Source organism: Pirellulales bacterium (assembly GCA_035939775.1).
In the GTDB taxonomy this organism is placed as follows: domain Bacteria; phylum Planctomycetota; class Planctomycetia; order Pirellulales; family DATAWG01; genus DASZFO01.
Genome location: DASZFO010000235.1, coordinates 1 through 52,107, shown reverse-complemented (window position 1 = coordinate 52,107; position 52,107 = coordinate 1). Strand labels below are relative to the sequence as shown.

At 61.2% G+C, this 52,107-nt stretch carries 41 protein-coding genes; 33 read left to right on the top strand and 8 right to left on the bottom strand.

Translation table 11 applies throughout. The features are described from left to right. Positions 1-527 precede the first annotated feature (527 nt). Positions 528-2,687, top strand: coding sequence for a polyphosphate kinase 1 (ppk1, locus tag VGY55_14875; GenBank protein HEV2971256.1), 2,160 nt, complete (start codon positions 528-530; stop codon positions 2,685-2,687). 14 nt (positions 2,688-2,701) lie between these two features. Beyond that, positions 2,702-2,905: a type II toxin-antitoxin system HicB family antitoxin gene (locus tag VGY55_14870; GenBank protein ID HEV2971255.1), complete on the top strand. Its 204-nt coding sequence runs from the start codon at positions 2,702-2,704 to the stop codon at positions 2,903-2,905. A 199-nt stretch (positions 2,906-3,104) separates the two neighbouring features. On the opposite strand, the gene VGY55_14865 is transcribed toward VGY55_14870, so the two are convergent. Continuing rightward, entirely contained in the window at positions 3,105-3,377 is a 273-nt protein-coding gene (locus VGY55_14865; protein HEV2971254.1) for a hypothetical protein, read from the bottom strand. Between the two features lie 106 nt (positions 3,378-3,483). Here VGY55_14865 and VGY55_14860 point away from each other — a divergent pair, with 106 nt between their 5' ends. Next, complete coding sequence (locus VGY55_14860) at positions 3,484-3,618, top strand: hypothetical protein (GenBank protein ID HEV2971253.1); 135 nt, start codon at positions 3,484-3,486, stop codon at positions 3,616-3,618. A 12-nt stretch (positions 3,619-3,630) separates the two neighbouring features. Here the strand turns inward: VGY55_14860 and VGY55_14855 are convergent, their stop codons facing one another. Continuing rightward, the gene (locus VGY55_14855) at positions 3,631-3,828 is read right to left on the bottom strand and encodes a hypothetical protein (GenBank protein HEV2971252.1); all 198 of its coding nucleotides are present in this window, start codon (positions 3,826-3,828) and stop codon (positions 3,631-3,633) included. Between the two features lie 214 nt (positions 3,829-4,042). Here VGY55_14855 and VGY55_14850 point away from each other — a divergent pair, with 214 nt between their 5' ends. From VGY55_14850 to VGY55_14825, 6 genes are all read left to right on the top strand, one after another. Beyond that, complete coding sequence (locus tag VGY55_14850; protein HEV2971251.1) at positions 4,043-5,512, top strand: DUF1501 domain-containing protein; 1,470 nt, start codon at positions 4,043-4,045, stop codon at positions 5,510-5,512. 57 nt (positions 5,513-5,569) lie between these two features. Then, a complete protein-coding gene (locus VGY55_14845) occupies positions 5,570-9,952 on the top strand; it encodes an autotransporter-associated beta strand repeat-containing protein (protein HEV2971250.1) in 4,383 nt (1,460 codons plus the stop codon). Between the two features lie 98 nt (positions 9,953-10,050). Continuing rightward, a complete protein-coding gene (locus tag VGY55_14840) occupies positions 10,051-10,578 on the top strand; it encodes an RNA polymerase sigma factor (protein ID HEV2971249.1) in 528 nt (175 codons plus the stop codon). Next, positions 10,575-11,228, top strand: a complete 654-nt coding sequence (locus VGY55_14835; GenBank protein HEV2971248.1) for a hypothetical protein — start codon at positions 10,575-10,577, stop codon at positions 11,226-11,228. The genes VGY55_14840 and VGY55_14835 overlap by 4 nt, the downstream gene beginning before the upstream one ends. Continuing rightward, complete coding sequence (locus tag VGY55_14830) at positions 11,225-12,670, top strand: hypothetical protein (GenBank protein HEV2971247.1); 1,446 nt, start codon at positions 11,225-11,227, stop codon at positions 12,668-12,670. The genes VGY55_14835 and VGY55_14830 overlap by 4 nt, the downstream gene beginning before the upstream one ends. Continuing rightward, positions 12,667-14,208, top strand: coding sequence for a DUF1559 domain-containing protein (locus VGY55_14825; protein HEV2971246.1), 1,542 nt, complete (start codon positions 12,667-12,669; stop codon positions 14,206-14,208). The genes VGY55_14830 and VGY55_14825 overlap by 4 nt, the downstream gene beginning before the upstream one ends. A gap of 124 nt (positions 14,209-14,332) precedes the next feature. Here the strand turns inward: VGY55_14825 and VGY55_14820 are convergent, their stop codons facing one another. The 3 genes from VGY55_14820 to VGY55_14810 are packed head-to-tail and all read right to left on the bottom strand — an operon-like array spanning position 14,333 to position 18,307. Then, positions 14,333-15,274: an SDR family oxidoreductase gene (locus VGY55_14820; GenBank protein ID HEV2971245.1), complete on the bottom strand. Its 942-nt coding sequence runs from the start codon at positions 15,272-15,274 to the stop codon at positions 14,333-14,335. Positions 15,275-15,280: 6 nt separating this feature from the next. Then, positions 15,281-17,089, bottom strand: coding sequence for a multiheme c-type cytochrome (locus VGY55_14815; GenBank protein HEV2971244.1), 1,809 nt, complete (start codon positions 17,087-17,089; stop codon positions 15,281-15,283). A 36-nt stretch (positions 17,090-17,125) separates the two neighbouring features. Beyond that, positions 17,126-18,307: a DUF1573 domain-containing protein gene (locus VGY55_14810; GenBank protein HEV2971243.1), complete on the bottom strand. Its 1,182-nt coding sequence runs from the start codon at positions 18,305-18,307 to the stop codon at positions 17,126-17,128. Positions 18,308-18,526: 219 nt separating this feature from the next. Between VGY55_14810 and argC the strand changes: the two genes are divergently transcribed. Next, entirely contained in the window at positions 18,527-19,537 is a 1,011-nt protein-coding gene (argC, locus tag VGY55_14805; protein HEV2971242.1) for an N-acetyl-gamma-glutamyl-phosphate reductase, read from the top strand. 199 nt (positions 19,538-19,736) lie between these two features. Beyond that, entirely contained in the window at positions 19,737-20,930 is a 1,194-nt protein-coding gene (gene argJ / locus VGY55_14800; GenBank protein ID HEV2971241.1) for a bifunctional glutamate N-acetyltransferase/amino-acid acetyltransferase ArgJ, read from the top strand. A 246-nt stretch (positions 20,931-21,176) separates the two neighbouring features. On the opposite strand, the gene VGY55_14795 is transcribed toward argJ, so the two are convergent. Beyond that, the gene (locus VGY55_14795) at positions 21,177-21,773 is read right to left on the bottom strand and encodes a hydrolase (protein HEV2971240.1); all 597 of its coding nucleotides are present in this window, start codon (positions 21,771-21,773) and stop codon (positions 21,177-21,179) included. Between the two features lie 204 nt (positions 21,774-21,977). Here VGY55_14795 and VGY55_14790 point away from each other — a divergent pair, with 204 nt between their 5' ends. The 13 genes from VGY55_14790 (at position 21,978) to VGY55_14730 (ending at position 30,187) form a co-directional block, all read left to right on the top strand. Further along, positions 21,978-22,451 carry a hypothetical protein gene (locus VGY55_14790; protein HEV2971239.1) on the top strand — a complete coding sequence of 158 codons (474 nt, stop codon included), beginning with the start codon at positions 21,978-21,980 and terminating at the stop codon, positions 22,449-22,451. Positions 22,452-22,587: 136 nt separating this feature from the next. After that, positions 22,588-22,827 (top strand): ribbon-helix-helix protein, CopG family, encoded by a 240-nt coding sequence (locus VGY55_14785; GenBank protein ID HEV2971238.1) that lies wholly within the window; start codon positions 22,588-22,590, stop codon positions 22,825-22,827. After that, positions 22,824-23,240, top strand: coding sequence for a PIN domain-containing protein (locus VGY55_14780; protein ID HEV2971237.1), 417 nt, complete (start codon positions 22,824-22,826; stop codon positions 23,238-23,240). The genes VGY55_14785 and VGY55_14780 overlap by 4 nt, the downstream gene beginning before the upstream one ends. 84 nt (positions 23,241-23,324) lie before the next feature. Next, positions 23,325-23,702 carry a hypothetical protein gene (locus VGY55_14775; GenBank protein ID HEV2971236.1) on the top strand — a complete coding sequence of 126 codons (378 nt, stop codon included), beginning with the start codon at positions 23,325-23,327 and terminating at the stop codon, positions 23,700-23,702. A gap of 27 nt (positions 23,703-23,729) precedes the next feature. Continuing rightward, on the top strand, positions 23,730-24,305 hold the full coding sequence (locus VGY55_14770) for a hypothetical protein (GenBank protein HEV2971235.1): 576 nt from the start codon (positions 23,730-23,732) through the stop codon (positions 24,303-24,305). A 122-nt stretch (positions 24,306-24,427) separates the two neighbouring features. Beyond that, positions 24,428-24,808 carry a hypothetical protein gene (locus VGY55_14765; protein ID HEV2971234.1) on the top strand — a complete coding sequence of 127 codons (381 nt, stop codon included), beginning with the start codon at positions 24,428-24,430 and terminating at the stop codon, positions 24,806-24,808. A gap of 158 nt (positions 24,809-24,966) precedes the next feature. Then, on the top strand, positions 24,967-25,365 hold the full coding sequence (locus tag VGY55_14760; GenBank protein ID HEV2971233.1) for a hypothetical protein: 399 nt from the start codon (positions 24,967-24,969) through the stop codon (positions 25,363-25,365). A 213-nt stretch (positions 25,366-25,578) separates the two neighbouring features. Then, positions 25,579-25,824 (top strand): hypothetical protein, encoded by a 246-nt coding sequence (locus VGY55_14755; GenBank protein ID HEV2971232.1) that lies wholly within the window; start codon positions 25,579-25,581, stop codon positions 25,822-25,824. An 89-nt stretch (positions 25,825-25,913) separates the two neighbouring features. Next, positions 25,914-26,198: a hypothetical protein gene (locus VGY55_14750; protein HEV2971231.1), complete on the top strand. Its 285-nt coding sequence runs from the start codon at positions 25,914-25,916 to the stop codon at positions 26,196-26,198. Positions 26,199-26,296: 98 nt separating this feature from the next. Further along, positions 26,297-27,052 carry a DUF1559 domain-containing protein gene (locus VGY55_14745; GenBank protein HEV2971230.1) on the top strand — a complete coding sequence of 252 codons (756 nt, stop codon included), beginning with the start codon at positions 26,297-26,299 and terminating at the stop codon, positions 27,050-27,052. 48 nt (positions 27,053-27,100) lie between these two features. Then, positions 27,101-27,430 (top strand): hypothetical protein, encoded by a 330-nt coding sequence (locus VGY55_14740; protein ID HEV2971229.1) that lies wholly within the window; start codon positions 27,101-27,103, stop codon positions 27,428-27,430. Between the two features lie 203 nt (positions 27,431-27,633). Then, the gene (locus tag VGY55_14735; protein HEV2971228.1) at positions 27,634-28,164 is read left to right on the top strand and encodes a hypothetical protein; all 531 of its coding nucleotides are present in this window, start codon (positions 27,634-27,636) and stop codon (positions 28,162-28,164) included. A 445-nt stretch (positions 28,165-28,609) separates the two neighbouring features. Next, entirely contained in the window at positions 28,610-30,187 is a 1,578-nt protein-coding gene (locus VGY55_14730) for a hypothetical protein (GenBank protein HEV2971227.1), read from the top strand. A 263-nt stretch (positions 30,188-30,450) separates the two neighbouring features. Here VGY55_14730 and VGY55_14725 read toward each other — a convergent pair whose 3' ends face one another. After that, entirely contained in the window at positions 30,451-30,909 is a 459-nt protein-coding gene (locus VGY55_14725; GenBank protein HEV2971226.1) for a hypothetical protein, read from the bottom strand. Positions 30,910-31,381: 472 nt separating this feature from the next. On the opposite strand from VGY55_14725, the gene sucD reads away from it, so the two are divergent. The 3 genes from sucD to VGY55_14710 all read left to right on the top strand — a co-directional run bounded on the left by sucD (position 31,382) and on the right by VGY55_14710 (position 40,236). Continuing rightward, positions 31,382-32,260 (top strand): succinate--CoA ligase subunit alpha, encoded by an 879-nt coding sequence (gene sucD / locus VGY55_14720; GenBank protein ID HEV2971225.1) that lies wholly within the window; start codon positions 31,382-31,384, stop codon positions 32,258-32,260. Positions 32,261-32,364: 104 nt separating this feature from the next. Next, positions 32,365-33,819 (top strand): tetratricopeptide repeat protein, encoded by a 1,455-nt coding sequence (locus tag VGY55_14715; protein HEV2971224.1) that lies wholly within the window; start codon positions 32,365-32,367, stop codon positions 33,817-33,819. Positions 33,820-34,233: 414 nt separating this feature from the next. Continuing rightward, complete coding sequence (locus VGY55_14710; GenBank protein HEV2971223.1) at positions 34,234-40,236, top strand: fibronectin type III domain-containing protein; 6,003 nt, start codon at positions 34,234-34,236, stop codon at positions 40,234-40,236. Positions 40,237-40,413: 177 nt separating this feature from the next. Here VGY55_14710 and VGY55_14705 read toward each other — a convergent pair whose 3' ends face one another. Beyond that, the gene (locus VGY55_14705) at positions 40,414-40,758 is read right to left on the bottom strand and encodes an HU family DNA-binding protein (GenBank protein ID HEV2971222.1); all 345 of its coding nucleotides are present in this window, start codon (positions 40,756-40,758) and stop codon (positions 40,414-40,416) included. Between the two features lie 466 nt (positions 40,759-41,224). Here VGY55_14705 and VGY55_14700 point away from each other — a divergent pair, with 466 nt between their 5' ends. The 6 genes from VGY55_14700 to VGY55_14675 all read left to right on the top strand — a co-directional run. Beyond that, complete coding sequence (locus VGY55_14700) at positions 41,225-46,048, top strand: PQQ-binding-like beta-propeller repeat protein (protein ID HEV2971221.1); 4,824 nt, start codon at positions 41,225-41,227, stop codon at positions 46,046-46,048. Between the two features lie 123 nt (positions 46,049-46,171). After that, positions 46,172-47,224, top strand: coding sequence for a prenyltransferase/squalene oxidase repeat-containing protein (locus VGY55_14695; protein ID HEV2971220.1), 1,053 nt, complete (start codon positions 46,172-46,174; stop codon positions 47,222-47,224). 42 nt (positions 47,225-47,266) lie between these two features. Beyond that, on the top strand, positions 47,267-48,331 hold the full coding sequence (locus VGY55_14690; GenBank protein ID HEV2971219.1) for a MoxR family ATPase: 1,065 nt from the start codon (positions 47,267-47,269) through the stop codon (positions 48,329-48,331). Beyond that, a complete protein-coding gene (locus VGY55_14685; protein ID HEV2971218.1) occupies positions 48,300-49,202 on the top strand; it encodes a DUF58 domain-containing protein in 903 nt (300 codons plus the stop codon). The genes VGY55_14690 and VGY55_14685 overlap by 32 nt, the downstream gene beginning before the upstream one ends. Before the next feature lie 153 nt (positions 49,203-49,355). Beyond that, positions 49,356-51,575, top strand: a complete 2,220-nt coding sequence (locus tag VGY55_14680) for a BatA domain-containing protein (protein HEV2971217.1) — start codon at positions 49,356-49,358, stop codon at positions 51,573-51,575. Continuing rightward, positions 51,575-52,107, top strand: a 533-nt coding sequence (locus VGY55_14675) for a hypothetical protein (GenBank protein ID HEV2971216.1), incomplete at its 3' end; no start/stop codon positions are given. The genes VGY55_14680 and VGY55_14675, both read left to right, overlap by 1 nt.

Below are 52,107 nucleotides of genomic sequence, written 5' to 3'. Positions count from 1 at the left end.
CCGGAAAACCTTTCAAAAAAGCCATCACCGCCTGCATGCGAAAACTCCTTGTCATCCTCAATACCATGGTCAAAACAAACTCTACCTGGAACTCCAATCATGCTTAAAAATAACCTTGACAAAAAACACAGCCGCTGGGTTAACGATGTTATGAAAAGCGTCAAAGTCCTTCAAGGGTGGCGGAAGCTCGCCAGATCCTCTTTAGTCGTTTGCTGCGGATAGGCGGCTTGGTTTTCTGGGGTGTCCGGCATCGTGACCGTCGTGCCATCGATTGATTTCGGTGCTGGCGCGATCGTGTCCGTGGCTGACTACCATTCCGGCGGCTGTTCCCCTGCCGGCAATGGCGATTGTGTGAATTCGATGAATCAGGTCCTTCGGCGGCGAGCGGGGTTTTCGGCCGATTCGCGGCTCCGTATGATTTATACTTAGGTGGACGTTCCAGCCCGGCGCATCGGGTCGCGTCTGAAGAGTTATCCCCGTTTCTTTCGCCGTTCGTCCTTTGTACTTCGCACTTCGTACTTATCACCGTGTCTGAACAAACTTTCCAAGCCGAGCACTTCATCAACCGCGAGTTGAGTTGGTTGGAATTCAACGCCCGCGTATTGGAAGAGGCGGAAGACCCGACGAACCCGCTCTTGGAGCGGCTGAAGTTTCTGGCAATCTTCAGCTCGAACTTGGATGAGTTCTTCATGGTCCGCGTGGCGGGCCTGCGCGAGCAGGCCTTCGGCGACGGCGCCCCGCAGGATTTTGCCCCCGACGGCATGCGCCCTGTCGCGCAGTTGCAGCGGATCGCTAAGCGCACCCAGGAACTCGTCGCCGCGCAGTATCGTTGCTGGAACGAGTCCGTGCTGCCGCAGCTTGCTGCCGAAGGGATTCGGCTATTGCGGTTCAATGAGCTGAATCCCACCCAGCGCGAATCGCTCGATCGCTTCTTCCGCGAGCGAGCGTTCCCGATTCTCACGCCGATGGCCGTCGATCCGGCCCATCCCAGCCCGCGGTATCACAATCGTGGATTGTACCTGGCGACGATGCTCGAGCGCCGCCGCGGCTTGGGGCCGAAGCAGTTGTTCGCCGTCGTGCAGGTGCCGCAGATTCTGCCGCGCCTGGTGCCGTTGGGGCAGGGAGAAGAGCAGCAGTTCATCTTGTTGGAAGAGGCGGTCTCGGCGCGGTTGCCCGAACTGTTCGGCGGGTTCGACATTCTCTCGTGGACCACATTCCGGATTACGCGCGACAGCGACATCGAGTTGTTGGAGCAAGAATCGGACGACATGCTCCGTCTGATTGAAGATCGTCTCAAGGCGCGGCAGCGCGGTGAAGCCGTGCGCCTGGAGGTCGCCGCCGGGGGCAATGAAGAGTTGTCGCGGATGATCATCGACGACGAAGCAATTCGCGACGGAACGCCCGAGGGTTATAGCGAGGTTTATCGGATCCCCGGGCCGCTCGATCTGACGGCGCTCATGGAACTCACGAAGATTCCCAATCGCGATCACCTCCGCGACGCGCCCTTTTCGCCGCAATTGCCGCGAGGAATCCGCCGGCGGAGCGACGATCTATTCGCGATGATCGCGAAGCGCGACATTTTGCTGCATCACCCATACGACGCCTTTGATCCTGTGGTCGATTTCATCAGCCGGGCTGCGAACGACCCGCGGGTGCAGGCTATCAAGCAGACGCTCTATCGCACCAGCGGCGATTCGCCGGTCACGCGGGCCTTGATCCAGGCCGCGGAATCGGGCAAGCACGTCACCGCGCTCGTGGAACTCAAGGCTCGATTCGACGAGGCGAACAACGTGAGCTGGGCACGGCAGCTCGAGCGGGCCGGCGTGCATGTGGTGTTCGGCTTTCTCGACCTCAAGACGCATTGCAAGGTGTCCCTAGTCGTGCGGCAGGAGGGAAGCAGCCTGCGGCGCTACGTGCACCTCGGCACCGGCAACTACAATCCGACCACCGCGCTCATTTACACCGATCTGGGTCTGTTCACCACAAACGAGGACATCGCCGCCGACGCCTCGGCCCTGTTCAATCTGCTCACCGGTTATTCGCAGGGGCATCAATGGCGGAAGCTGGTGGTCGCCCCAACCGATTTGCAGCGTCGCACGCTGCAACTCATCGACGAGCAGGCGCAGCGCGCTCGCGAAGGTCGGCCGTCGCGAATCTTCGCCAAGACCAACGCGCTAGCCGACCATCGCGTGATCGAGGCGCTCTATCGGGCCAGCCAAGCGGGAGTGCCGATCGACATCGTGGATCGCGGCATTTCCTGCCTGCGGCCGGGGCTACCTGGGATTTCGGAAAACATCCGCGTGCGGAGCATCGTCGATCGGTTCCTCGAGCACAGCCGCATTTACGTCTTTGGTCCCGACGACGATTGCCAGATTTATCTGAGCAGCGCCGATTGGATGCCGCGGAATTTCTATCGCCGCGTCGAAGTGATGTTCCCGATCGAGGCGGCCGATCTGCGCGAGCGGATTCTGCACGAGATCGTGCCGGCGTATCTTTTGGACAACGTGAAGGCCCGCATGCTCCAGCCCGACGGGATGTACGTCCGCATCAAACCGCCGGAAGGAGGCATGGCCTACCGCTGCCAAGAACGTCTGCTCGCCTTGCACCCCGCCGTCGCCCCACCCGAAACCCGCCCCTTCGGCAACGGCGCGCTGCGACATGAGGAATTGCGGATTGGGTCGTCGTAACGGAAGGGTCTGCCATGAAGCTGAGAGTCGTGTTGCATCCTGCTGAAGAAGGTGGATTCTGGGCCGAGATCCCCGCCTTACCTGGCTGCGTTTCGGAAGGTGACTCCTACGACGAAACACTCGCAAACATCCGCGAGGCCGCCGAGGGCTGGCTCGCCGTAGCGGATGAAGCTGTCGCAGAGGAATCCGACGCCCAGCTTGCGCAGATCGATCTTTGAAGGTCGTTTCGGACAAGCATCTCTGCAGAGTGCTGGAAACCCGCGGCTGGATTCTCCAGCAAGTCCACGGGAGCCATCACATCTACGCTCGGCCAGGAAGCCAAGTGATTCTCACGGTCCCCGTGCATGGCAACCGCGATCTGAAACGCGGGACGTTACGGAGTCTGATGAGACGAGCTGGACTGCGAGACGATGACCTTTAGGCCCTGCCGCGGAAATGCGCCATCGCCTCTTCAACAGCGGCGCCTATTTCTTCGTCGCTGACTCCCTTCGCATCGGCATTTCGCTGCGCGGATGCGATAACTTGCCGCAGTCCAATCAGCGGTTCGCGGCCGACCGAATCATCCGGTGTTTCACTTGGCGAAAGCAACATAACTAGCACACGCTGCTCTGGCTGCAATTGCCGGCCGAGCAGGCCTTCAAGACTGCGCCTGGCCGTTTCAGAAATCTCACTGACCGTTTTGGCGATCATCCTTTCCATATTGAAATTGTACGATCCAAAGTGCGCCGCGAACAATCCAATTGGTTATTGTGGCGTGCCTTTGGCCCTTGCGAGAGCGCTCGGATATGATGGAGGGATGAGCGAAAACAGATTCGACGACGATCCCTATCATCCGATCATTGATCGCCCCTGGCAATACGATATCGTCGAGCTTTGCTACTATCGAAATCCTCCTGACTTTTCTGGCGCTCGTTTGGATTTGACGCTTTAAAAGGACTCCGTCTTACGGCGGCTCCGGTTTCTCGGGGTTCAAGGCCTGAGCATTGAAGAAGGCTTTCCGATCCACACCTCCGGTCTCTGCATTGTCGATGTCAGCCGTCGGCAACTTGATGGACTGAAGGTGCGAGTTGACGACTTTGAAGCCAGCCACGGACAGGTCAAGTTTTGGGCCAGGGACGTGATTGATCGCGATATTTGCCATGATGATTGAACGGCCCGCTCGCCCGACGATAGATTTTCGGAATCGCGATTTCAGACTGACCCACTACCCGAGTTCGTCCAAATTTGACATTCGTCGCCACATGCCGCTATATTGAGTGCGCTGCGGGAGCGAATTAATTCCCTGCCTCATGCTCGCCGCATAAAAGAATTCTCCCTCCTGATCCTCGAATCTCCTTCCCATCCGAGGTGTTCTCATGCTCGTCATCCCTGGTCAACCTGGCAAAGATCTCTGCGATCGTCAGCTTGGCGTTACCCGACGTGATCTATTGCGCATTGGTGGATCGGCAATGCTCGGGCTCACGCTTGGCGATCTGCTCAAGCGGCAGGCGGCTGCCGCGGAGGCGCCAGTTGGCGGCGGGCCGGGCTGGGGGAAGGCGAAGAGCGTTATTCTGGTTTACTTGCAAGGCGGCCCGAGCCATCTTGATCTTTGGGACCCAAAGGAAAACGTGCCAGACAATGTGCGCAGCGCGTTCAAGGCGATCCCAACCAAGACGCCCGGTGTGAACGTCACCGAGATGCTCCCAAAGTTCGCCGAAATCACCGACAAGCTGACGCTCGTGCGGTCGATGAGCTACACGCCCAACGGGCTGTTCAACCACACAGCCGCCATCTATCAGATGAACACTGGCTGGACGGCCGACAAGGTGAGTCCCTCCGGCCAGCTCGAGCCGCCGAGTCCGAAGGACTATCCGAACTTCGGCTCGAACATTATTCGCCTCAAGCCGCCGACCGTCCCCATGCTGCCGTTCGTGATGATGCCGCGGCCGTTGCAGGAGAGTGGCGTGGTCGGCAAATCGGGCACGGCCGGCTTCCTCGGCCGGGCGTTCGATCCGTACTATCTCTATCCGCCCGGCGACGATATGGACATGGCCAAGATGGACCGCATCAAGGTCGAAGATTTGCAGCTTCGGCCGGAGGTCTCGAGCGCCCGCCTGGAGCGCCGCGCGCGGTTGCGCGAAGTGATCGACAAGGGGATGCCGGAGATTGAAAAGGCCACCGCGAAGTACGAACTCGATTCGTATTACGACAAGGCGCTGGGGCTGATCCTATCGGGCAGGGCGCGCGATGCCTTCGATCTCAAGAAAGAGCCGGACGCGATGCGCGAGCGGTACGGCCGCAACACGTTTGGCCAAAGCTGTCTTCTGGCGCGGCGGTTGGTCGAGGCTGGGACGCGAGTGGTCGAGGTGATCTGGCCCAAGGTCGCGAATTCCGACAATCACTCTTGGGACATGCACGTCGATCTCACCAAGCGCATGAAGACCCAGGCGGCGCCGATGTTCGATCCGGGCCTGACGGCGCTGATCTCCGATCTCGACGAGCGCGGCATGCTCGCCGAGACGCTCGTCGTCGCGGTCGGCGAATTCGGCCGCTCGCCGCAGCGCGGCCTGAGCACCTCGGGCAATGGCAACAGCCCCGACGGCCGCGATCACTGGCCCTACTGCTACACGGCCTGCCTGGCGGGGGCCGGCATCAAGCGCGGCTTCGTCTACGGCAAGAGCGACAAGACGGCCAGCGGCCCGTTGGAGAATCCGGTCCATCCGACGGAACTGCTGGCGACGATCTATCACGCGGCGGGCATCAGCCCGGCGACGATCGTCTACAACCATCTCAACCAGCCGCGCGAGATGGTGCAAGGGCTGCCCGTGCCGGGGTTATTTGCCTAACAACGGCCCGAGCGGCTAGAGTAACGGTACAGGGGTTGTCAACCAGGATGGATCGCGATGCGTGTCAGGCTGCGCTTCGAGCGGCTCGAAGATCGGAATTTGCTTGCCGCTGACTCATGGATCGGCGGCAACGGAAATTGGAGCCAGGCATCCAATTGGAACAACGGCGTTCCGACGACCACGTCTGACGTGATGATCAACACGTCATCGCCGGCGACGATTACGATCCAGGCCGGCGAAACGGACTCGGTAAATAGCCTGACCGTCGGCGCCAACGATACGCTGGCGATGCCGGGCGGCGGCGATCCGGCGAACCCAGCCAGCAATTCGATCACGAGCAATCCGGAATTCGAATCGCCGGCCGCTTCCAACGGCACGACGCGGCCCGCCAACTGGGGCTACTGGGGATCGTCATACCTCAGCAGCCAATACGCCTTCGCCGGCTCGCAGTCGCTCGTCCTGAGCGGCGCGAACTCCGGAGTGTCGCAGACCTTTACCGTCACACCCGGTGCGTCGTATACCACGTCCGTTTACGCGATGACTCCCGCCGCCAATCCCCTGACGGGCAACATCGTCGGCGAACTCCAGGTGCTGTACTTCGACTCCAGCAACAAGCAAATAAGCGCTTATAGCGCGCCCAATCAGATCGTCGTTCTCAGCGGCTCGAGCGCGAGCGGCGGACCGCTCGCGGGGACCGTCGGCGGCCAAGGCTGGAATCACTTTTTCACGACCGCCGTCGCGCCAAGCAATGCCGCGACGGCACACGTGCAACTGGCAACCTATTCGGGTAGCGGATCCTTTGGTGGAACGGTCTATTTCGACACGGTCAAGTTCGGACCGTCCCCAATTGGGCCGTCGCACCTGACCACCGGAAGCGCCGCTAATAACGGCACGGTCACCGTCGGCCCCACGAACACGATCGCGGTGAGCGGCGCCTTCTCGCAGACTTCGACGGGCATGCTGGACGTGCAGCTCGGAGGCGCGCCCTCCACCAACGTCTTTGGCTCGATCGCAATTTCGGGCGCGGCAACGCTGGCCGGCACGCTCAAGGCCGATCTCGTCTACGGATACTCCCCCTCCACGACGGATTCATTCACGCCAATCACCTACGCGAGCGAATCGGGCGGATTCGCAACTTACACGCTTCCCAGCGGAACGGGCTACGAATTCGCCGGCGCGGCGAGCTTCACCAATTTGCTCGTCAGCGCGGCTCCGAGCGCGGCGGTGACGTCGATGGTGAGCGCCGCCACGGTCCTGCATCCCGTCGCCACCAACATGTTCGGCATCAACGCAACCTGGTGGGACAGTGCGGCAACCACCTCTCAAACAATGCAGATGGCGACCGCCGCGGGACTCAAGTTGTATCGTTTTCCCGGTGGTTCTTCTTCCGACGATTTCCATTTCAACGTGGCGGCGAATTCCGGCGATTCCGCCGCGATCACGATTCCGCAGTTCGTCCAGTTCATTACATTGGCGGGCGGGACCGGTTTGGTGACGCTCGATTACGGTTCGGGCAGTCCTCAGGAAGCCGCCGCCGAATTGGCCTATCTGGAAGGCTCGACCGCCGACTCGACTGCGATCGGCAATGGAATCGAGTGGAGCGACTCCACGAGCGTATGGCAAACAGTGAACTGGAATACAGTCGGCTACTGGGCGAGTCTTCGTGCCGCGAGTCCGCTTGCACTGAATGACGGCTTGAACTTCTTGCGGATCGGCCATTCGGCCCCCTTCACCAGCATCAAGTATTGGGAGGTCGGCAACGAAGAATACGGAGTAAGTTGGGAGGTCGATCACCACGGCACGGCCGGGCCCGGCGGCGCGAGCACCGGCGCGGCGCACGACCCGGCCACGTATGTCGCCTTCGCCAAGCAGTTCGCCACTCTGGCCGCTTCGATCCTGAGCACGGCCGGATTGCCCGCAATTTCGATCGGCATCGACAGCGGCGACCCGAACGGCGGCGACAACAACTGGACCAAAAATGTTCTGACCGTGGGTCTGAGTATCGGGTTCGTGCCGAATTTCATCTCCGATCATAGCTACATGCAAGGGCCCGGGAACGAGAGCGATTCATTCCTGCTGAACAACACCGTAGCGTATAGCCCCAGCATCTTGGATTGGTCGACGCGGTATGCCGCCTATCAATCTCTGCTGCAGCAGACGCTCGCGGGCCAAGCGGCGAGCGTTCAGCTCATGGCCACGGAGTTCAACTCGGTTTATGCGAGCCCTGGCAAGCAATCGACGAGCCTGGTTAATGGATTGTTCATCGCCAATTCGCTGGGAAGTATGCTCGACAGCGGCTACGTTGGCAGCACGATGTGGGACCTGCGTAATGGTTGGGGCACCGGCAACAACGAGAGCAATCTGCTTTACGGCTGGCGGATGGGGGGCGACTACGGCGTGCTGGGGACATCTGGAGGGAGCGCTCCCGCTTCGGGCACGTATGTCGCTTACCCCAACTATTACGCGCTGCAACTCGTTTCGAAAATCGCCACTGCGGGCGGCCAGGTCGTGCCGGCGACGAGCAGCTATAGCGATCTCGACGTTTACGCCGTGATGCAGGCCAACGGCGATCTCGAACTGCTGGTGATCAATACCAACCCGGCCACCGCAATCACCGATCAGTTCGACATTTCGGGCTTCCAGCCGGGCGGCCCGGCGCAGGTTTGGCAATACGGCAAGACGCAGGACACGGCGCAAAGCCTGACCTCGAATGGCGCTTCAGCACTCGCGAACTCCAATACGACCCTGAGCCTGAACGGGGCAAATTTCAGCTATAGCTTCCCGGCCTATTCGATGACGGTGCTCGACGTGAAGCAGGCTCCGACTGTGGCGACTCAGGCCGTCGCCATGCCGAGCCCCGTCGCGGGCACGAGCACGGCGCTGAGCGTGCTCGGCGGCTACAACGGCGGCGAGAGCAATCTGACTTACACTTGGGCGACGACCGGCACGCCGCCCGCGCCGATCACGTTTTCCGCGAACGGCACGAACGCGGCAAAGAGCACCGTTGCCACGTTCAGCAAGGCCGGCACGTACACGTTTCAAGTGACCATAACCGATCCCGCGCAGCTTTCGACCACAAGCAGCGTCAGCGTGACGGTCGTGCCAACATTTACGAGCATCGCCGTTTCGCTGACCTCATCCAATCTGGCGACAACCGGCACCGAACAGTTCTCGGCCGTTGCCCGCGACCAATTCGCGAACCCGCTCTCGAACCAGCCGGCATTCATCTGGTCGGTGGTTGGCGGAGGTCAAATCGACGGCACGGGCCTGTTCACTCCGGCCTATATGTCCGGCACCGCGACGATTCAAGCGATGAGCGGCACCCTGACCGGAACGATGAACGTCTCGTTGCCCGGTTCGGCAAGTTGGAGTGCTTCGACCGCCAGCTCTTGGAACACGGGTGGCAATTGGCAAAGTTCGGCGCTAGGTGGCAATCTGGCTTTGCCCGGCGAGCGCGGCATCGTCGGCGATACGGTCCTTTTCCAGTCCAGCGCTGGCACCATAGTCAACTTGGACGGCGCCAACCCGACATTGGCCGGAGTCACGTTTAACAGCAGCATCACGAGCTACACAATCGCAACCGGCACCGACGGTTCGCTGCAAATGAACAACGGCGCCAATAGCGCCGCGATTGACGTTGCCGCCGGCAGCCACTCGATCACCGCGGGCCTCGCGCTCTTGAGCAATCTGTCGGTCGATGCCGCAGCCGGCAGCACCTTGACGGTCGCCGGCGCGATCAGCGGCACGGAAAAATCGCTGACGCTGACCGGGGCGGGGACCGTGATTCTCAGCGGCGCGAACAGCTTCACCGGCGGCACCGATGTGTCGGCCGGATCGCTTATCGTCGAATACGGTGCATCGTTGGGCGGCAGCCTGACGATCGGCTCTGGCGCCGTCGTTACCATTGCCGCGAGTGACGCCAATGGAAACTCGCTCGTGGACGCAGCCAGCGCCGCCGCGCCGGAGAGCAGCGCTGCGGTCGCCTCTTCGGCCGCGTTGGGTGCCATGCCCACGCGGGCGGGGCGCCCTATGGGCCCGCCAGCAGGTCGGCGTGGGCATGAGCCCCACCGAGGCATGGCCACTCAGGGCAGTGGCCCTGGCACCCGACAATTCAGCATTGAAGCCCCGCTAGCTTCAATCGCCGCAGTCCCGTCGCTAAGTCTAAACCAACCGCCGGTTGTCGGCAGCCCATTACCCGTTTCCACGGCCGCCAAACCATCGGTCTCGTCTGCGAACAATTCAATCGCATCGGCGGCAGCGGCGCATGTCGGCGGATTGGATCCATTCGCGATCCCCGACAGCATCTTTCCCCGCAGGCTCCTAACAACCGCCGCCGCAGATCGACCGTCAGGACGCAACACCTCGCATCTCGTCAAACAGTTAGCCATCGTCGACGATCTATTGGAACAGCCAGCGCGCTGGTCCAGCTTTGATGGCTAAGTCTTGACTTTTTCCGACATTCAGACCGGATTCTCCAATAAATCCGTCGCCCGCGTCGGTCTTCTTCATAGTACGCAGCAAACAGGTCGAGCAGCCGGATGGAAACGCTCCAGGCAAGATTGGCGCGAGGCGACCAGGCTGCCTTCGCCGAGTTGTACGACACCTACGCCGATCGCCTCGGTCATTACCTGCTCGTTCGCCTGGGCTCGCGAGACGACGCGGGCGATGCATTGCAGGAATCGTTCCTCCGTCTGGCTCGCACGCGACAGGGATTCGCCAAGGTTGCCAACCTGGAGGCTTATGTGTTCACCGTCGCCCGGAACGAGTCGGCGCGATTTGCGGCGAGCCGGGCGCGACTCGAGCGCGAGCGAAAGCCACTGACGGCAGATGACCTGTTCTGTTGCGCGCCGAGCGACGCCGAGGCCCGGGATATCGCGGAGATCGTCGCCGCGGCGATGGGGCAATTGAGTCCCGAGCTGCGGGAAGTCGTGGAACTAAAAACCTATGCCGAGTTGACGTTTCAACAAATCAGCCGCGTGATCGGGGCGCCGCAAGGGACTGTGGCCACCCGCTATCGCGCGGCCTTGGCAAAAATGCAAACCTGGATGGCGAGGCAACCGAAATGAACGACGACATCGAAGAACTATTGGCCCGACTGACGCCCAAGGGACTTGAGGCCGGATTGCGCCCGCGCGTGCTCGGGGCAGTAGCGAGCGAGTTGACGCCGCGCGAAAAGACGCCCGCCTGCAATCATCCGGCGGGGCACCAGTTTATTTGCGTTCATTGCGGACGCAAACTGCAGCCCGCGAGCCTCGTTCGTCGCTTGTCTTGGCCGGGAGCGCTGGCGGCGATGACTTCGATCGCGGCGACTCTGCTGGTAGTGATGTTGATCAATCGACCGGCGCTCGTTGCCGATCGGGAAGGTACTTCGCAGGCGACGAGCCGCGCAGGCGCTACGGGACCGTCTGCATCCCGGCCCGTTGCCCGAGAAGCGATCGACGACCGCGGCATTCGGCGGCGTCTCACGTTCTCCGGGCGACCTGATGCCCGAGGAATTCTCTCGGCCGGCGACACGGAGCTGGATGAGGGCTTGCCGAACCGCAACGGTTGGCGAGCCAATGACAAAGCCGTCTCGATGATCGACATGGAGAGCGCCGATTCCAAAATCCAGAATGGAACATTGCGGCAACGCCTTTTACGCGAGTCGGGCAAGTCGCTCGGTGGACCGGATGAGTCGATTTTCCAACCATCAGATCTCCAGGGGAGCAAACTATGATGCGCCATCTCGGCTCTTTTGTATTGATCGGCGCTGCACTGGCGGCGGCGACGGCGCGAGGACAAGACGCGGACAAGCCGCCGATCAAGATCGTCTTGCACCCGGCTGGCGAGCCCCGCGAGGCGCTCAAGTATCAGCTTTTGCCGCCGCTCTTGGATCGTCGGCCCGGCAACGCGGCCGTCCAATACCTCAAGGTGCCGCACGAGCAGACCCAATTGTTCAGTGACACTGCATTCTGGGACACGCTCGACAAGTGGATCGAGATGCCGCTGCCCAAGCTGCGCAAAGAAGTGAGCGGAGAAGGAAGGAAGTACGCTTGGCTAATGTCGAGCCGGTCCGGGATTATCGAATTGCTCGATCGCGGCGCCCGCTGCGATTCGTGCGACTGGGATATTCCGATTCGGGAGCACGAATTCTATTCGATCCTGCTGCCGGACGTTCAGTCGAGCCGGTCGTGGGCCCGGATTCTGGCCGTCCGGGCGCGACTCCAGATCGCCGGCGGGAAATACGACGACGCCATCCACACCTTGCAAACCGGCTTTGCCCTCGCACGGCACGTGGCCCAAGGACCGACGCTCATCAATGGATTAGTCGGCGTCGCGATCGGCGGAATGATGTCGTATCAATTGGAAACATTGATTCAGCAGCCGGGCGCGCCGAACTTGTATTGGGCCTTGGCCTCGCTGCCGCGGCCGTTGATCGATTTTCGTCCGGGCTACGAAGCGGAATTCGCGGAGATTTACCTCTCGTATCCCGAGCTCCGCGATCTGGAAAAGAAGGATCTGACGCCGGACGAGTGGCGCCGGATCTTGCAAAAGATCGTGGGCCGACTCTCCGCGTTCATGGGCTCCGGCAGTGGCTCGGGACAGCCCGATTGGATTGACTTGGGGGCGGTGGCCTCGATGCTCGAGGGCTACCCGCGGGCGAAGTGGTCTTTGATCGCCGAGGGGCGCTCGCCGGCAGAAGTGGAAGGCATGTCGGCGGCCCAGGTCATCCTGATCTACTCGATGCAAACCTACAACGAACTTCGCGACGACACATTCAAATGGCTCTCGCTCCCCTACACGGAAGCGCGCCAGGGAATGGAACGAGTAGATAAGAAATTGCATGAGAGCATCGCCCGCGGCCGAGAGATTATTCCCTTCGCCACGCTCCTTCTGCCGGCAGTGTTTAACGTCAAGAACGCAGAAACCCGATCGATTCAAAAAATCGCCGCTCTCGAAGTGCTCGAAGCGCTGCGGCTCTATGCCGCCGGGCATGAAGGCAAGCTGCCCGAGAGCCTGAGAGACGTCACGGAAGTGCCGATTCCGCTCGATCCATATCGCGGCGAGCCATTCATCTATGTCCGCAAAGGCGATACCGCAAAACTCGAATCCCCGTTTCCGATCGACAATCCGACTCTTTACGAAATCCAACTCGCCTCTGAGGGAGCAAAACGATGAGAGTCCTTTTCAGCACCGCGGCAATGGCCATGTTGGCACTCACTGCCGGCGCCGCCGTCGGCCAGGACAAGTTCGACGCGACCGTCCGCGCGAAAATCGTCGCGCCGCTCATCGACGAGCAGACGGTCGCCGTGGCCCATCTCGATCTCACGCGAGTTGCCGTCGATCCGCTCGTCGATCAGGCCGCTTCGCTGCGGCTTGTCAGCACGGAAGAAGCCGCGGCCATCAAAGTCGCTGTCGGCGGGCTCCGACAGCGATTGATCGACGCTGGCGTGAAGGATGTCTACGCGTTTTTCACTCTTTCCGGCGGCCTGCGCCAGGCAAGGCCGTTTGCCGCGATCCCACTCGACACTTCCAGCGACGAGAAGGCGATTCGCGGAATCGTCGGCATCGTCGCCGCAACCGAACGGCGGGGGGACTTGCTCCTGATTGCACCCGATCGGGAGACATTGACGCGACTAGCCGGAATAGTACTGGATCCACGCCCCGAGCTGGCGCCGGCCTTGGAAGCCGCGGGCGACACGGCGGCCCAGGTGCTGTTGTTGCCCCCGAAGCATTATCGCCGCGTGCTGGAAGAGGCCATCGGCGAATTGCCCAAGGAAATCGGTGGCGGGCCGATTAACGTGTTCACGCGCGGCGTGCTGTGGGCCGCCGCCGGGATCGATCCGCCTCCGCATGCCGCCGTGCGGCTAACAATCCAATCCGAGGATTCCCAGGCAGCCGAGGCTTTACGGAGCAAGCTGGGCGATATGCTCCACTTGGCCGGCGAGAACGGAGGCACGCGAAAGGTCGTCCCCAATTATGACGAGGTGGCCGCGTTGATGCTGCCGCGACTGGACGGCAAACGGCTATTGTTGGTTTGGGACGAGAAGAATCGCGGCATCGACACAGTCCTGGCCTCTCTTGCGCGGCCCATCGAGTCGCTCGAGCGCAAGAGCGCGATGGTGCGGTCGTCGAACAACCTCAAACAGATTGCGCTAGCGATGCACAATTATCACTCGGCGCACAAGCATTTTCCGTTGCCCGCCAGCCTTAGCCCTCAAGCTACGCCGCTTTTGAGTTGGCGGGTCGCGATTCTGCCTTATCTCGACGAGAATCCGCTCTATCAGCAGTTTCACCTCGACGAAGCCTGGGACAGTCCGCACAATCGGGCCTTGATCGACAAGATGCCGGAGATCTACCGCCTGCCGGTCTCCAAGAATAAGGAGCCCGGCCGGACGAACTATCTTTTGCCAGTCGGCAACGGCGCGGTGTTCACAGCCGACAAACCGACCGAGTTCAAGGACATAACCGACGGGACCTCCAATACGCTCATGGTCATCGAATCAGACGACGACCACGCCGCGATCTGGACCAAGCCCGACGATTGGCAGTTTGATCCGCAGCAGCCAACCCAGGGGCTTGGCCGCTTCTATAGCGGCGGCTTCTACGCGGCGCTCTGCGACGGCTCGGTCCGTCTCGTGCCGGGCACGCTCGATTCAAAGACTTTGAAGGCCCTCGTCACGCGAGCCGGCGGCGAGGTGATCGAAAGTTTCTAGTGGAGCGTCAAACCTGATTTTATGGGTGCCATGGCCACTGCCCTGAGTGGCCATGAGCCAACACAGTCCATGCCCACGCCGACCTGCTGGCGCCGGTGCCCGCGTGGGGATGGCACCCCGCAAATCATTTTTTTACGAGCGAGCAATAGTAGTCGATCGAGCGGCGCAGGCCCTCGTCGAAGCGGACGCTCGGCTCGTAACGGAGGTGCTGGCGGGCCAGGGTGATGTCGGCCAGGCTTTCGCGGACGTCGCCAGCTCGGGGTGGAGCAAAGATCGGCGCGACGTCGGTATCGAGCAGCCGATTCAGCGCGGAGATCAGCTCAAGCAAATTCACCTGGTGTCCGGTGGCGATATTGAAGACGCGGCCGGAGACGTTTGGCGCATCGCCGGCCAGCAGGTTCCCGGCCACGACGTCGCCGACGAATGTAAAGTCTCGCGATTGATTGCCATCGCCGAAGATGGTCGGCCGCTTGTCGCCAAGCATCAGCGTGATGAACCGCGGGATAACGGCCGAGTATTCGCTGTTCGGATCCTGCCGCGGACCGAAGACGTTGAAGTATCGCAGGGCAACTGTTTCAATCTCCTCCATCGCGGCGAACGCCTGGCAATAATATTCCGCAGCTACTTTGGCCGCCCCGTATGGCGAAATCGGCATCGGCAGATCGCTCTCGCGTTTCGACGCGGCCGGCTGATTGCCATAAGCGCTGCTCGAAGCGGCGTAGACCAGTCGCCGGACCCCGGCTTTCCGCGCGGCATCGAGCAGCACGAGCGTGCCGGTGACACAGGCGGCATGGGTCTCGAGCGGCCGTTCGACGCTCCGCGGCACGGAGGCGAGCGCGGCCTCGTGAAAGATGCAATCCGCCCCTTCCACTGCCCGAGCCACCGCCGCGGCGTCGTTGAGATCGGCCTCGATGAACTCGATCCGCCCGCGGACCTCGGCCAGATTGGCCAGATTGCCGGTGCTGAGATTATCGAGCACGCGCACCTGATCACCGCGCCGCACCAGCGCATCGACCACGTGAGACCCGATAAACCCAGCGCCGCCAGTGACGAGGACTTTGCGCATGAAACCCTAATCTTTTCCGTGGTGTTCGACCTTCGGCCAGTACGTTTTGAAATCGAATTTGATACTGTTGTCGTCGTCGTGGCACTGGATGCAGGTGTCGGCCGACTTGACCGCCCGCATGGCGGCTCGGCGATCAGCGACATCCTTGTCAGTCAGCTTTGCGTCGCCCGATTCCGCGGCCACATGGGCGGAGCCGGGTCCGTGGCAGTTCTCGCAGCCATTATGGGCCAACAGCGGCGTCTTCTCCAGGCTAGTGTAACCCCCTAGGAACGGATAGAACTTTTGCGGCTCCCAACCGGTGACGTGGCAGCTTAAGCACTCCGGATCATATTGTCGCGACGGTTTGAGATTGGCAAGGGTGTCGAACGCTTTGGCGTGCGGCGTTTCCTTCCACACGGCATACGCCTTGGTGTGGCAATCGCCGCAGACCTTGGAGCCAACAAACTGCCTCCCGCTCGGATGCGGAGTCGGCACCAGCCCCAGCCCCGAAAGCTCGACCTGCTTCAATTGGTCCTGATAGGAGGCCATCAACTGGTGCATTTCGTCCGATTCGCCTAGCCGCGCGGCCAGCGGCACGACGCGAAAACGCGCCGGCTCCCGCGAATCGTCGAACAAGCCGATCACGTTGGCATACTCTCCCTTTTGCCCCACCTCGACCAGCCGGGTCTTGGTTCCCTCGACGACGATCGGCTCGCGCGGCGGTTCCGGCGCGCCGCCGGAGCTGATTACGAAATCGAATTGCGGGAAGGCTTTGGCCAGCGCGATCGACTCGTCCTTGGTCGCGTGAGCCAGCAGAATCAGCCGATCACAATGCGCCTTTTGCATTTCGGGGAGGATTTCCCTGATCGCATCGGACGCCGGCTTGAATTTGATGTCGTCATTGCTGATCGCCCGCTGGGCCGAGTCGCCGATGACCGCGGTTACGCCGAGCTTCAGCTTGCCCGCTGGAACGATTCGCAGCCGCGGGATGTAGGTCTGATCGAAGCTGATTAGCGCGGCATTGGCCGAGACAAAGGGGCCGGGACTGTCCGGCGAATCGCTGACTGCGGCCAACAGCGATTGAACCGGGAGCCGCAGATCGTCGGTGCCCAGCGCCACCGCTCCATATTTCATCGTCTTCAGTGCATCGGCCGTGGCCTGAAACTTGATCTCCGACTGATTGCCGAAGCGGCGAACCTGCTCACCCACATCGACCGGCACGACGGTCATGCCACTAGCGGCGAGCTTCTTGAGGTAGCTATGCCGCCGGCTCAGGCCCCCTTTCTGATTCTCCTTGCCGGAGCAGCCGCACGGCTCGATATAACCCATTTGCATGCCGGTAGCCACAATGACGGCCGCGGGCATCGGCCAGTCCTGAAGGAGCGGGTCGTCAGGATCTGGGGCCAGATGAGAAGTAGAGTCGCCGTGGTTCGCGTCCACTGCTGATGGCGGTTTTGTTTCATTGCGGGATGCAGCTTGGTCGGCCTTCTCACGATCGCTGGCAGAGTTCTTCGACGATTCCGGGATTGCCGGATTAGAGCCGATCCGAGAATCGTCCGAGGAGAGGGGGACAGTCCCCTTTTGTTCCCGACCATCTGGCGATGGTGCCCGCTCCACAAAAGGGGACAGTCCCCGGCGGTTCTCGGCGGGCAGCTTTTCGGCGGTTTTGCTGGGCAGCGCTTCAATGGAAGTCGAGGTGACGGCGCCGGCGACAGCGTCAGGAGACGGCTTCTTAGGCTTTGCGGCGGTCCCCTCTTCGCGCGGACAACCCGCCGAGACGACTAGCGCAGCCATCAGCGCTGCCGCCGCTGCCGCCGATTTCTTGATTGTGCACATCCGTGTACATCCCGCTCGATTAGAACGCAAAACCCTTCATTCTTTCACAACGTAGCGAACCAAGATTTGTAACTGCGGCGCGTCCGGCAGTCCGGTGTCGAGAATGACGCGCGCCAGCTTACCCTGGTCATTTCCCAAATGATTCACTGCCCGAGCGCCGCGCGGCACCTCGATCGTCAACGGAATTCTCGCCGCCGACGGAGGCAGTTTCTCTAGTTTTCCAATGGTCACTTTCAGCGGCTCAAGGGTCGGCCCAGTCAGCCTCAGATTCACCTTGTCCTGGGCCACTTCGCGGAGCAGCAGGAACAAGTCGGCCTTGGCCCCGTCGCTCGCGCGAACCTCCCCGAGCATTAGGATCCCGCGCTCGGGTTCCCAATTCGGACCAACGACTTCAATCGGACTATTCACCTTTCCCTCAACCGGCAATTCAATCTCCGGATCGCCGGGCAGATTGAATTGGAGGCGGATTGTCTGCGCAAATGGTCCGGCCGGCAAGCCAGGTTTGATTGTAAGCCGTAGAATGCAGCCGCTCTTTGCCCCGACTTCCTGTTTTAGCTCATCCGCCGACATCTTCTCGATCGCCAAGTCGAACCAAGCCGCGGTGCTGGCGCCGGAGAACTCGTGCCGGAGCACGGCGAGGTCAGTGGTGGCGAACGAGTAGATTCGCGCGGTTTGAGTGGCCGATTTCTTCGACGAAATGCTTGTGAACACCAGCTTCTCCGGTTCGACGCGATAGGTCGAGACGATTTCACCGGCAATGAACAAATCGATTCGTCGCTGATCTGGGTCGTTGGTGAGCACGGGAGCGCTATTGCGGAAGGGCCCCATCGCCTTGCCCTTCCACTCGATCGTCACCTTCGTGGAGCCGCCCGGCGGCACCTCGGGATGCTCGATCTCAGAGACAGTGCAAGAGCAGCTCGTTTCACCCTTCTCGAGCACAAGCGTTCCTTTCCCCACGTTGCGGATCACGAAATCGTGATGCTGCGGCGTCCCCTTGTCCGCCTTGCCAAAATTGAACTCGAGTTGGCCTCCTTCGACGACGGCCTTGGGCGGCGGACCTTGAATCGCTGGAGGAGGGGGCGTCGGCGCGACGTGCGCTGGCCCGAGTTCGATCCGGCCCGACCCGTCGGGACGCAACCCCAGTTCGAAGACCGTCGCGCCAAGACCAAGCGTCAGGCCAAGGAAAATCGAGACCGCAACCACAATCAAGATTCGCATAGTATGAAAACTCATCTTGGCGCTCTAGCGGTTTAACTTTTTACGGCTCTCGCGGATCGGCGGTTCGCACGCGAACCTGGCGGCGCCGCGCACTGTCCAAATACGACCACCCCTTGGCGGCCTTACTCGTGTCAGTATACTGGCATCTGCCGATGTTTGCCGCAACTTCGGTTGCAATGGGAATCGATTTCGACACGCAAAAACCCGGCTGGAACGGACATGACTCGCGTCGCGATCATGGGGGCCACGGGATACACCGCCCTGGAACTCATCAAGCTGCTGCTGCGGCATCCCGAGGTCGAAATCACCACCCTGACCAGCCGCCAGGAGGGAAGCCCGCACGTCGCGTCGGTACATCCTTCGCTGGCGGGCCGGCTCGATCTCCAGCTCGAAGACTTGGGTGCGATCGCCGTCGCATCGCGAGCCGACTGCGTCTTCAGTTGCCTGCCACACGGCGTTTCCGCAACCGTGGCCCCGCATCTCTTGGCGGCCGGGAAGAAGCTGATCGACTTCAGCGCCGATTATCGCCTCGACGACGCGGCCACCTATCAGGAATGGTACGGCCAGAAACATGCCGATCCCGAGCGCGTGGGAACGGTCGTGTACGGCCTGCCGGAGTTGTTTCGCGAGCAGATCGTCGGGGCCAGCATCGTGGCGAATCCCGGTTGTTACCCGACGTCGGCCATCCTGGCTCTCACTCCCCTATTGAAAGCGGGGCTAATCGAGCCGCACGACATCATCATCGACTCGAAAAGCGGCGTGAGCGGCGCGGGGCGCACACCGAAGCTCACCACCCATTTTCCCGAGTGCAACGAAAGCATTTCAGCCTACAACGTCGGCCGGCACCGCCATACCCCGGAGATCGAGCAGATCATTCGCCGCGGTTCGGGGCAGGAGGTGAGCGTGATCTTCACGCCGCACCTGGTGCCGATGGATCGCGGCATTTTGACGACCACCTACTCCCGTCCGATCGGTAACGTGACGGAAGAACAATTGCTCAAGGCGTTCCGCGGCTTTTATGCCGACCAGCCGTTCGTCCGCATCGTCGATCATTTGCCCGGCTCGAAGGACACTACCGATACGAACTTCTGCGACATCACCGCGCGCGTAGTCCGCGGCCGCGTGCTGACGATCAGTTGCCTCGACAACCTCATCAAGGGGGCCTCCGGCGCGGCCGTGCAGAACTTCAATTTGATGTATGGTTATCCCGAGACGACGGCCCTGTTGTGAAATGTCGAATGGCGATTTGCGAATGATGCTTCGGTAGGGTGCGTCGAGGCTCGGCGCTGACGCACCGTGCGGCAAGGTGGACTGGCCGTCGTGGCGGGTTCCGGCGCGTCTGCGCGGACTTGACGCACCCTACTCATTCGGGCTACGTGATCTGTCGGTCCCAAGCGATATGTCGATTCAATGTAACGGAACGAACACAATGTCGATCCAAATTCCATTAGGGTTCCGCCTGGGCGGTGTGCATTGCGGATTGAAGCGAAACACGACTCGGCAGGATTTGTCGCTCGTCGTTTCTTACCATCCGGCCGTGGCGGCGGGCGTGTACACGCAAAATCTAGTGTTCGCCGCACCGGTGGCGCTCGACCGTTCGCGAACTCCAGGCAGCGGCTTCCGCGCGGTGGTAATCAACTCCGGCAACGCCAATGCCTGCACGGGCGAGCGCGGGCTAGCGGATGCTCGGGAAATGGCCCGCCTGGCCGCTGCGGCTTGCGATGCGACGGGTGAGCAGGCGCTTGTGATGTCGACCGGCATCATCGGCGAGTACTTGCCGATGGAGAAGATCGCCGCAGGAATCGCAATCGTCGCCGATCAATTGGGGACCGGCGAGGAATCGCTCGTGGCGGCTGCCCGCGGGATGATGACCACCGACACGGTCCATAAACTCGCCGGCCGCACGCTTTCCCTCGGCGGGCGAACCATTCGGATCACGGGCATGGCCAAGGGGGCCGCAATGATCGGCCCGCGGATGGGCACGATGCTCGGTCTGATTCTGTCCGACGCCCCGCTCACCGCCGCAGCGGCCCAGCAATCGCTTTCCGCGGTCGTCGACGACACATTCAACTGCATCAGCGTCGAAGGGCACATGAGCACCAACGATACGGTGTTGCTCGTCGCCAACGGCGCGGCGGGCGGCTCACCGCTCGCGGGCTCCGATCTGGCCGCATTTCAGGAGGAATTGCACGCTGTGGCCGCAGAGCTGGCCCGATCGATTCCGGCCGACGGCGAAGGGGCGACGCATCTAGTGCTGATCGAAGTTAGCGGATGCGCCACGCGCGAAGCGGCCCGCCAGATCGCCAAGACGGTGGCCGATAGCGCTCTGGTCAAGACGGCCATCGCCGGGGCCGACCCGAATTGGGGCCGAATCGTTTCGGCCGCCGGTTATGCGGGCGTGGCCTTCGATCCGCTCGAAGTGGAACTCAATCTGAACGGCTTCTTGCTCTATCGCGGCGGCGCTCCGACCCCCTTCGACGCCGCCGCCGTCTCCGCCTCGATCCGCGCCGAGCGCGACACGATCATCACGTTGCGATTCTCCGAAGGCGATGCGCGCGTCCGCTTCTGGACGACCGATCTGACCGCCGAATACATTCGGCTTAACGCCGACTATCACACTTAGAGCCTATCCGAAAACCGCCGGGGACTGTCCCCCTTTTGCGCAGTCCGCGGAGCAAAACGGGGACTGTCCCCTTTGCGCAGGCCGGGTTCGAGGAGATAGACTACGCAGGACGGCAATCCGCTCGACGCGTCGAGCGTTTTCGCGCTGGTTGGCTCGCTTTCGCCGAGCGCTCCCTACGCCTCCGCAGCGAGAACGGCCGGGGACTGTCCCCTTTTGTGGAGTCCCAGCCGGATGAGTTGGGCGCTCTCAATAAGGTCGCTTCTCCTTAACCATCGCACTAAGTTGCTTGAACTCTGCGGCACTCGAATCCCGGCACCATTCGAACAGCGCCGCCTCGGTCGTCGTGAGCGTCGCGCCGGCCGCGTCCATGCGGGCGATCGCCGTCTCGCGGTCGATATCGAATCGCGAGCCGGTCGCGTCCACCGCCAGGTACACTCGGAATCCGCTCGCCAACAGATCGAGGACCGTCTGCTGCACGCACACGTGCGTCTCGATGCCCGCGACCAGCCACTTCGCCGCCGGCAATCGCTCCAATTCCGCGCCGATTTCCGCACAGCCGACGCAGCTAAACGCCGTCTTCGCCGCGATCGGCCCCAGCCGCGAGGCCAGCTCCGGCACCGTTCCGCCGAGCCCCTTCGGATACTGCTCCGTCGCCAGAATCGCCATCTTGAACAACCCCGCCCCATCGATCAGCCGCCGCAGGTTCCAAACGATCCGCTCGTGCCCCGGCACCAATCCAATCAGCTTCTCCTGCACATCGACGACCAACAAGCCAGTGTCGGCGGCCGACATCAACTCAGGACTTCGCGGCAATCGCTCGGCAGCACCCATGCAAGGCAGCATAATGCAGCCGCCGAGATGCGGCTAGTGCTTCGTCAACTCCAAGATTTCGGGTTGGCTTCAGTCGTAGCGGGAGTATCCTGCTCCCGTGAACGGCGGCTGGAAGCTGCCGCTACCAACAACAGCCTCCAATCCTAAAACCAGTGGCCAACCCTTTGATGCAAGGATCGCTTGCTCGGGCTGCCGGCGGTCGGGGATAATGCTGTCATGGACCCGATCCGCCGATTTGCCGCGTTCATGTTGCTGATGGGCATCGGCTTGGTCCTGGGGGGTGCTGCGGAGCGATGTTGGCATGAGGGCTTTATGTGGCCGGCCATTCGCACCGCGATTTTTGCCGCAGCAACAGTGCTTTTCGCTTTGTGGCTTGTGCGAAAAACGCCGCGGCCCCGCCTTTTCAGGGGCCGGGAGAATGCGCCGACAAGCAAGCCGTTTCGATTCTCGATGCGTCGAATGTTCGTGATCGTGACGATTGTCTGCGCCGAAGCCGGGTTATTTTTTGTTCTTACGAACCAGTATTTTGGCTCGCAGCGCGAGGATATGACTGTTGCTATTTTCTTGACTGTCGGCGTATCGACGCTTGCGTCGTGGGTCATTCTGTGCCAGCCGCTTGGCGGCGCGCTTTGGAGTGCTGCTGCATTTATCGCTGCTATGGTGTGGATGATTCTTTGGGGGCGTCGTTAGACTCCGCCGCCGTTCGGACGCGGAGAACGATTCGGAATCCGCGTCAATCCGCGTTCTTCCGCGGTTCTGCCCACGTTGACGAATCCCGACCTGCGTAATACACTTGTACTACTATGGTATTACTTGCGGCCATCGCATGAAGACCGTCTCGCTCAAATTGCCCGATGACCTGCACGCCAAGTTGGCCGAGCTGTCGCGGAAGCGCAGCTTGGCCAAGTCGGAAGTGATTCGCACGGCACTCGAGGCCTATTTCGCCGCCGCGCGAAATGGCGCCGAACCATCCTGCGCCGATCTGGCGGGCGACCTCATCGGCGCCGTGGGCGGGCCCAAGGATCTGGCCACGAATCCGAAGCACCTTCGCGGATACGGCCGATGAAAGGGCCGGTGATCGTCGATACCGGCCCGCTCGTGGCCCTGTTGAACCGGCGGGAGCGCCATCACGATTGGTCCCACGAGCAATTCAAGCTCCTCCGCCCGCCGCTGGTCACGTGCGAGGCGGTCATTTCCGAAGCTGGCTTCCTTTTGCGGGGCATCGACGGAGGCGTCGACGCCCTGATGCAGCTCTTATCCCGCGCCGTCGTGACGACTCCATTTTGCCTGGCGGACGAACTCCCGACCGTCTCCCGCCTGCTCACCCGCTACCGCTCGACCCCGATGTCGCTAGCCGACGCCTGCCTGGTCCGCATGGCCGAGCAATACGCCGACAGCAGCGTCTTCACCCTCGACCGCCATTTCCGCATCTACCGCAAAAACGGCCGCCTGGTGATCCCGACGCTCATGCCGGAGTAGAGTCCTTTCGAACATCATGAACCGGCCCGTCGGCCCTTTGCACCGCGCTTGCCCCCGCTGCCCGCGGTCGGGGATAATGCGGACATGTCCCGGCGCTTCCAATTCCCGCTATACAAGGTATTTCTGATCATCGCGGTCTTTGCGCTGACAATTCGAATGGCCCAATACTTCGGCCCCGAGGATTGGCCGCTTGCTGCGCCGTTCGGAGCCGTCGCGAGCCTCCTCGTCGTGTTCATGAACCGGCGAAATGCTGTTGACGCGATCTTAACTGCCGTTGTCGCGCTCATGGGCGCATTCATCGGCTGGCAGATCTACTTGCATGTGTTTGAAGGGGACGGCAAAGGTCAAGATCCAACCAGCAGGGGCTTCACCACGCTCGCCGCCCTATTGGCAGGCACGCTCGCGGGCGCCGTATTCGCGCTCTTCCTCCAATGGATTTCCGACCACCTTCCGACTCGCTAAACCGTTATGCGTCCGTCACGCCAAATCGTGAAATGGATCGTCGCGGCAGTCCTCGTCATCGGGTTGCCGCTGGGCTATTACAACTTCATTCTCGATTGGCAGGGCAAGCCTTATTGTCATGCGCAGATCATGCTCGCATTCGAAAACTGGATCGTCAGAAACGGCAAGGACAGCACGACCCGCACGAACGAATTCCCGAATGTGGGAGGCGTCGGCCGAAATTCGCTCAATGCCATTCGCGAGGAAATGGAAGGCTCCATGGATTGGGCGCCGGACTACGGCTATGTCCCCGGCCTGCAACAGAACGATCCCGGACAGTTGGTGCTGATGTACTTCAATCGCCCGACTCGGTGGACCATGCACATCTCCGCACCCACCATCTTTGAGGACAAGGCGTGGATTCTGATTCCGGTTGACTTCGGCCAGGGGCGTCGGGAAAAGTCAGGACCGGGTGAAGATAGTGAACGAGTTTCGACGGAGGAATTCAAGAAGCGACTCAAAGAAACGATCGAGTACATCCGAAAGATGGAGCGGCCGAATTGGCAAACGATTGTCGCCGAGCAGACGAAGTTTCTGGAGAGAATTGACGGCTTGGATCGCTGAATCGGAATCTCTTGCCCCGGCTGCTCGCTGTCGGGGATAATGCAGCCATGCAAATCGAGCCGCCCAAAGCCGACCCGCCGAAGCGCAAACGCCGCTGGTTTCAGTTCAGCCTGCGCTCGCTGATGATCGGCGTTGCGCTGATGGCCGTGCCGTGCGCCTACATCGGTTGGCAGGCGAAGATCGTGCGGGAGCGGAAGCAAGAGCTTGATCGCGACGTTAATGGACGATGGGGATTCCTTTTTGAAGGTTTTGAAGTCGTGGGACCAAACCCGATTTCGCCGCTTCGCCGAATGCTCGGCGACGTGAGAATCATGGCGATCGAAATCTCTCCAGAAACGGAACTTGAGCAGCGAGCGCACCTCGTCGCCTTGTTTCCAGAGGCCGACATAGTGGATGAATCACCGCCACGCCCTTCGGCTCGCCACGCGGCCTCCACGGTTACCAACACTCAATCAGAACCGTACCCCGCGCCAGAATCTTCTGCTCCCGGCGCGCGCGAATAACGGCGTTCACCTGCTCAGCCCCGCAAGCCAATTTCCCCCCGGTATCCCGCCTCCCATGTCCGAGCGCGGGAGCGATTCGGAATCGCCGCGGGTGCTCTGGCGACAATGACCTTCCGTATCTCTTGCTCCGGCTGCCCGCGGTGGGGGATAATGCGGCCATGCAAACCGAGCTGCCCAAAGCCGATCCGCCGAAGCGCAAACGCCGCTGGTTTCAATTCAGCCTGCGGTCGCTGATGATAGTCGTCACGCTGCTGGCGATCCCATGCGGTTGGCTTGCGCATCAAGCCCGGGTCGTGGAGGAACGCAAGGCCCTTCGGTCGTGGTTACTGGACAACGGTGGCGTGATTCACGAGGCGCAATACGAGATGGAGCATCCCGAGACGTCGCAGATCACATGGATTCGCATTCTGATTGGCGATCACACGGCATTGAGCATCAATTTTCCATATGGCATTTCCAAGCCGCAAGCGAGTCGGATGAAGACCGTTTTCCCTGAAGCTGCGTTCGGTTTTATGACCGATTACCCCGAACGCGCATCCTGTCCCAATGCCCGGTGAATGACGCCTAGGCATCGTGGTCGCAACGAAGCCAGTCGCCGGCGCGCTTGTGGGGCAAGGCTGCGTGGGCCTGTCTGGCCGGAATAGGTATGCTGGCTCACGGCATAACCAGCGATCACGCGCGGTTTTTTCCTTGACAAACCCCGCACCGGTATCCTCATCCGCCGCACGTATCTCTTGCTCCGGCTGCCCGCGGTCGGGGATAATGCGGCCATGCAATCCGAGCCACCCAAAGCCGACTCGTCGAAACACAAACGCCGTTGGTTTCAATTCAGCCTGCGGACGCTTTTCGTCGTCGTCGCGATCATGGGGGTTCAGTGCGGGGTCTGCTTGCCGATGCTGCGAGAGTGGCAAGTGGAGCAAGCCCGCGTAAAGGTCACGCTTAAGGAGAAACTACGGCTAATCGGGTTGGCGTTGTGGAACGGCCCGACAAAGAAGTACGGGCGTTCCGCTCACTAAGAGAACGTCAACCGCGTGGACCGATGCTTCGCCCCTGGTCGAGGCGCTCGCGTCCGGCTGCCGTTGATTTGTCCAGGTATAACGCGGCCATGAGCAAGCCATTTCCATTCTCGATGCGACGGATGTTTGGCATGGTCGCGATGCTCTGCGTGGCCGCGCGCCTTTTTATGGTGTTCCTCGACGTGCGACATGATGGTGGCGTTAGTCCTGGCATCTTCCAGGTGTTTCTCTGTGTTGGATTCTCTGCGGCAACTGGAACGGCACTCGGCTGCGTGGAGGGAAGGCCCCGCGCGGGTGCAATCTGGGGCGCGGTGATCGGGGTAGGGATTGGCATCGCCTGGGTGACGATTGCCCAACGTGGTCCTTTTGAATAAGCAGTCAGCAATACGTCCGTGGATAGATTTCAAAACGAATAGCCGCCCGGCTTCCGACATCCTTGCTCCGGCTGCCCGCGGTCGGGGATAATGAGGCGATGGAAACCGATTCGCCGAAAGCTGCCACGCCGAAGAGCAAACGCCGTTGGTTTCAGTTCAGCCTGCGGTCGCTGTTCGTGGTCGTCACGGTCGTGGCCGTGGTCTGCGGCTACCTGGCGCACGAGGCGAAGATCGAGAGAGAGGCCGCCAACGGTCGTGAACTGTTGAACGAATTGCGCCAGATCGGTTTGGCGATGCTCAGTTATGAACGGGCAAACCGGCATTTCCCGGCCCACGCGATCTTCAGCACGGAGGGGAAGCCGCTGTTGAGTTGGCGCGTCGCAATCCTCCCATACATCGAGGAGAACGAGCTCTACAAGCAGTTCCATTTGGACGAGCCGTGGGACAGTCCGAACAACAAGGCACTCATCGCCAAGATGCCGTCGGCCTACGCTAAGCCAGGTCGCGCTGACGACGGCAAGGCGGTGTTCTTGGTTCCGGTTGGCAAGGGGTTGGCGTTCGAGGGAACCGAAGGATTGCCAATTCAGTCATTCACCGACGGGACCAGCAACACGATCCTCGCGGTCGAGGTCAATGATGATCGCGCAGTGATTTGGACCAAGCCGGACGATTTGGAAGTCGACCTGAATGAGCCACTCGACGGCCTGGGCGAGGCGCACGCAGGAGGAATTTTTTGCGCGGTGTTAGCTGATTGCCGCACCATCGTAATCAGCAACGAAGAGGACTTGGAGACGCTCAAGGCACTTTTCACCCGCAATGGCGGCGAAGCGATCGACCCGGATAGGATCCGGTAATCCGCCCCATGCCGTAGCTTCTTACAGCGAAACCGATGGCCGGCGACGATGGCCGCCCAGCATCGCTTGCCGTTGCTGCCCGCGGTCGCGGATAATGCGGACATGCTGATGCCTTCTCAGTTCTCGATGCGCCGGATGCTCGGCGCGGTTGCGCTCCTTGGCGTGGCAATGCGACTCGGGGTGCTATTCCTCGCGACGAGATTCGATCCAGGCATTTATCCCGTGCTTCTTTTCCTAGGATTTTTCGCCACTGGCGGCGCAGCAGTCGGCTGCATCGAGGGCAAGCCGTTCCAGGGCGCGTTCTTCGGCGTTCTACTCGGCATGTTCATCGGTTTCATATACGTAGAGTTTCCGCCGGAACCGCCCTTCAGAGAGTAAGCGGCATTTTTCCTAGACAAGGTGACACAGCTATAACGGTCGGCTCGTTGAGTCCCTTGCCCCGGCTGCCGGCGGTCCGGGATAACGCGGCCATGCAATAATTGGTCCGCCTCCGGTTATCCTTCCGATTCCGGCACGGTTCTTCAGGGCGGGGTAACACAGCCATAAGCAGGCCTGTGGCTCGGATGGTGCAGGTACGTGTGATGCGAAATCCGGCGCTCTATTCGATGGGGCTGTTCACAGCGGTCGTGCCAACGATTTGCCTTTTTTTCAGTGTCAACATGTTGTTTTTCGTGCCGCTCGTCGTCGGGCTGGGATGCGTCATGACGGGTGATATCGAAATGCAGGCAACCACTAAGCGGCGGGCGACGCTCTTCGGCCTGATATTTTGCATTGCGGCCGCCGTTGGCCCGTTCGCCTTGGCCGCTTATGCCAATCGGCCGGGTCAGCCCATCCGGATTGTCGTTCCCGTCGGATTTCGTGGGGAGTTCTCGATCGTCAAGAACCATGCTGCGGGAAAAGAATTGAAAATGCAGGATGGTGTGTGGGTCTTCGAGATTCCAGCCAGCGGCGTGCTGGTGGTGAACGACGATTATCCGTTCCACATGTGGCACGAAGAGCATGTCGTCTACCTGGATGGGCTTACCGCACGAGTTGAATTCCTTGGCACAACGGCCGGCAGTACCGACCACGACGAGACGTCGGATCGCTGGAAGGTAGTTGATGCACCCTGACAAGGCGTTCAGCGGTCACCGTCGACTGCCAGACCACTTTGCCAAACGTTGCACCCCGAATTGCGCTACGGCGAATGGAACCCAGTTCTGCTTCGCTATCCTTGCAAACCCGGCATAGGCCCCGCCGGCCGAAAGGTAATAGCCCCGATTGTGAAATCGGGGTCGATGATCGCGCCAAATGAATGCGGAGGTCCGGAGGACTGGCACCAGGCCGTGGTCAGACCCAGCGTGTCGCTCCTTGGAGATTCAATCTCGTCGTGCCGCACCCCAACCTGACGGTTTGGGGCTATTCCCTGTCGGGCCGTCCGGCCCTTTGAACGGCGCTTCGGTTCGCCGCCAATCAGGCGACTTTTTTATCTCCGGTCGGCTAAAATGATTGCAGGGCGTCTCGCTTCCGGACGCTCCAGCAGATGGCCGGGATCTTCCGGTTTCAAAGGAGAGGAACATGTCACGTGCGTCTCGTCGTATCGCGCTGACAGTCGCCGCGCTGTTAGTCACTTACGGATTGCGCTCGGCTTTGATCGGGTCGGACGACAAGACGTCTGGTCCGAATGCAACCCCCGCTTCGGCAGCGGAAAAACCGGCCGCGGCGGCCAACGACCAGCGCACTTCGGTTGAAAAAGCGTTCGAGAAACGGGTTAGCGCGAAATTGAAAAACGTGCCGCTCAAGAACGCGGCCGCGCACTTGGCGGATCTCGCCGGCGTCAATGTTCTCGTGGCCTCCAAAGCGATCGCCGACGCCGGTATCCAGGAGAATTTGCCGATCGAGTTCGAGATGGCGGACGTTTCCTTCGGCTCAGCGCTGCGGGCCATGCTCGCCGAGCACGATCTCGGTTATGAGATTCCCGAGGACAACGTTCTTCTGATCACGACGGCGGAGAACGCAAAGAGCTATAGCATCATGCGCGTTTACGACGTTCTGGATCTGATTTCGCAGCCGGCAGCCCCAGATGAGTTTGCCGACGACGCGGCCGGTAACGACCGGTCGGCGATCGTCGATGTCGTGAAATCGTGCATTGAACCCACAAGTTGGAACGATTCAGGCGGCACTGGCCTGATTATGCCGATCGGCGGCAGCCTGGCGGTATCGAGCAACCCGGAAACGCATCTTGAGATTGCCCAGCTTTTCGCCGCGTTGCGAAAGATCAACTCTGACGAACTTGCCGGAAGACAGTCCGTGCCGCTATTGATTGATTCTGGCCCGGCGGAAGAAAAAATTCGCGAGCGACTCGCAAGGCGTCAGGATTTCGATTTTCACGAAATGCCGCTGACTGGACTGGTCGATGACCTGCGGGCCGACGGCATCCCGGTTTCGATCGATCGCAAGCAGCTTTCCGATGCCGGAGCTGATCTCAAAGTTCCATTGAGGTTCAAGGCGAAGCAAGTCCGGCTCGAGTTTGCGCTGCGCAGCATGCTCAGGCCGAATGACCTGAACTTCATTCTTCGCGACGATGCGCTCGTGATCACGACCGATGCCGCGGAGAAAGAGCATGCGCGACTCGGCGTTTATCCCGTGAGCGACTTGCTCGATGCCAAACCCGGCGATCGGAGCACAGATTTGGATTTCGACAGTTTGATCGATCTAATCACGTCCGCGGTGGCTCCGACTTCATGGCCCAATGGTGGTGGTGGCGTCAGTCCCTGGGCTCACCCGGTTGCTCTCATCATCGATCAATCGGAAGAGGTGCACGAACAGATTGCTGAGCTGCTAGCCAAGCTTCGGGCGGCCCACCGGGCCGCAAAGGAATCCGCGATCGCGATGCCGGCTGCCGACGCGGGCGAGGCGATCATCGTGCGGATTCATCGCGTCAGTAAAGCTAACGGCGACGACGCTTCGCTCGACAAATACATCGCCGCCATCCGGAATGTGATCGAACCCGCAAGCTGGCAAGGGCGATACATCGGCAAAGTCCCCGGCGGGATCGTCGTGCGGAACACGCAGGCCGTACAAGACCGAATAACGCGGCTGATCGCGCAGATCGACGCGCAAGTTCCTGGTGGAATGGGCGGCGGCGCGTTTTAGCGAACTGAACGGGAGGACAAGGGGAAAGGGATCAGAACATCTGTCCTCTTTCTCTTTTTTCGGCCAGTGCTGAATCGCCGATCAACATTAGCCCCTCGCTTGCCTTCCAAAGGGCGACGGTACCTCGATTCAGCGCTTGGTGCGGGTTCCGGCACTGGCCGGGCCCAGAGGGCGCCCCGCTGGCCAGTGCCACCGCTCAGGGAGTGTCGTCCTCGCGCTGCGCCGCGACGACAGGTCATCACGACGGAGCGTGATGACTACACTCATGCCGATTGGGAATCAGTCGTCGTCAAGCCGGCGACCATTGGCAGCAGTAGCTCGAGTGCTGGGTGTTCGCCCGGAGTGAGCAGGTTTCCCAGTTCGATGCCGAGCTGCCAGTAACCGCCGCCGAGCCGAGTGCGATGGCGGACTTCGCCCAAGACAAAGTACGCTTGTGATTCCAGCCAGAAGCCGACCACGAGCTGCTTGGCCTGGAGCGGCTCGAAATGAACCGCGGTCAATCCCTGGCCGGATAGATTTTTGGTCAAGGCGGTCGTCGCCTCGTCCATATTCACTTGCCCGTCGTTCCACGTGGCCAGCACCAGAGGAAACGTCCGATTGGCTCGACTATCCCAACGATGTTCCCCATTCGTGGGCGGCATATTGGGAGTGGACGAGTCGATCGCGCGCCGCAAGAGCGCTTGCACGTCCAGTTGTTTCTTGTGGCGACTGAATGAGAACATCGGGGTTTTTCCTCGGATTTGGCGGCGGAAATCACGCCCGTGGCACGGTCAGCCTTCGGCTCTGAGGCTCAGGCTCGAAGAGGAGACGCGTGCCACACCAGGATTTACAAATTTAGCTCAAGAATTGCCCCATTGCGTCGTTAGAACCCCTCACAAAACCGCCTGGGAGAAGGGGACAGTCCCCGTTTTGCTCCGCCGACTCCGCAAAAGGGGGACAGTCCCCGGCGGCGTTGTGAGGGGTTCTAAATCAGCGATCATGGTGAGCCTTCCTGCCGCTAGACGCACGAATTGACTGTGGTAAACTGTTCCAAAAATCAACGCTTGAATTTCACATCGGATAAGAGCCTATCCAAAAACTACCTGTGGAGAGGGGGACAGTCCCCTTTTGTTCCCGACCATCGCGGCGATGGGTGCCCGCTCCACAAAAGGGGACAGTCCCCGGCGGTTCTCGGATAGGCTATAAATGAGCGGCATGAGCATCCTCATCAACAAACAGACGCGCGTCATTTGCCAGGGGATCACCGGCAAGGTCGGCCAGTTTCATACCAAGGGCTGCCTCGCATACGGCACGAACATGGTGGGGGGCGTGACGCCGGGAAAGAGCGGCGAGAAGGTCGAGGGGCTGCCGGTTTTTGACACGGTCTTTGCGGCGGTTGATGCCACCGGGGCCGACGCCACGATGATCTTTGTCCCGCCGGCCTTCACGGCCGACGCGATTCTCGAAGCCGTCGATGCGGGGATCGAGACGGTGGTGGCGATCACCGAAGGCGTGCCGGTGCTCGACATGGTCCGGGTGTACGATGTCGTGCGGCGCAGCGCCAGCCGCCTGGTCGGCCCGAATTGTCCCGGCGTGATAACGCCGGACGAGTGCAAGATCGGGATCATGCCTGGCTACATTCATAAGAAGGGCCCGGTCGGGCTAATGAGCCGCAGCGGCACGCTCACGTACGAAGCGGTCTGGCAGTTGAGCAACATCGGGCTGGGCCAATCGACGTGCGTGGGTCTGGGGGGCGATCCGATCGTGGGGACTTCGTTCATCGATCTGCTGGCGATGTTCGAGGCCGATCCGGCGACCGAGGCGATTCTGATGATCGGCGAGATCGGGGGCACCGCTGAGGAAGAGGCGGCGGCTTTCGTGAAGGCGAATGTCAGCAAGCCGGTCGCGGCCTTTATCGCCGGGCGCACCGCGCCCCCCGGCAAGCGGATGGGGCACGCCGGGGCGATCATCACCGGCGGCAAGGGGACTGCGGCCGACAAGGTCGCGGCGCTCGAGGCGGCCGGCATTGTCGTCGCCGAAAGCCCGGCCGATATGGGCACGGCGGTCCAGCGGGCCATCGCGGGGAAGCGGTGATAGATGACAGGGTGACACGCAATGCGCACGAGCGCAACGGCCACCGCGTGTTCCCCTCACCCCGGCCCTCTCCCAGCGGGAGAGGGAGTAGATGTCGGATCTTTATGGATCGGTCTGAATTGCAAGCACGGCTTGCCGCGGCCCAGCGGCAAGAGTCGGAAAGCCCGGCGGCCGCGGAAGCTGCCCTGCGCGACATGCTTGCGGAGCACCCCGCGGAGCCGCTCGTCCTAGTTCGGCTAGCGCGGTTGCTGCATCGTGTCGGGCGAGTCGGGGAAGCTATTCCGTTGATGCTTCAAGCTGCGCAGATCGAGCCGACGCCGGCCGTGTTCAATGATCTCGGCAGTCTTCATCTAGCGGCGGGCGACAGCGCCAGCGCGATCGACGCCTACGAAGCGGCGCTGCGACTTGATTCGAAGTATTTGCTCGCGCGATCGAACTTGGCCGACGTGCTCTTAGAAACCGGCCGAATCCACGAGGCGATCGATTCCTATCGAGAGGTGTTGGCGCGCGATCCAACCTCGGTCGATGCGCAAGTGGGACTGGCGATCGCGGCGTTGCGATCCGGTCAGATTGCCGTGGCGATCTCGGCGTGCGAGGCCGCGCTGGCAGTGCAGCCCGGACACATTCCGGCGTTACACGCCATGGCGATTGCCCTAGGCAACGCCGGAGACAAGACGTCGGCGATCGCGACTGAGCGGCAAGCGTTGACCGTGAATCCGCAGTTCGCCAAGGGCTGGCATGCGCTCGGAAACTTGTTGGATGAGACGGGGGATGTGACTCGGGCGGCGCAAGCCTACGAGCGGGCACTCGAACTCGAACCGGGCTTGGTCGAAGTCTCGTTCGATTTGGCGGCGCTCTCGGGCGAGTCTCCTCCGCGCTCCATGCCGCGACCATACGTCACGAGGCTGTTCGATGATTTCGCTGCGACTTTCGAGCGGCGGCTGGTCGCGGAGCTGGACTATCGCGTTCCAGAAGCGTTGCGACAGGCGGTCGCAGCAGAACTGGGCGAATTCGGAACGGCACGGAGGCCCGGAACGGCACCGAGGCCGTACCCTACAGACGATGAAAAATCCCTCGACATTCTCGACCTTGGTTGCGGCACGGGGCTTGTCGGAAAGCAGTTTCGAGACCTCGCACGCCGCATGACGGGGGTTGATCTTTCCACGGCGATGCTTGCCGCGGCTCGCGCGGCCGGAATCTACGACGAGCTGGTTTGCAACGACGTGGTGGATTACATGCGAGCGGTTGATTCGCGGTTCGATCTGGTTTTGGCGGCCGATTTGTTCATCTACGTCGGCGATTTAGAGGAGCTATTCGCCGCCGCCCGCCGAGTCCTTCGGCCGAGCGGGCTGTTCGCATTCTCGATCGAAACAATCGAGCAACTGCATTGGGTTTTGCGCCGCACGCGGCGCTATGCCCACTCGAGCGAATACATTGGCGCGCTGGCCATCCGACATGGGTTCGCGATCCGCGACGCGCAACGCACGTCGCTCCGCCGCGGAGAAGAGGGCCCGGTCGAGGGCCAAATCATCGTGCTGCGAACCGGCGACAAAGACTGAGATTGCTCGGCCCAGCACGTCGTTGGCCACCTGCGTCCGCCACAATTCCCATTCCAGTGAGGGAGCACAGTCACGACCGCCGGGCGCGAAAACGCAGTTTCGCGCCAATAAAGCTTGCGAAATACCTATCGTCAGTTAAAGTGAGGGTGCAGGAATTCAGAGGAGATCAAGCTTTCGATCTCCGAGAACAGGCGTGAGTTGTCTTGTCGATTCTCGACTCCATGTTGATTGGCTTCGTATCCCGTCTATCTGGTTTAGTCGCCGGAGATGGAATGCCTAATAGGGAACTAGTAGGGAAGAGCAATGCTCCGAAATCGCAGGCGGAAGGCGGACCTAAAGCGCAATCGGTCGTCCAAAAACTCTAGGCATCGGGAGCGGGCCGGTCTTGGACTGGAACGGCTTGAGCCACGGCTCGTGCTGGCAACCAGCGTGCTGAGTTACCACATGGATGCACAGTCCAGCGGGGTCAACTCGACCGAAACGCTGCTCACGCCAGGGAACGTTAACACTTCCACGTTCGGCAAGACGTTCTCGACGCCGCTCGACGGTCAGGCCTACGCCGAACCACTTTATGTGCCAGGCGTGAACATCACGGCCGGCAACTTTCCAGGCATTCACAACACCGTCTTCGCTGCCACTGAGCACGACGGTCTTTACGCGATCGATGCCCAAGGGGGCAACGTATTGTGGTACGACTCGTTCTTGAATCCGGCCATTAGCGGCGTGGCGCTTGCGGGCGCGACGACGATTACGAGCGTCCCTAATAGCGACGTCAATTCGAGCGATATTAACCCCGAGATCGGAATCACCGGGACACCGACGATCGACGCCTCGCAGAACGCGATCTTCGTCATCACGAAGACGAAACAGATCGTTCCCGTCGGCGGGACGAACCACACGCACTACGTTGCCGAACTCTTCAAGATCAATATCCAGAACGGGGCGGTCATCGCCAGTCATGTGATCGCCGATACGGACGATACCAGCGGGTATGTCTATCGCACCCAAATCAGCGCCAGCGCCACCAACCAAGATCCGTTCGTATTCGGCAGTGGGGACGGACAAATCACAATCAATGGGCAAAGCCGCGTTTACTTCAATGCATTGCGGCAGATGAGCCGGCCAGGCATGACGCTGTTCGGCGGGCAAATCTACACCTCCTGGGCCAGCCACGGCGACAACGGACCCTATCACGGCTGGGTCCTGAAGTTCGACGAGAACACGCTCGCCTTGACCGGCGTGCTCAACACAACCCCCAACGGCGGCCTCGGCGGAATCTGGCAAGGAGGTGACATCACCACGATCGATCCGCACTTGGACGCCAGCGGCAATCCCATTTTTTACTTTGAAACCGGCAACGGCACCTTCGACGGGAATTACACCGGCACTTCGCCCAATGGAACGACGACAGGCCTGAACGCGCAAGGTTTCCCTGTCAACGGCGACTACGCCGATTCGTTCGTCAAGATCGGCATCGACACGACCACGACCCAGGCGAGTCAGAACATCAACGGCTGGGGCTTCAAGGTCTTGGACTATTTCTCTCCGTCGAACAATCAATCGCTGAACGCGGGCGACACCGATCTCGGCTCGGGCGGCACAACCATTCTGCCAGATTCGGTGGGTAATGCCGCCCATCCGCATTTGCTGATCGGCTCGGGCAAAGAAGGAAAGATTTACTTAATCGACCGCGACAATATGGGGAAATTCGATCCGAACAATGTCGTAACCGATCACGTTGTGGAGGAGCAAAAAGAGTTGTCCGGCGTCCTGAATGCCGCGGCCTATTTCAACAACACGATCTATTATGTTCCCGGTTACGGCGGCAGCGCCGCGACGTTTTCGATCGCTAACGGGTCCGCCGCCTATTCGACCACCGCGACTCACACAACCGTCGACGGCTTTGGGAATCTTTCCGGCAGCCCGACAATCTCGGCCAATGGCACGACCAACGCCATCATGTGGGCCCTCAACGCCAACGGAGATAATACTCTTCGGGCCTACAACGCCTCGACTCTCGCGGAACTCTGGACCAGCAACCAGGCCGCCGGGAATCGCGATGCACTCGTCGGCAGCGTGAACAAGTTTACGGTCCCGACGGTCGCCGACGGGCAGGTCTTCGTCGGCACGAGCACGTCGCTCGTCGCCTATGGTCCGCCCGTTACGCCGACCTCCGGACCCGCGGCGCCGAGCAATACCGGCGCTACCGCGCTCACGTTCAAAAGTGTCAACGTCACCTGGCAGGACAACTCCAACAACGAGGATTTCTTCAGCATCCAGCGCTCGACCAGCGCCGGCGGGCCGTTTGTCGAAATTGGCGAGGCCAGCGCGAACTCCACGTCATTCGTCGACTCGAACAATCTTCTCTCGCAGACCACTTACTACTATCAGGTCGAAGCGCACAACATCTTTCAAGGCGGAACGTTTTCCGCGCCGTCGAACATCGTTTCCGTGACCACGCCGCAGGCGCCGCCGACCGGCACGGGCGACGGTTTGGAGGGAGCTTATTACGTCGACTCCGGTGGAAACCATTTAACGGGCACTCCCGTTCTAACACGGGTCGATCCAGAAGTTGACTTTCCTAACGGCAACGGCTCGCCCGGCCCCGGCTTGAATTCCACCGGTTTTTCGGTCAAGTGGACGGGCCGGATTCAAGCGCAGTTCTCGCAAACGTACACATTCTATACGGAAAGCGATGATGGTGTCCGGCTCTTCATCAAGCCGACCACGAGCAACACCTTTACGACCGTCGTCAACAACTTTACCGACCACGCTCCGACCGAGAACTCCGGCACGTTCGCCATGTCGGGCGGCCAGGTTTATGACATCGAAATGGATTTTTATCAGAACGGCGGTGGGTGGGAAGCCGAGCTGCTGTGGTCGAGCACGAGCACGCCCAAGGACTTCGTGCCTCAGAGCCAACTTTACTCGGGCGCGGCGCCGGTCGCTCCGAGCGGATTGACTGCCGCGGCCGCATCGGGAACCACGATCAACGTCAGTTGGACTGACAACTCCAACAACGAGACCGGGTTCACGGTCGAACGCACGAATCCCGACAACACCGTGACCGATTTTTCCGTCGCGCCCAACACCACCACCTACCTCGACACGGGATTGACCCCCGGCGCGACGTACAGCTACCGCGTCCAGGCGACTAATTTTGTCGCGAATTCCGCCTTTACGCCGAAGGTGCCGGTCACGATGCCTGTGACGCCGCCGACGCCGAGCAACGGCCATGTCACCGCCGTGACCACCAACTCCATCAGCATCGCCTGGCAGCTCAATTCCACGAACTCCACCAATAAGGAGACTGGCGTTAGCGTGTTCCGCAAGTTCGGCTCGTCCGGCACCTTCAACCTGATCGCCACCCTGCCCGCCGGCTCGACCAGCTATACGGACCACGGACCGAACGGCAATGGCCTGGCCATCGGCCAGTATTACGACTATCACGTGCAAGCCTTTAACCTCGCCGGCGCCACCGATTTCACCGGGGCCACGGTCGACACATTGACCGCCGCGCCCAGTGGTCTTGCGGCCACGCCGGGCGTTGGCCTGATCTCGCTGTCGTGGACCGCGCCGCCCGCGATTCCTGAAAACGGAATCACTTATAACGTCTATCGCGGCATCGCCGCCGGCGCCGAGGGAGCATCGCCGATTGCCAGCCAGTTGACGAGCCCGTCGTACGCTGATGTTACGGCCACGTCCGGTCAACCGTACTTCTACGTTGTCAAAGCGGTGGATACCGGCGGCCCGAGCGCCGCCAGCAATGAAGTGAACTCGACGGCGACTGCATCCAGCGTTCCCGCCCCAGCCTCGCTCACCGCGACGGTCGCCGGCACGCAGATCAACCTATCGTGGAGCAGCGTCGGCGTCGCGACGAGTTACAATGTCTATCGCGCGACCAGCCCGGGCGGCGAGGGGATCACACCGATTGCCACCAACGTGTCCGGCACGGCGTTCTCGGATCCGAATCGGCAGGCGTGCCTCAGCTATTATTATCAAGTAACGTCCGTCAACGGCTCGGGTGAAAGTGCGCGGAGCGTCGAGGCCGTCGGCGTTCTTGCGCCGTCGGCCCCGTCAAATGTCGCCGCCGCCATCGATAATTCGAACGGCAGTAACGACATCGACGTAACTTGGACGATCCCGCCCGGAGCGAGTAGCTTCAACGTTTTCCGTGGCAATACACTCGGCGGCGAAGGTTCGGTGCCGTACGCCACCGGAGTTACCGGCGCTTTGTACGCCGATCCGGGCGCCGCAGCCGTTGCGGGAACCTCGTTTTACTACACGGTCGTTGCGATCAACGCGGGCGGACAAAGCCCGGCGAGCGCCGAGGCATTTGTGGCAACTCCCCCCGCCGCGCCCGCAACGCCGAGTGCTGCGATCAAGCCAAGCGGCAACGTCTTGCTTTCCTGGTTGACCGTCACCGGAGCTACGAGCTTCAACGTCTATCGCGCCAGCACCGCCGGCGGAGAAGGCACCACTCCACTTGCTACCGGACTCGCCAGCCCGAGCTATGTCGATTCCGCGGTCGGAAACGGCGGCACATTCTATTATGAAGTCACCGCGGTCGGTCTCGGCGGCGAAAGCGTCAAGAGTGGCGAATCGTCCGTCACGTTTATCGCCGGCGCGCCCAAAGGACCGGCAAATCTGACCGCCGCTTCGATCTCCAGCAGCCAGATCAATCTTTCGTGGACCGCTTCGACCGGCGCCACGGGCTACAACGTGTACCGCGGCACGTCGGTCGGCGGCGAAGGGCCGACTCCGATCAACGCCTCTCCGCTCAACGCGACCAGCTTCAGTGACACGGGACTCGCGCAGCTTACTCACTACTATTACACCGTGCGGGCCATCAATGGATCCGGCGCTGGCCCAGCCTCCAATGAATCGTCGGCAATCACTCAGCAACTGTTTCCCACCGCCACGATCACGCCGGTCAATCCGAACACGGTGACGACCGGCCCCGCGCAATTGCAGATCGTATTCAACGAGCCGGTCAGCGGCTTCACGATCTCGTCGCTGTCGTTCTCGCGCAGCGGCGGCCCGAATTTGCTCACTGCGTCGCAGACGCTCACGACATCCGACAACATTACCTTTACGCTCGGTAATCTGTCGTCGCTCGACGTGCTCGGCGGAACCTACACGCTCACGTTCACCGCTGCCGGGTCGAACGTCGTCGATGGCATTGGCACGTTCGCCGTCGCCAACGCCAGCGGCAGCTTCGTCGTCAATCCGGTGGCGCCCGAGGTCGACGCCATTTATGTCAGCGGCAGCGCCTGGCAGCAGAGCTTTCTTAACTATTTGGCTAGCAATGGCCTGGGAGACGCCCAGTTGGGCTATCGGCTGATGGGTGGTCCGAACCAACTCGGGTCGCTCCCCTGGAACAACGTGAACATCATCTCGGTCGTGTTCAGCCGCGATGTGAATATCAACACCGCCAATATCGCGCTCGTCGGATCGCCCGACTTAGGGCCCGCGCCGGCGCTGGGCACAGCCTCGTTCACTTACAACAGCACGACGTTCACGGCCACGTGGGTTTATCAAGCCGCATTGCCGCTCGATAAGTACTTGCTCAGCATTCCGTCGGCGGCCGTGACGAGCAAGGTCTCGGGCGCGGCGCTCGACGGCGAATTCGCCAACGGCAGCGGCAACCTGCTTCCCTCCGGCGATACCGTTGCCGGAGGCGATTTCAACTTCCGCTTCAATATCCTGCCAGGCGATGTCGATCAGAACGGCGTTGTCACCGGCGTGGACGGGGGTAGCGTGCGGCAACACTTCTTGCAATTCACGACCACCGCCGGGTACAACCCGCTTTACGATACCTCCGGCAAGGGAGAGATTACGGGCATCGACCTGAATTTGGTTCAGTCCACACTGCTGACTTCGCTGCCGGCGACCGATCCAACGCCGCCGGGGCAAGGCGGTGGCGCTCTCGCACCGGCTACTGATTCGCCCGCGACTTCCGCGGTTACGGTCGCGCCGAGCAGTGCCGCGCCCGCCGCTGCTCTGGCAGCGACTCCGACTGCAATTTCCGCGACGACAACTACGACGATCAGCGAGACAACGGCCACGACGACAACAAGGACAGAAACGACACCCCTGGCGATTGCGGTCGAGGGATTCGTCCCGCCCTCCGTTGCATCCGTGCCGGCCGCGCCACCGGCGGCGGCAATGGCTCGTGATCTGGTTCTCGAGAAGCTGACTGGATTCTCGGCCGGCGGCCCTGGCTCTGCGGCCAACCGATTGCTCGCGGCGGTGTCGGACAGTGTCACATCGCTGAACTCTCTCTCGCTATCGGGAAATGCTTCCCGTCACGGCGGCTGGATGCTGGCCCATGACGCCATCTTCGCCCAACTTGACTCACTCGGCGTCATATCGGCGACGTCGCATCGGAATAGCAAGGCGAAACGCGGCGGATAGAACGCCTCACCTATCCGGAGAGGAATTACGCTCCAAGGAGCGCAACACGGCGCGCAGAGGCGGCCGCTCGCTCGGCGATGCTTCCGCCCGGGCGAGATGTCTCTCGCCGTGGAGCACCCACCGATCGAACGGCCGTCGCCGTGAAATCGGTCGTAACCGTCAGACTACTTGTAACTGTCAGACCATTTCCTTGAGACTCTTCAGCGGACGTACCTTGATCTTGGTGGAGGCGGGTTTTGCCGCGACATCCATCAACTCGCCCGGTTTGAACGGATTGGGGACGCCTTTGCGGGCCGGCTTCGCGGGGACCTTCTTGCGCTCGATCTTCACCAAACCGTGCAGCGCAAAGACACCAGGCCCCTTGTTGCTCAGGGCTTTCTTGATTTCGGCCGAGAGCGCGTCCAAAACCGCGCCGACGACCTTCTTGTTGGCCTGAGTCGCGTCGGCGATGGCAGCGAGAACCTCAGTCTTACTGGGCGCTTTCTTAGGTGATGCAGTCGCGGGAGCAGCAGCTTTCGCCATGGTCCATGGCCCTCCTTGTAGGGTTTACGGGGGGTAAATTAGATGTCGGTTTGATAATCAACGACCGGATGATTAAAGACGACGCTTGCAAAAATGCAACCCTCAAAACCCGAAAAATCGCGAAAAACTCCGGAAAAATGACCATTCGGTCACTCTGGCGGTCTGCGATCTTCGGGAGCATCGCACTACCACGCCGATGGCTCCGGCGAGGCGCGCACCTAGAATACTACGTCGAAACCGGGGATAGATTGGCGTCCGCACCCATTTTGATCGCCAGCAAGTGAGCTGGTTTGGACAGATGCCGCGACAACCTGGGACCGATCGGAACTAACTTGCAGGTTCTCGCCAACAATTGTAAGATATTCTACAGCAATGGGTTAAGGTCTTTGAACTTTAATCGCCAATCTGACACTAACAACACATACGGGGTGCAAGGAACGATGCCCCGACACGTCGAGGAGGAGCCATGCTGGTCCGCAGTCGCTATTCGGCCGGAAATCGCCCTTGCGCATGGCGTGCGGCTCGAGTCGGGCTGATTGCTTTATCGGTGGCTGGGTTCGCCGCGGCCGAAGGACTCGCCCAGCAAGTTCCCTTCCAATTCAGGGTCCGCGGACGGGGGATTGGGGTCGGACAGCCGACCGGCGACGGCAGCGAAGAACAAACGGCCGAGGGCGTCTTTCACAGCGATCGCGAGACCCGCAAGCAACTCAAAAAGGCCAAGAAGCTGCTCGAGGACCATCGCTATAGCGAAGCGCTGCCTCTGTTGGACGACATCCTCGAGTCGTCGCAGGACTATTTCGACAGCACCGAACAGAACCAGATCGCCCGAAATGGGCTGAAGTCGGAAGCCCAGCGGTTGATCGGAGAGCAATCGACCGAGGGACTACAGGCCTACGAGATTCTCTTCGGAGCGAAGGCCGAGCGGATGCTGGCCGACGCGCTGACCGCGGGCGACATGGCGGCGGTGGCCGAAGTTGCGCGGCGTTATTTTCACACCCGCGCCGGATACGACGCGACGCTGCTCTTGGGCCGCCACCAGCTCGATCACGACGAGCCGCTGGCGGCCGCCCTTTGCTTTCAACGGCTGCAAGGAACTCCAGCGGCGGAGAAGTACGAGCCGGGGCTCTCGGTCATGTTGGCCGCCTGCTGGCTCCGCGGCGGCATGGAATCGCGGGCTCGCCAGGTGATGATCGACCTGAAGAAGCACGATCCCGGCGCCACGCTGCGGATCGCGGGGAAGGAAGTGAAGCTCTTCACGGCCGTCGATGAAGTTCATGCGATGGCGTGGCTGGCCGAGAATTTCGGCCGGCCGCAGGCGACCGAGACGATGGAAGCGGCCAACTGGGCGATTCATCGTGGCAATCCGGCGCGCAATGCCATTAGCTCAGGCGGAATGCCGCTGATGAGCTTCCGGTGGGAAACGCCGGTGGTGCCGAACCCGGAAGCGATCAAGACCGCAGTGAGCGCTCGGCAAGAGGGTCTGGATCGCAATCTGCCCACGATGCCCGTGATGCAGCCCTTGGCCGTTTCCGATTGGGTGCTGATGCGGACGCCGTTGGGATTGATCGGGTTGGACTTTCGCACGGGCTTACGGAAATGGGAAATCCATTCCCCAATCGGTCAGCCGCCCGATCGAGGCGCGGGCGGGTTCGTGCGAGTGAATGGTATGGTATTCAATGCGCAGGATCCATCGTTGAGCGAACGCCTGTGGGAGAACGCCACGTATGGCACGCTTTCGAGCGACGGTGAATATGTGTTCGAGGTGGAAGAGGTCCCTGACAATACGCCGGTTCCCGAAATGCCGCGACGACGGATGTTTCTCCGCCCCGGCGGGATGATCCCGTCGATGAGCATCGACAATCCAACGAATGAGCTGGCCGCCTACGAATTGCGAACCGAGGGGAAGATCAAATGGCGCCTCGGCGGTCAGAAGAAGGACATCGACGTCGAGCCGATGCTCACGGGCGCTTTTTTCCTAGGACCGCCGCTGCCGCTGTTGGGTCGATTGTATGTGTTGGCGGAGATCAAAGGAGAGATTCGCCTGGTCGTGCTCGATGCCAAGACCGGCAAGGTCGATTGGTCGCAGCAATTGGCTTCGCCCGAAGACGCGAACCCGTTCGGAAATGGTTTCCGGCGAACCACCGGCGTGAGCCCGTCCTACGCCGACGGAATTCTGATTTGTCCCACGTCGGCCGGCGCGGTCGTCGCCGTCGACGTGGCAAACCGGTCGTTGCTGTGGGGATACGAGTATCCGCGTAACCAGCAGACGCCGCAGCAGCAGGTCGTGGCGATTCGCATGGGTATGGTGATGAACGCCTACAACACGCAGAATTTCATGGGAGATCGGTGGTCGGACGCCACCGCGACCATCGCCGACGGTTGCGTGCTGCTGACGCCGGTCGAGTCGGACCAGCTTTTCTGCCTCAGCCTGATTGACGGCAAATTGCTTTGGAAAATGGAACGGGGCGAAAACGTGTACGTTGGCGGCGTGCATGACGGCAAAGCAATTCTGGTGGGCCGAAAGCAAATCCAGGCCGTCAAGTTGGCCGACGGGAAGCCCGCCTGGCCGAGCCCCTTGTCGCTGCCGCAAGGAAGCATGCCGAGCGGACGCGGATTCTTGAGCGGCGGCGATTACTTTCTGCCCCTCTCGAGCGCCGAAGTGGCGAGTATCGACCTGGCCGACGGCAGGATCGCCACCCGAGCCAAGTCGCGCGGGGGAATCATCCCCGGCAATCTAATCTGCTATAAAGGCTCGGTCATTGCCCAGGGAGTCGATCACCTCTACGCGTTCTACCAGCTCGATCCGCTGAAGGAGAAAATCGCCGCGAGATTGGCCGGGAATCCCGACAGCTCCGACGCGCTTGCGGACCGCGGCAATATCGAATTGGACGAAGGCAAACTTCCCGAGGCGATCGCCGATCTCCGGAAATCTTTCGAGCGATCGCCGATCGCTAGCACGCGCGAGCTGCTGGTCGAAGCGCTGCTGGCGGACTTGAACCGGGATTTTGGCGCGTCGCGAGCGACCGTCAGCGAACTCGAAAAGCTAATCGTGCTCGATGGCGAGCGGATCGTTTTTTTGCGGACGCTGGCCGATGGACTGGGCAAGTCGGGTGACCGGCTTGGAGCGCTCGACGCCTATTTGAAGCTGATCGACATGCCCTGGAATCAAGGGGAGCCGGAAATCGTCAATAGCGCGCTTTCGGTCCGCCGCGACCGCTGGGTCCGATCCCGTCTCGACCAACTTTATGCCGCCGCGATCGGCGACGAGAGTACCAAATTCGACGCGGCCGTCGCGGATCGCCTGAAGATGGCGCTGGCTGCCAAGGAACCCAAATCCCTGCGAAGGTTCCTCGCCTATTTCGGAACGCATCCGGCCGCCGACGAAGCCCGCGAGCAGTTGTTCGCGCAATTGACGGGGCCGGAGACGCTGATCGAACGGGAGATGTTGCTCGACGAGTTGCAGTGCTCGGGCGATCCGGTGCGGCGCCGCGCGGCGGTCGCGCGGATGGCGGCATTTCTCGATGAGGCGGGCAAGCCCGAGGAAGCAGCCTTTTTCTATCGACGTCTCGAGCATGAATTCGCCGACCTGGTATGCATGAGCGGCAAGACGGGCAAGCAAGTCGTGGAGAGCTTGCCGGCCGACTCGCCGGCGAAACGAGCACTCGCGCAAGCCGCGCCATGGCCGACGGGGAATGTGCGCCGCGACACGACGGAACCCCACGCGATGCGGCAGCCCCAAAACATGCAGCGGCCTTTCCCGATCGCTTGGCGCGGCGCCCGGCCGGCCTATCTTGAGACGGTCGCGGTCGCCTTCGATCAGCAGAACCAACTGGTGTTGGGCCACGATGGCTTGGGCCATGAGCGGTTCCGTGTGGCGATCAATGACTCGGTTCAAAGCCAAATGGGGGTCGTCCAAACCATCTCTCCTGAATTGAACTTCGCGGCGGCTCAAGGCCACGTGCTGGTGGTAAATCTCGGAAACAAGGTGCTCGCGCTCGATACCTTGCGGCAAGTCGATAGCCTGCGCACGCAAGGGGGCAGTAGCCGCGTCTTGTGGCAACAGGATCTGGTCGAACTCACTCCCAACATGTTCAACGGCCAGCCGGTGCCGACGCAGGAGATTCGCTTGCCCTGGGGGGCGAGCCGGCACGTTCCGGCGGCCGTGAACAACGGTCAGTCGCTGGGGGTCGTGGGGCCGCTCGTGCATCGTTGCGTGCTGGTTCAGCGATCGCGCGAGTTGACGGCCTTCGATCCGCTTACGGGGGAGACCCTTTGGAGCCGCCGCGGCGTCGAGCGGGGGAGCGAAGTGTTTGGCGACGACGAGGTGCTCGTGGTCGCGCCGCCCGACGGCGCCAAGGACGCCGACAAAGCGACCATCCTTCGCACGATGGATGGCGAGGAATTGGGCACGCGCACTATCCCCGTCGCGAATCGGCGGTGGAGCTATTGCGGCCGCCGTTGCCTCTCGGGCCGAATGGCCGGCGACGGCAAGCTGACGTTCGTGCTGAGCGATCCGTGGAAAGAACAGGAACTCGTTCTTGGCGCCTTCGATGCGGGCGTGAAACCGGCGCTGGTCGGCGACGAAGCCGCGGCCTTCCTCGAGCCCAAAGGCCGGTTCCTCATGATCGCGCTCGCCGATGGCCGGAAGATGATCGATGAACAACTCGATCCGGAAGCAAAGCTCGACACCATCGTGATTCAGCGAAGTCCCGATCAATATCTGCTCTTCGCCAATCATCCTTCGACGCAGCCCGCCGATCGTCAAAACCAGCCGATGCCTCAAACGGTGATGACGGTCGACGGCGGCATGGCGCCCGCGAATGGGCTAGTGTATGCATTTGATCGTGCAACTGGCAAGCCGGCCTGGCCGGTTCCGGCGTCGGTCGAGGGCTACCACGCGGTGCTCAATCAAGGGGTCGATCTGCCCCTGATCGTGCTCATGAAGTGGAATCAATCGGGCGGGATGGCCGACACGGGCGAGGGCCGGTCGTCGATTCTTTGTCTCGATCGCCGGACCGGCCGATCCCTCTGTCAGAAAGAATTGACTCAACCTCAAGCCAATTTCTTCAACTGCGAGCTGAGTGGAAGTCGCGAGCGCAATACGGTTACGTTGGCCATGCCGACAGAATCGCTGACGCTGCGATTCACCAACGATCCGGTTCCTCCCGAGCCTCCCTATCAGGCCGGTTTATTGCCAAAGCAATCGCTGTTGGGAAGAAACCCGGCTGACGCGGCGCTGCGCGCACTTTTCCCCGGATCTCGCGAGGATGGCGGTAATGACGGGAATTGACGCGTGAGTCAAAGCGCGAATGCCGACCGATCCGGCGAAGCGCCGCGCGAACGAATCGAACTGTGAGCCGTTGACGACGTAGGACCAATGTGTGCCGGTTCCAGAAAAGGAGTGGTAACGTCAATGACACGTCGCAAATCAAGCATGGCTTGGACGAGCTTCGCGTTGGCCATTTTGGTCGTTGCTGCCGAAAGTTCTGTGGCACGTGCGGCGGGACTCGACGCGAAGACGCAAAAGTTCATTTCGCGGGGACTCGATTGGCTGGCAAACAGCCAATCCTCGCGCGGGCATTGGGCTGCCGGCGAAGGGCGCTACCCGACTTCGATGACGGCGCTTTCGGCCACGGCCCTGCTGCTGGAAGGCTCGACGACCACCCAGGGAAAATATCAGAAGAATATCAAGAAGGCAGTGGATTATCTCGTCAGCCGAAGCCGCACGACCGGGCTCATCGGCGATCCGAACACCGACGACCGCTATACCTATGGCCACGGCTTCTCGATGCTGTTTCTTTCGCAGGTGCTCGGCGAAGAGGAGGATGAAGACCGCCGCAGGGAATTGATCAAGGTGCTCACCAAGGCGGTTGAATTCTCCGGCCGCGCCCAAACCGACGAAGGGGGCTGGGGCTACGTGAGCGCCAAGGACGGCAACGGCTTCGATGAAGGCTCGACCACCATCACGCAAGTGCAAGGACTGCGCGGCTGTCGAAACGCCGGCATTCCAGTTCCCAAGGAAATCATCGACAAGGCGATCAAGTACATCCGCAAATGCACGATGGACGATGGCGGCGTACAGTATAGTTCCAAGGGGGGCGGCGGCCGGCCGGCAATCAGTGCCGCCGCGATCGCCTGCCTTTTCAACGCCGGCGATTACGACGACCAAATCGTCCCCAAGATGCTCTCCTACGCCGACAAGAACCTGAGCAATATCTCCAATCAGGGCTTTGGCCACTGGCATTATGCCCATTACTACTATTCTCAGGTGATGTATCGCGAAGGAGGCAAGAAGTGGGAGTCCTATCGCGACAAGATTTATCCCCGGATCGTCTCCGAAGCCACCGACGACGGCCGCAATGGCATCTATTGGACCCAGGGCTACGTCGGCCCCGTCTACACCACCGCCACGAATCTCACGATTCTGCAATTGGAAAACAACAGCTTGCCCATTTATCAACGTTGACATCGCCCCACCGTATTTCACTGCATTCGAGGAACTGCAACTATGTCTGAGGTCTATCAAGCCGAGACCGTCGGCGACGATTCCGCGGCCGTTCGCAAGCTCAACGAGGCCCGCGAGAAAATCCTGCAACAACTCTCGCAGGTCATCGTCGGCCAGAATCAGGTCATCGAGGAATTGCTGATCTCGCTCTTCAGCCGGGGGCATTGCCTGCTGGAAGGCGTGCCGGGGCTGGCGAAGACGCTGATGGTGAGCACGCTAGCCCGCTCGCTCAATCTCTCGTTTAGCCGCATCCAGTTCACTCCCGACCTGATGCCGGCCGACATCACCGGCACCGAGATCATCGAGGAGAACAAATCGACGGGGAGCCGCGAGTTCCGGTTCCTCGAAGGGCCGCTCTTCTCGCACGTAATCCTGGCGGACGAAATCAACCGCACGCCTCCGAAGACTCAAGCGGCCCTGCTCGAAGCGATGCAAGAACGGCAAGTCACCGTGGGCCGAGTGCGGCATCCGCTCTCCGATCCGTTCTTCGTGCTCGCCACGCAGAACCCGATCGAGCAAGAGGGGACGTATCCGTTGCCCGAGGCGCAGCAAGACCGCTTCATGTTCAAGGTGTTCGTAAAGTATCCGAATTTCGGCGAGGAGTTTGAGATCGCCCGGCGGACCACCACCACGCTGGCCGATCAAATCGGTCCGGTGCTGACGGCCGAGGAGATTCTGGGTCTGCAGCGCACGGTGCGGGCTGTGCCCGTGACCGATCACATCATTCGCTACGCGCTCTCGCTCGTGCGGCAAACGCGGGTGGGCGAGGCGGGCGTGCCGGACTTCGTCGGCGATCAGGTGAGCTGGGGGGCGGGGCCGCGAGCCGTGCAGTTCATGATCCTCGGCGCCAAGGCCCGAGCGCTCTTGCACGGGCGCACTCACGTCTCGACCGAAGATATCCAATCGCTGGCCAAGCCGGTGCTGCGGCATCGGCTTGTGCTCAACTTCGCCGCGGAGAGCGAAGGGATCACTCCCGACGACGTCGTCGAACGCCTGATCCAGATCACACCGACCAAGGAAAACGAGCTGACGAGCGATGCCCGCTTCCAAAAGATTTTTGCATCCTGAAGCGATCAAGCGAATCTCGCGGCTTGATCTGCGGGCGCGGCACATCGTGGAAGGCTTTCTGTCGGGGATGCACCGCAGCCCGTATTTCGGGCAATCGGTCGAATTTCGCCAGCACCGCGAATACACGGTTGGCGACGACTTGCGCCATGTGGACTGGAAAGTCTGGGCCAAACAGGACCGGTATTACGTCAAGCAGTTCGAGGAAGACACGAACATGCGGGCGACGTTGTTGGTTGACGTGTCCAACAGCATGTCCTACGGCAACGGCCCGCTCAATAAATTCGACTATGCGGGAACGATCGCCGTCAGCCTGGCGTATCTGCTCCTGCGGCAGCAGGACGCGGTCGGTTGCGTGGCGTTCGCCGATTCGGTCCGCACGGTCGTGCCGCTGCGCACCAAGCACACGCATCTGCATTCGATCATTCAGGCGCTCTCGGCGATCGAGCCGCGCGAAAAGACCGATCTATTGGCGATCTTTCGCGAGGTGGCGGAGAGCTTTCCGCGGCGCGGGATGATGATCGTCATTTCAGACTTGCTGGCGGATCGGGCGGGATTGGTGAAAGGGATCAAGCTGCTCCGCCAGCGTGGGCACGACGTACTCGTTTTCCATGTGATGGACGACGACGAGCTGGATTTCCCGTTCAGCGGCGCGACGCGATTCGAGGGGCTCGAAATGCCGGACCACTTGACCTGCAACCCGCGCGCTCTGCGCGCCGGCTACCTCGAAGCGCTGCAAGGCTTCCTCGACGAAGTTCGCCGCACTTGCACCACGAACACCTGCGACTACGCCCTGATCCGCACCAGCGAACCCCTGGACGCCGTGCTCGCCCATTTCATCAGCAACCGCCAAAGAATCGGGGCCAGGGGCTAGGGACGAGGGGCGAGGGAACGCGCAAGCGTTCTCAGAGGCATTCTGAAAGCGCTATCATGATTTTCCAACAGCCCGAGCAATCTTCGATATCACGCCTGCCCGAAGGGCGGCGCGGCCCCCTCACCCCTCGCCCCTCGCCTCTCGCCCCGTCCCATGTTTGAATTCCCCACCCTTCTCTGGTTCCTGCCGCTGGTCGGGCTGCCGATCTTGATCCATTTGATCAATGTGCTTCGGCACAAGCGGATTCGCTGGGCGCCGATGGAGTTTCTGCTTCAGAGCCAGAAGCGCAACCGCACTTGGATCATGCTCAAGCAGTTGCTGCTCTTGCTGCTACGGATGGCGGCGGTGGCGGCGGTCGTGCTCATGTTGTCCCAGCCGACGGCCCGCAACACGCTTGGGGCGCTGCTGGGGGGCGGCAAAACGCATCATATCGTGCTATTGGACGACAGTTATTCGATGTCGGACCATTGGGCCGACACATCCGCCTTCAGGCAAGCGACCGACGTGATTGCCCGGATCGGCGGGCAATTGAGCCGCCAAGGAGGCCGGCAGGAGTTCACGCTGCTGCCCTTTTCGCAGGCCAGCCACCCCGGCCGCGGAATGAAACCCACGCTCGACCACGAACCAATCTCCCCAGAATTCAAGGACGATCTAACGGGCAAGCTGGCTGCGTTGCGGCCCTCGGAACTCGCCGTCGGGCCGGCCGAAGGGTTGAGTGCCGTCGAGCAGATGGTCCGCGGAGGCGACGGCAAGACGTCCACGATTGTCTATCTGGTATCCGATTTCCGCGCGAAGGATTGGACCAACGTCACGGAGCTGCGCCGCAGCCTCCTGGCCCTCAACGAGCTGGGGGCCAAGATCCAGATGATCGATTGCGTGGACGCCGAGCGGCCGAACCTCGCCATCTCCGCGCTCAAGCCGGGAATGGGAATCCGCGCGGCGGGCGTGCCGCTCAAGATCGAAGTGGCCGTGACCAATTACGGCCAGCAGACGGCCCGCGACATTTCTCTCCAGCTCGAAGAGGACGGCCGTTCCCGGCCGGCGATCACGATCAGCGCCATCCCCGCGGGTCAGACGGCGAGCGGCGATTTCGAGGTCCGCTACGCGAATGCCGGGGAGCATTCGATTTCCGCCAAGCTGCCGGCCGACGCGGTCGATCCCGACAACAATCGTTATACCGTCCTCGATTTCCCCGACAGCGTCCCGGTGCTGGTGATCGACGGCGACACACAAGCGGTCTCGGGCAAGGGGGACGCCTATTTCCTCACGCTTCCCTTCTCGTCGAACAACGTCGCTCCGACCGGCATCACACCGCGGATTGAATCCCCCAGATTCCTCCGCGACAAGCCGCTCGACGCGTATCATGTGATCTACTTGCTCGATATCGATCGGCTCGATCAGCCGGAGATCGACGCGGTCGAGGCGTATGCGAAAGCGGGGGGCGGCGTGGCGTTTTTCATGGGCGACCGCTCGCGCTCCGATTTCTTCAACACGCGGCTCTATCGCGACGGCAAAGGAATCTTTCCGGCCCCGCTGGTTGGCCCGACCGAATTGCTCATCGATCGGACCGAAACGGCCAGTGATCTGACGGTCGAGGGAAACCATCCGGTGTTTTCCCTGTTTGCCAGTCAACCGAACGTGGACATCGATAAGGTGATCGTCGAGCGCTACTTCGCGGTCAACAAGAATTGGGTTCCGCCGACGAGTTCGACCGCCCGCACCGTGGCCCGGCTCCGCAACGGCGCGCCGTTGGTGGTCGAGCAGAAGTTCGGCGACGGCCGGGTGATGGCTTTCTTGACGAGCGCCGCGCCGACCTGGAACAACCTGGCCCGGACGCCGCGGCACATCGGGGCGATGCTGCAACTGGCAGCCTACCTCTCGGCGGCGAAGCAGACCAATCCGAGCCGGGAAGTGGGGGGGCCGCTCGAAGTCGAGTTCGATCGCGCGAAGTATCTGCCGCAGGTGAAATTCATCACGCCGCAGCGCGGGCCCGCCGGGACCTTGCCCGTCGAGGGCGCGCCGAGCGGTGATCGCTTCAAAGCCGCGCTGCCCGGCGACGCGGCGCAGAGCGGCATTTACGAAGTGCAGTTCACCACGCCCGACAATCGCAACGAATCGCGCCGCTTTGCTTACAACGTCGCTCCCGAGGAGGGCGATCTGAAAACAATCGACGGCCCGCAGTTGGAAAGCCGCCTGAGCGGAGTGAAATACCGCTTCCATCACGCGGCCGACGCCTTTTTCGATTCCGGGGAATTCGATCGGGCGAACCTCGGGCGGCTCGTGCTCTATTCGCTGATCGGCCTGTTGGTTTGCGAGCAGTTGCTGGCCTATTCGTGCAGTTATCATCCCAACGCCAAGGAGTTGGCCCGTTGATGTTCGGGATCGAATCACTTTTGTTTGCTGATGCCGCCTCGCCGGCGAGCGCCGCCACGACGACGAAATACCAATTCTCGCAGTGGCAGTCGTTCAGCGAATGGTGGCAAACGCCGCTGGTGGTGCTGGCCTGCCTGGCGGTCGTGGCGTTTGTGGCGTATATGTATCGCCGCGACAGCGTCGAGCTGCGGCCGGGCGTCGGCTTGTTTCTGGCGATCATGCGCTTGGCCGCGTTTGCCGGATTGTTGCTCTTCTATCTCGATTTGCAGAAATGGTCGGAGCAGAAGGAAATCCAAAACTCGCGAGTGCTCGTCTTGGCCGATACGAGCATCAGCATGGGGCTCGGCAATTCAGATGCGCCCTCATCGTCTCCCGGCGATTCGCGGATTGGTCAGGTCGTGACCGAATTCACCGCTGGCAGAATGCTCGACGACATGCGTAAGACGCATGACGTGGTCGTCTGGCGATTCGACCAAGACTTGGGCCGCATCGCCACTTTGCCGAAGGTTCAGGATGTCACTGCGGGCCAACT

What these genes read in the sequence shown, in the direction of transcription:
- VGY55_14870 (HEV2971255.1), top strand. Translation starts at nt 2,702, where the DNA reads ATGAAGCTGAGAGTCGTGTTGCATCCTGCTGAAGAAGGTGGATTCTGG.
- VGY55_14865 (HEV2971254.1), bottom strand. Translation starts at nt 3,377, where the DNA reads ATGATCGCCAAAACGGTCAGTGAGATTTCTGAAACGGCCAGGCGCAGT.
- VGY55_14860 (HEV2971253.1), top strand. Translation starts at nt 3,484, where the DNA reads ATGAGCGAAAACAGATTCGACGACGATCCCTATCATCCGATCATTGAT.
- VGY55_14855 (HEV2971252.1), bottom strand. Translation starts at nt 3,828, where the DNA reads ATGGCAAATATCGCGATCAATCACGTCCCTGGCCCAAAACTTGACCTG.
- VGY55_14850 (HEV2971251.1), top strand. Translation starts at nt 4,043, where the DNA reads ATGCTCGTCATCCCTGGTCAACCTGGCAAAGATCTCTGCGATCGTCAG.
- VGY55_14845 (HEV2971250.1), top strand. Translation starts at nt 5,570, where the DNA reads ATGCGTGTCAGGCTGCGCTTCGAGCGGCTCGAAGATCGGAATTTGCTT.
- VGY55_14840 (HEV2971249.1), top strand. Translation starts at nt 10,051, where the DNA reads ATGGAAACGCTCCAGGCAAGATTGGCGCGAGGCGACCAGGCTGCCTTC.
- VGY55_14835 (HEV2971248.1), top strand. Translation starts at nt 10,575, where the DNA reads ATGAACGACGACATCGAAGAACTATTGGCCCGACTGACGCCCAAGGGA.
- VGY55_14830 (HEV2971247.1), top strand. Translation starts at nt 11,225, where the DNA reads ATGATGCGCCATCTCGGCTCTTTTGTATTGATCGGCGCTGCACTGGCG.
- VGY55_14825 (HEV2971246.1), top strand. Translation starts at nt 12,667, where the DNA reads ATGAGAGTCCTTTTCAGCACCGCGGCAATGGCCATGTTGGCACTCACT.
- VGY55_14820 (HEV2971245.1), bottom strand. Translation starts at nt 15,274, where the DNA reads ATGCGCAAAGTCCTCGTCACTGGCGGCGCTGGGTTTATCGGGTCTCAC.
- VGY55_14815 (HEV2971244.1), bottom strand. Translation starts at nt 17,089, where the DNA reads ATGTGCACAATCAAGAAATCGGCGGCAGCGGCGGCAGCGCTGATGGCT.
- VGY55_14810 (HEV2971243.1), bottom strand. Translation starts at nt 18,307, where the DNA reads ATGCGAATCTTGATTGTGGTTGCGGTCTCGATTTTCCTTGGCCTGACG.
- argC (HEV2971242.1), top strand. Translation starts at nt 18,527, where the DNA reads ATGACTCGCGTCGCGATCATGGGGGCCACGGGATACACCGCCCTGGAA.
- argJ (HEV2971241.1), top strand. Translation starts at nt 19,737, where the DNA reads ATGTCGATCCAAATTCCATTAGGGTTCCGCCTGGGCGGTGTGCATTGC.
- VGY55_14795 (HEV2971240.1), bottom strand. Translation starts at nt 21,773, where the DNA reads ATGCTGCCTTGCATGGGTGCTGCCGAGCGATTGCCGCGAAGTCCTGAG.
- VGY55_14790 (HEV2971239.1), top strand. Translation starts at nt 21,978, where the DNA reads ATGGACCCGATCCGCCGATTTGCCGCGTTCATGTTGCTGATGGGCATC.
- VGY55_14785 (HEV2971238.1), top strand. Translation starts at nt 22,588, where the DNA reads ATGAAGACCGTCTCGCTCAAATTGCCCGATGACCTGCACGCCAAGTTG.
- VGY55_14780 (HEV2971237.1), top strand. Translation starts at nt 22,824, where the DNA reads ATGAAAGGGCCGGTGATCGTCGATACCGGCCCGCTCGTGGCCCTGTTG.
- VGY55_14775 (HEV2971236.1), top strand. Translation starts at nt 23,325, where the DNA reads ATGTCCCGGCGCTTCCAATTCCCGCTATACAAGGTATTTCTGATCATC.
- VGY55_14765 (HEV2971234.1), top strand. Translation starts at nt 24,428, where the DNA reads ATGATCGGCGTTGCGCTGATGGCCGTGCCGTGCGCCTACATCGGTTGG.
- VGY55_14760 (HEV2971233.1), top strand. Translation starts at nt 24,967, where the DNA reads ATGCAAACCGAGCTGCCCAAAGCCGATCCGCCGAAGCGCAAACGCCGC.
- VGY55_14755 (HEV2971232.1), top strand. Translation starts at nt 25,579, where the DNA reads ATGCAATCCGAGCCACCCAAAGCCGACTCGTCGAAACACAAACGCCGT.
- VGY55_14750 (HEV2971231.1), top strand. Translation starts at nt 25,914, where the DNA reads ATGAGCAAGCCATTTCCATTCTCGATGCGACGGATGTTTGGCATGGTC.
- VGY55_14745 (HEV2971230.1), top strand. Translation starts at nt 26,297, where the DNA reads ATGGAAACCGATTCGCCGAAAGCTGCCACGCCGAAGAGCAAACGCCGT.
- VGY55_14740 (HEV2971229.1), top strand. Translation starts at nt 27,101, where the DNA reads ATGGCCGCCCAGCATCGCTTGCCGTTGCTGCCCGCGGTCGCGGATAAT.
- VGY55_14735 (HEV2971228.1), top strand. Translation starts at nt 27,634, where the DNA reads ATGCGAAATCCGGCGCTCTATTCGATGGGGCTGTTCACAGCGGTCGTG.
- VGY55_14730 (HEV2971227.1), top strand. Translation starts at nt 28,610, where the DNA reads ATGTCACGTGCGTCTCGTCGTATCGCGCTGACAGTCGCCGCGCTGTTA.
- VGY55_14725 (HEV2971226.1), bottom strand. Translation starts at nt 30,909, where the DNA reads ATGTTCTCATTCAGTCGCCACAAGAAACAACTGGACGTGCAAGCGCTC.
- sucD (HEV2971225.1), top strand. Translation starts at nt 31,382, where the DNA reads ATGAGCATCCTCATCAACAAACAGACGCGCGTCATTTGCCAGGGGATC.
- VGY55_14715 (HEV2971224.1), top strand. Translation starts at nt 32,365, where the DNA reads ATGGATCGGTCTGAATTGCAAGCACGGCTTGCCGCGGCCCAGCGGCAA.
- VGY55_14705 (HEV2971222.1), bottom strand. Translation starts at nt 40,758, where the DNA reads ATGGCGAAAGCTGCTGCTCCCGCGACTGCATCACCTAAGAAAGCGCCC.
- VGY55_14700 (HEV2971221.1), top strand. Translation starts at nt 41,225, where the DNA reads ATGCTGGTCCGCAGTCGCTATTCGGCCGGAAATCGCCCTTGCGCATGG.
- VGY55_14695 (HEV2971220.1), top strand. Translation starts at nt 46,172, where the DNA reads ATGACACGTCGCAAATCAAGCATGGCTTGGACGAGCTTCGCGTTGGCC.
- VGY55_14690 (HEV2971219.1), top strand. Translation starts at nt 47,267, where the DNA reads ATGTCTGAGGTCTATCAAGCCGAGACCGTCGGCGACGATTCCGCGGCC.
- VGY55_14685 (HEV2971218.1), top strand. Translation starts at nt 48,300, where the DNA reads ATGCCCGCTTCCAAAAGATTTTTGCATCCTGAAGCGATCAAGCGAATC.
- VGY55_14680 (HEV2971217.1), top strand. Translation starts at nt 49,356, where the DNA reads ATGTTTGAATTCCCCACCCTTCTCTGGTTCCTGCCGCTGGTCGGGCTG.